Raw genomic sequence first — 56,537 nt, 5'->3', positions numbered from 1 at the left:
GCCATGGCATCACCCAGTTCAAGATGGGCGACCGGCGCCAAGGCATCGTGCACGTGATCGGCCCGGAGCAGGGCGCCACGCTGCCCGGCATGACCATCGTCTGCGGCGACAGCCACACCTCCACGCATGGCGCCTTTGGTGCGCTGGCGCACGGCATCGGCACGTCCGAGGTCGAGCACGTGATGGCCACCCAGACGCTGCTGGCCAAGAAGGCCAAGAACATGCTGGTGAAGGTCGAGGGGCAACTGCCTGCCGGCTGCACCGCCAAGGACATCGTGCTGGCCATCATCGGCAAGATCGGCACGGCCGGCGGCACGGGCTACACCATCGAGTTCGCTGGCAGCGCCATCCGCGCCTTGAGCATGGAAGGCCGCATGACGGTGTGCAACATGGCCATCGAAGGCGGCGCACGCGCTGGCGTCGTGGCGGTGGACGAGACCACCATCCAGTACGTGCAGAACCGTCCGTTCAGCCCCACCGGGGTGGAGCTGGAGCAAGCCATCGCCTACTGGCGCACGCTGCACTCCGACCCCGACGCCCATTGGGATGCCGTGGTGGAGTTGAAGGCCGAAGACATCGAGCCCCAGGTCAGCTGGGGCACCTCGCCCGAGATGGTGGTGGGCGTGAATGCCCGCGTGCCCGATCCCGACAAGGAAAAAGATCCCGTCAAGCGCTCTGCCATGGAGCGTGCGCTGCAGTACATGGCGTTGGAGCCCAACAAGGCCATCAGCGACATCCACGTCGACAAGGTCTTCATCGGCTCGTGCACCAACAGCCGGATTGAAGACATGCGTGCGGCCGCCGAGGTGGTCAAGCGCGTGGGGGGGCGCATCGCCTCCAACGTCAAGCTGGCGCTGGTGGTGCCCGGCTCGGGCCTGGTCAAGGAGCAGGCCGAGCGCGAAGGTCTGGACAAGATCTTCATCGCTGCCGGCTTCGAGTGGCGCGAACCGGGGTGCTCCATGTGTCTGGCCATGAATGCCGACCGCCTGGAGCCCGGTGAGCGTTGCGCCTCCACCAGCAACCGCAACTTCGAAGGTCGTCAGGGCGCGGGCGGCCGCACCCACCTGGTCAGCCCAGCCATGGCTGCGGCAGCGGCCATGCAAGGTCATTTCGTCGACGTTCGTCGCATCGCTTGAGGTTCAACACCATGAAACGTTTGATTGCCCTGTTGTCCCTGACTTCCTTGCTGGCCTTCGCCGGTTGCAACACCATGCATGGTGTGGGCAAGGACATCGAAAAAGCGGGTGAGGCCATCTCCGGCGCCGCCAAGTAATTCACCACTGCCATGCAAGCATTCCGCATTCACAAGGGGCTCGTGGCCCCCATGGACCGTGAGAACGTCGACACCGACGCCATCATCCCCAAGCAATACCTGAAGTCCATCAAGCGCACCGGTTTCGGCCCTAACCTGTTTGACGAGTGGCGCTACCTGGACGCCGGCGAGCCCGGGCAAGATCCGGCCACCCGCAAGCCCAACCCCGATTTCGTGCTGAATCAGCCGCGTTATCAGGGCGCTTCGGTGTTGCTGGCGCGCAAGAACTTCGGTTGTGGCTCCAGCCGCGAGCACGCGCCCTGGGCCTTGGACCAATATGGCTTCCGCGCCATCATCGCGCCCAGCTTTGCCGACATCTTCTTCAACAACTGCTTCAAGAACGGTTTGCTGCCGATCCAGCTGAGCGAGCAGCAGGTCGACACCTTGTTCAACGAAGTGTTTGCCTTCCCCGGCTACGAGCTGACCATCGACCTGGAGCGCCAGGTCGTGATCAAGGCCGATGGCACCGAGTTGGCTTTCGACGTGCAGCCTTTCCGCAAGTACTGCCTGCTCAATGGCTTTGACGACATCGGCCTGACCCTGCGTCACGCCGACAAGATCAAGGCCTTCGAAGCCGAACGCCTGGCGCAAAAGCCCTGGCTCAACCACCGTATTGTCTGAGTAGTCAACCATGGTCATGAAGATTGCTGTGCTGCCGGGTGACGGCATCGGTCCCGAGATCGTCAACGAGGCGGTCAAGGTGCTGAAGGTGCTGGACCTGCCTTTCCAGCTGGACGAAGCCAAGGTGGGCGGCGCCGCGTTTGACGCGCACGGCCACCCGCTGCCCGAGCACACCCTGAAGCTGGCCATGGAATCGGACGCTGTGCTGTTCGGCTCGGTGGGCGACTGGAAGTACGACAAGCTCGACCGCCCGCTGCGCCCCGAGCAGGCCATCCTGGGCCTGCGCAAGAACATGGGCCTGTTCGCCAACTTCCGCCCGGCCATCTGCTACCCGCAGCTCACCCACGCCTCCAGCCTCAAGCCCGAGCTGGTGGCGGGCCTGGACATCCTCATCATCCGTGAGCTGACCGGCGACATCTACTTTGGCCAGCCGCGCGGCCGCCGCGAATCGCCGGACGGCGAGTTCAAGGGCGCGCCGGAAGCCTTCGACACGATGCGCTATTCGCGCCCCGAGATCGAGCGCATCGCCCACGTCGCCTTCCAGGCCGCCCGCAAGCGTGGCAAGCGCGTGACCAGCGTCGACAAGGCCAATGTGCTGGAGACCTTCCAGTTCTGGAAGGACGTGGTCACCGAGGTGCACGCCCAGTACCCCGACATCGAGCTCGACCACATGTACGTGGACAACGCCGCGATGCAGCTGGTCAAGGCCCCCAAGAAGTTCGACGTGCTGTTCACCGGCAACATGTTCGGCGACATCCTCTCTGATGCCGCCGCCATGCTGACCGGCTCGATCGGCATGCTGCCTTCGGCCTCGTTGAACGCCAAGGGCCAGGGTCTGTACGAGCCGAGCCATGGCTCCGCCCCTGACATCGCCGGCAAGGGTGTGGCCAACCCCCTGGCCACCATCCTGAGCGCCGCCATGATGCTGCGCTTCAGCCTGAACCAGGAAGAGGCCGCCAGCCGCATCGAGCGTGCCGTGCAGTCCGTGCTGGAGCAAGGCCTGCGCACGCCCGACATCTACTCCGAAGGCACGAAGAAGGTCGGCACCGTCGAGATGGGCGAGGCCGTGGTGGCCGCCCTGAAGGCGCAGTGATCGCTGAACCGGGATCCCACATCAAACACGTTTACTGAGGACACACAACATGGCAACGACTCTGGTTGGTCTGGTGGGCTGGCGCGGCATGGTCGGCTCGGTCCTGATGGACCGCATGCAGGCCGAAGGCGACTTCGCTCATTTCGAGCCCCTGTTCTTCTCGACGTCCAATGCCGGCGGCGCGGCCCCGGCCATGGCCAAGAACGAGACGACCCTGAAGGACGCCTTCAACATCGACGAACTCAAGCGTTGCGACATCATCGTCACGGCGCAGGGCGGCGACTACACCACCGAAGTGTTCCCCAAGCTGCGCGCCGCAGGTTGGACGGGGCACTGGATTGACGCTGCCTCGACGCTGCGCATGAAGGATGATGCCGTGATCATCCTGGACCCGGTGAACATGCCCGTCATCAAGGACTCGCTGGCCAAGGGCGGCAAGAACTGGGTGGGCGGCAACTGCACCGTGTCGTGCATGCTGATGGGCGTGGGTGCGCTGTACAAGGCGGGTTTGGTGGAGTGGATGTCCACCCAGACCTACCAGGCCGCCTCCGGTGGTGGCGCCCAGCACATGCGCGAGCTGCTGACCCAGTTCGGCACGCTCAACGCCGAGGTCAAGTCCTTGCTGGACGACCCCAAGAGCGCCATCCTGGAAATCGACCGCAAGATCATCGCCAAGCAGCGTTCGCTGACCGAGGCCGAGACCGCCAACTTCGGCGTGCCGCTGGGTGGCTCGCTGATCCCCTGGATCGACAAGGACCTGGGCAACGGGCAGTCCAAGGAAGAGTGGAAGGGCATGGCCGAAACCAACAAGATCCTGGGTCTGGGCGAAGGCTTCAGTGCCCCGGCCATTCCTGTGGACGGGTTCTGCGTGCGCATTGGCGCCATGCGTTGCCACAGCCAGGCCCTGACCTTCAAGCTGAAAAAGGATGTGCCGGTGGCCGACATCGAGGCCATGATCGCCGCCGACAACGAGTGGGTGAAGGTGGTGCCCAATACCCGCGAGGCCACCATCCGTGACCTGACGCCGGTGGCCACCACGGGCACGCTGACGATTCCGGTGGGTCGCATCCGTAAACTGGCCATGGGCCCGGAATATGTGGGCGCGTTCACCATTGGCGATCAATTGCTGTGGGGTGCAGCCGAGCCCCTGCGCCGCATGCTGCGCATCTTGCTGGCGCGCTGATTTCGGCGTTGCGCAAAACTCCAAAAGGCGTCTGATCAATATCAGCGCCTTTTGTTCTTCGAGGGTGGCGAGGGCGTAGATTTGCAACGTCTGGATACAAAATCCGTGCGGGGGTATGTTGCCGTGCCACGACAATGCTCACCCACGCATCACATCCGAGGAAATGATTTGTGGGCGGGGTGTAGATCAGTATTTGCATGAGCTTGTCACCCTATATGCTTGATGTTATTGTGAATTCTGCTGCGTACCGTCTGCAGGTGTTGTCGCGTCCACGCGTTCGCGTGGGTGTTTGGCGATGACCGGCTGCTTGTCAGCCCATGACGACTTGGGAGACGCCTTGAAAGATCATCCGTTGTCCGCAGGGTCCTTTGCCCTGCATCGTGTGGCCGTTGCGGCCGTTTTGTCGGGCGTGACCCTGTTGCCTGCTTCGGCCTGGGCCCTGGGTCTGGGTCGCCTGAACGTTCAATCTGCCCTGGGCGAAAGCCTGCGTGCCGAGATTGACGTGACCAGTCTGACCGCTGAGGAAGGCGCATCGCTTCAGGTGCGCGTGGCCACGCCGGAAACCTACCGCGCCGCCGGGGTTGATTACAACGCCGTGCTGGCGGCCACCAACATCACCTTGCAACGCCGTGCCGATGGCCGGCCCTTCCTGCGCATCGCCAGCGATCGCGCGGTGCAAGAACCCTTTGTCGATGTGATCCTCGACCTGTCGTGGTCGTCTGGCCGGCTGGTTCGCGAGTACACCCTGCTGTTTGACCCGCCGGCCACTCGGTCTGCTGCCGTCACGTCGCCCGCGATGACCGCGCCGGTGGCGCCGCCTGCACCGATGCCTGCGACGGCACCTGCGCCCGCACCCGCACCCGCACCCGCACCCGCACCCGCACCCGCACCCGCACCCGCACCCGCACCTGCACCCGCACCTGCACCTGCACCTGCACCTGCGCCGGCACCCGCCCCGACCGCGCCCGCAGCGAAGCCAAGCAGTGCTGTCCCAGCCCCTGTGGCACCCGCCAGCAAGCCGGCCCCGGCCCCGGCCCCAACTCCGGCCCCGGCACCTGCACCTGCACCTGCACCTGCACCCGTGCCTGCGCCGGTGGCTCGCGCACCCCAGGCGCAACCGGTCGAGACGCCAGAACAACAGGCGCGTGAGGTCAAGGTGCGCAGCGGTGACACCTTGTCGGGCATCGCGATGAAGGAAATGCCGGATGGCGTGTCGCTTGACCAGATGCTGGTGGGGCTGTATCGCAACAACCCTCAGGCTTTCTCTGGCAACAACATGAACCGCCTCAAGGCCGGCGTGGTGCTGAATGTGCCCAAGGCCGACGAGGTGCAGGCCGTGTCTCGCGCCGAGGCTCGGCAGATCATTCGTGCCCAGAGCGCCGACTTCAACGCCTATCGACAACGTCTGGCCGAGGCGGCTGGCGTGGGCGCCCAAGCGCAACCGGAACGCCAGGCCAGTGGCCGCGTCGAGGCGGAGGTCAAGGACCGTCAGCAGGCCACCACCCCCAGCCCTGACAAACTGACCTTGAGCAAGGGCGCCGTGACGGCACCCAAGGGTGCGGCGGCCGAAGACAAGCTGGCGCAGGCCCGTGCGCAGCAAGAAGAAGCGGCACGGGTGGCCGAGCTGAATCGCAACCTGGAAGAGTTGCGTCGCGTGCGCGAGAAGGCTGAAGCCGACAAGGCGGCTGCCGCGAAGCTGGCGGCCGAAAAGGCCGCTGCCGAGAAGGCTGCCGCTGAGAAAGCGGCGGCAGACAAGGCCGCTGCAGACAAGCTGGCGGCCGAGCAGGCTGAAGCCGAGCGCCTGGCCGCCGAAAAAGCCGAGGCCGATCGCTTGGCCGCGGAGCAGGCCGCCGCAGACAAGGAGGCCGCAGAGCGTGCGGCGCAGGCAGCCTCTGCCGCCAGCGCCGTGGTCATCGACATGGCGGCGTCCGAAGCGTCGGCCACGCAGAGCGCTGATGCCGCATCCGAGCCTCCGGCGGTCGTCGCTGAGGCGCCGTCCGTGCCTGTGCCGGTGCCAGCACCCATCACGCCGCCGGTGAGCGACGAGCCCGGCTTCCTGCAATCGCTCAACCCCATGATCCTGGCCGCGGCCGGGGCGGGTGTGGCCTTGCTGGCGGGCTTGGCCATGTTCATCCGCTCTCGTCGGCGCACGGAAACGGGCGAGACCTCGTTCCTCGAAAGCCGTCTGCAGCCCGATTCCTTCTTTGGGGCCAGCGGTGGGCAGCGTGTCGATACCCGTGACGCCACCGGTGGTCCGTCGTCGATGAGCTATTCGCTGAGCCAGCTCGATGCCATCGGTGATGTGGACCCCGTGGCCGAGGCCGATGTGTACCTGGCGTATGGGCGCGACCTTCAGGCAGAAGAAATCCTCAAGGAAGCGCTGCGCTCCAGCCCTGAACGCTTGGCCATCCGCACCAAGCTGCTGGAGGTGTACGCCAAGCGACGCGACACCAAAGGCTTTGAGGCCTTGGCGGTTCAGCTCTATCAGTTGACGGGTGGTGCAGGCGAAGACTGGGCGCGAGCCCAGGAACTGGGTGCAGGCATTGATCCGGACAACCCGCTGTACCAGCCGGGTGGGCAGCCGCCGGTGGGGGCCTTGGCCGCTGCCGAGAATGCCGCAGAGCCGCTCGGTGCCAGCACCGTGCCCCATTCGGTGATGCCAGCGCCCAGCGCCCTGGACACGTTCGCTCCAACGGACATGGAGGTGCCTGCTGCGCATGGCGAGGCCAGCGCCGCCCAGGCGCCTGCACCGTCGGTGGAGGACCTGTCCAGCATCGACCTGGACATCTCGGCGCCAGCGCCCCTGGATTCGGTCACCGACTCCGTGTCGCCTCCGATCACCGAAGCCGGTGATTTGCCAGAGCTTCGCAGTGACCTGCCCGAGTTGACGCCAGGGCCCGATACCGCACCGGTCGCGCTGGAGGAGCCCTCGGCGAGCGAATCCGCCCCCGCCGAGAGCGACGCCCTGGACTTCGACCTCAACCTGGACGATGTGCCGTCGTCGGCAGCGGCCGAGCCTGCGCCGGCACCGGCCCCATCGTTCGATTTCGAATCCATCAGCCTGGACCTGGACCAGGGGCCAGCCTCCGAGCCGGGCATGGACGCGGTGGCTGAGCCCGCTTCCCTGGAGCTGGAGCCTGACACGGCCTCTGGCGACGCTGACGAGGTGTCTGACGATCCGATGGTTCGCAAGTTCGAACTGGCAGAAGAGTTCCGTCAAATCGGTGATGTGGATGGCGCGCGTGAGCTCCTGCAGGAGGTGGTCGACAGTGCCTCTGATGCCGCCTTGAAGGCCAAGGCCCAAGCCATGCTGGACACCTTGGGCTGATGCCGCAGCAGGTCTGTGGGGTTGTGGGCGCTCCGCCTGCAGCCCCTGAAACAGGGGCGATCCAGCGGGTCGCCCTTGGCGTTTCTTACCTGGGGTCGGCGTACAAGGGCTGGCAGTCTCAGCCTGGCGGCGGGACGGTGCAGGATGCGCTGGAGCAAGCCTTGTCGAGCTTTGCCGTGCGTTCCATCAAGGTGGTGTGTGCGGGCCGCACGGATGCCGGCGTGCATGGCATCAACCAGGTTGTTCACCTGGACACCGACCTGGTGCGTGAGCCATTTTCCTGGGTTCGGGGCACGAATGCCTTTTTGCCGGCGGACATTGCCGTGCAGTGGGCTCACCCGGTGACCTCATCCTTCCATGCGCGCAACAGCGCCCGGGGGCGGCGTTACGCCTATGTGCTGCTGGAGGCGCCTGTGCGTCCCGCCATCGAGGCCGGTCGCGTGGGCTGGGTTTTTCGGCCGCTCGACGGGGATGCCATGCGCCGTGCCGCACAACACCTGGTGGGCGAGCATGATTTCTCGTCGTTTCGCTCATCCATGTGCCAGTCTCCAACGCCGGTCAAGCAGTTGCGTGACATCCGCATCGCCCGATGTCAGGCGCCAGAGGGTGGGGCCACGGCGTACTGGCGGTTCGATTTTGAAGGACAGGCCTTCCTGCATCACATGATCCGCAACATCATGGGGTGTCTGGTGGCGGTCGGCACCGGCACGCGGCCACCGGATTGGGTCGGAGAGGTGCTCCAGGCACGTGACCGCCGGGTGGCGGCCCCAACGTTCGCGGCCGATGGTCTGTACTTCCTGGGGCCGCAGTATGACGAGGTGTGGGGTCTGCCAACCGCCGTGTCCGCGATGGATTGGCTTCCTGGGTGATTTCGTGATGCGGGATATTTGGGTGGCGCTGGGCGTTTTCCCTGCTTTTTGAGACAATCGGGCATCAACACCCCGCCAGGTGCATGGCCTGGCCCCATGGATGTCATTGTCTAGCGACCACCGCACGCGGATCAAAATCTGCGGGCTGACACGGGAAGCCGATGTCGATGCCGCCGTCGAGGCGGGGGCTGACGCGATCGGTTTCGTGCTGTACGAAAAAAGCGCCCGTCATGTCGAGTCGGCCAGGGCGGCCGAACTGGCGCGTCGTTTGCCCCCGTTCGTCACGCCGGTGCTGCTGCTGGTCAATGCCTCCCCAGCCACCGTTCATCGGGCGCTGGATGCGGTGCCTGACGCCCTGCTGCAATTCCATGGCGACGAGGCGCCTTCAGACTGCCTTGAATTTGGGCGCCCTTACATACGGGCAGCGCGGATGGCGCCGGGGGTCGATTTGGTAAACTTCGCCCGTTCTTACGAGTCTGCGCGCGCCATTTTGGTCGATGCCCATGTGGAGGGCTACGGCGGCGGCGGGCAGGTGTTTGATTGGTCCCTGTTGCCCGCAGCCCTTGCTCGGCCTCTGATCCTGTCTGGTGGGTTGGGTGTTGACAACGTGGGCGAGGGCATCAGGCGTGTGCGGCCATGGGCCGTGGATGTGAGTTCGGGCGTGGAGTCGGCCAAGGGCATCAAGGATGCTGGGCTGATGCGTCGGTTCTGTCTGGCTGTGCGGGCAGCCGACCGGCAATGTGCCGGTGACGCATGACGGTGTTGACGTGCCCGACCCACGCAGGAAACTTTGCTGAATTTGAGATGCTGAACTATCAACAGCCTGATGCCCGCGGGCACTTCGGTCCGTACGGCGGTACTTTTGTTTCCGAGACGTTGATCTACGCCCTGGACGAACTCAAGAACGTCTACGAACACTATCGTCACGACGAGGCCTTCAAGGCCGAGTTCCGGCGTGAGTTGGCCCACTTTGTGGGACGCCCCAGCCCGATCTACCACGCTGCCCGCCTCAGCAGCGAGATCGGCGGCGCCCAGATCCATTTCAAGCGCGAAGACTTGAACCACACCGGCGCGCACAAGGTCAACAACACCATCGGCCAGGCCCTGCTGGCCAAGCGCATGGGCAAGCCCCGCGTGATCGCCGAAACGGGCGCAGGCCAGCATGGGGTGGCCACCGCCACCATCTGCGCGCGCTACGGCATGGAGTGCGTGGTTTACATGGGTGCTGAAGACGTCAAGCGCCAGTCGCCCAACGTCTATCGCATGCACCTGCTGGGCGCCAAGGTCGTGCCGGTCGAATCCGGCAGCAAGACCCTGAAAGACGCGCTCAACGAGGCCATGCGCGATTGGGTCACCAACGTCGAAAACACCTTCTACATCATCGGCACGGTGGCCGGGCCGCACCCCTATCCCGCCATGGTCCGTGATTTCCAGAGCGTGATCGGCGAGGAGTGCCTCAAGCAGATGCCCGAGCAGATCGGCCGCCAGCCGGATGCGGTGGTGGCCTGCGTGGGCGGTGGCTCCAACGCCATGGGCATCTTCTACCCCTACATCCCGCACGAGCAGGTGCGCCTGATCGGTGTCGAAGCGGCCGGTGAAGGCTACGACAGTGGCAAGCATTCGATGTCGCTGCAAAAGGGCGTGCCGGGCGTGCTGCACGGCAACCGCACCTACCTGCTGCAAGACGAGAACGGGCAGATCACCGAGACGCACTCGGTGTCCGCTGGCCTGGACTACCCGGGCGTGGGCCCGGAGCATGCGTACCTCAAGGACATCGGTCGTGCCGAGTACGTGGGCATCACCGACAAGGAAGCGCTCGAAGCTTTCCACCGCCTGTGCCGCACCGAGGGCATCATCCCAGCGCTCGAATCCAGCCACGCCGTGGCCCATGCCATGAAACTGGCCGCCACGATGAAGCCCGATCAGCACGTGCTGGTCAACCTCTCGGGCCGCGGCGACAAGGACATCGGCACCGTGGCCGACCTGACCGGCGCCGAGTTCTACTGCCGTCCGTCGTGCCGGGGCCAGTCGGTGAAAGGGGGCGCATGATGAGCGCTGTGAGCCACCCCATCACCCGCCTCGATCAAACCTTCGCCACGCTCAAGGAGCAGGGGCGCAAGGCGCTGATCCCCTACATCACCTGCGGCGACCCTTTTCCGGGCAAGACCGTGGACATCATGCTGGCCATGGCAGAAGCCGGCGCCGACGTGATCGAGTTGGGGGTGCCGTTTTCGGACCCGATGGCCGACGGTCCGGTGATTCAGCGTGCGGCCGAGCGTGCGCTCACGCACGGCATTTCGCTCAACCACGTGCTGGACGATGTGCGGGCCTTCCGTCAGAAGAACGCCACTACCCCCATCGTGCTGATGGGCTATGCCAACCCCATCGAGAACCACGACCTCCGTCATGGGCCGGGCAGCTTTGTGCGCGACGCCAAGGCCGCCGGTGTCGATGGCATCTTGGTGGTGGACTACCCGCCCGAAGAGTGCGAGGAATTCGCTGCGCGCTTGAAGGCGGTGGGCCTGGCCCCCATCTTCTTGCTGGCGCCGACGTCGTCCGAAGAGCGCATGGCGGTCGTGGGCCGCATCGCAGCCGGGTATGTGTATTACGTGTCGCTCAAAGGCGTGACCGGCGCCGGCCACCTTGACACCGCCGCTGTGGCGGCCATGGTGCCCCGCATCAAGGCCCATGTCAGCATCCCTGTTGGTGTCGGATTCGGCATCCGGGATGCCGAAACGGCCAAGGCGGTGGCAGCGGTGTCCGACGCCGTGGTGATTGGATCGCGCCTGGTGCAGCTGCTGGAAGCGCAGTCGCCCGAGACCGTGGTGGCAGCGGCCCGCGGCTTCATTGCCGAGATTCGCGCTGCACTTGATTCCCTGAAAGGTTGACCATGAGCTGGCTCGAGAAACTCCTTCCCCCCAAGATTCAGCCCACCGACCCCTCAGAGCGTCGCTCGGTGCCCGAGGGTTTGTGGGTGAAGTGCCCGTCGTGCGAGACCGTCTTGTACAAGAACGACCTCGAGGCCAATGTCAACGTCTGCCCCAAGTGCGGACACCACCACAGAATCGGTGCACGGGCACGCCTGGACGCCTTCCTGGACGCCGAAGGGCGCTACGAAATCGGGCAAGAGGTTTTGCCCATCGACGCCCTGAAGTTCAAGGACAACAAAAAGTACCCCGAACGACTCAAACAGGGCATGGAGGCCACTGGCGAGACCGATGCCCTGATCGTCATGGGCGGATCGGTGCACAGCATTCCGGTCGTGGCCGCCTGTTTCGAGTTCGACTTCATGGGCGGCTCGATGGGTTCGGTCGTGGGTGAGCGCTTCGTGCGCGGTGTCGAGGCCGCCGTGGCCACCAAGACGCCGTTCATCTCGTTCACCGCCACAGGGGGCGCGCGCATGCAAGAAGGCTTGCTGAGCCTGATGCAAATGGCCAAGACCAACGCGGCCTTGACGCGTCTGGCCAAGGCGCGCCTGCCTTACATCAGCGTGCTCACCGATCCCACGATGGGGGGGGTCTCGGCCTCGTTCGCATTCATGGGTGACGTGGTGATCGCCGAGCCCAAGGCCCTCATTGGCTTTGCAGGGCCCCGCGTGATCGAGAACACCGTGCGGGAAAAGCTGCCTGAGGGCTTCCAGCGTTCTGAATTCCTGGTTCAGAAGGGGGCGGTGGACATGATCATGGACCGCCGTGAGATGCGCCTGGCCGTGGCACGGCAATTGGCCATCTTGCTGCGTCAACCGGCCGACGCCGTGGCCGTTTGAGTCTCTGAGCGGGGGCTCTGCGCCCTGACCCTGATCTGGTGATGCGGGCTGCGCTGAGGCAGCCCGTCGTTTTTTGGTTTGTGCCCCCCTGTTTGTCTGTCCACCATGTCTGCCACTGCTCCTGCAACCCTTGAAGAATGGCTGGCCCACTGCGAGCGCCTGCATCCCGTCACCATCGACATGGGCCTGGACCGCGTGGGCCGTGTGTGGGCGGCGTCCGGGGTGCGACTTGGAACGCCCGTGGGCGAGCCGGCCCAGGAGGGTGCCCCCGTGGTGTTCACGGTGGCCGGCACCAATGGCAAAGGCTCGACCTGCGCCATGCTGGAAGGCATTTTGCTGGCGGCTGGGTTCAAGGTGGGGGTGTACGGTTCACCCCACCTGGTCCACTTCACTGAGCGTTGCCGATTGAACGGCGCCTTGGTGCAGCCCCATGCGCTGGTGCCTCACTTTGCCGCGATCGAGCAGGCCCGTGGCGACACCGCCTTGACCTATTTCGAATTCACCACCCTGGCCATCTTGCGTCTGCTGGCCCACAGTGGCCTGGACGCCGTGATCCTGGAGGTGGGGCTGGGCGGGCGACTGGATGCGGTCAATGTGATCGATACCGACTGCGCCATCATCACCAGCATTGACCTGGACCACATGGAATACCTGGGCCCAGATCGGGAGCGCATTGGGCACGAGAAGGCCGGGATCATGAGGGCAGGGCGACCGGCCGTTGTCTCTGACCCGCAGGTGCCGGGTTCGGTGGTCGCACACGCCGCTGGGTTGCAGGCCGATCTGTGGTGCTTCGGTCGTGATTTCAACTACGCGGGCGATCGACAGCAATGGTCGTGGGCCGGGCGCAGCAAGCGCTTCAATGGCATGGCTTACCCATCCTTGCGCGGCGCCAATCAGCTGCTCAACGCCGCCGGGGTGCTGGCTGCGCTGGAGGCGGTTCGGTCGCGTTTGCCGGTGTCCGCGCAGGCCGTGCGCACAGGCCTGGCCACCGTGGAGTTGCCTGGCCGGTTCCAGATCATTCCCGGTCAGCCCACCTTGATCCTGGACGTGGCCCACAACCCTCATGCCGCAGCCACGCTGGCGGTCAATCTGGACCAGATGGGTTTTTTCCCGCGCACCCATGCAGTGTGGGGGGCGATGTCCGACAAGGATCTGGCAGGCATGGCCGCCAAGCTGCTTCCGCTGGTGGATGCCTGGTACTGCTGTGATTTGCCCACAGCCCGGGCGGCTTCCGGGCAGGCTCTGGCGGACGTCTTGACGGTGCAGCGAGGCGCCAGCGTGTCGGCAACCCTGCCTGATGCGCCCGTGAGCGTCCATGCCGACCCGATGGCTGCCTTGCACGCGGCGCTGGCCGCGGCCGACCCGGCGGATAGAATTCTGATCTTCGGTTCTTTCTACACCGTGGGTGGGGTGCTGCACGACGGCCTGCCTCGCCTGAATGCCCCCCACATGCCTGGCGCTGGTCCGGCGTCTGGCCTTTGATTGTTGACGTTTCAGCCTCGCCCTTCCATGTCCGTGTCGGCATTTTTTCAGCGCTTCCGCCTGGGGGCGGGCGCCCGCCCCGGGGCTCGGCCAGCCGTGTCCACGCCCGCCGATGTCGAGGCGGCCCGTGTACAGGCCCGTCGTCGCTTGATCGGCATGCTGGTGCTGGTGGTGGCGGGGTTGGTGGTCTTCCCCACGTTCCTGGAAACCCGGCCGCGGCCCGTGTCGGCCGATGTCGACATGAGGGCTTCGGCCGTTGAGCCTGCCTTGGCGGTGACCGGGGCTGTGCCTCGGCGCGCAGAGCCCGTGAAGGTGTTGCCACCCGCCGTGGTGCCCACGGACGAGGCGACCGACCCGACACCTGAAGCGCAGCCGGTGCCTGCACCCGCTCCTGCCCCCGCGCCCGCGCCTGTGGCTGTGACTGAACGAGCGCCCGAGCGCCAGCCCCCTGCGCCGGCCTCACCGGCGGTCACGTCGGTGGCCAAGCGCCCTGCGGTGCCGACGACAACGCCACCGGCTGTGGCGGCCGGCAGCGAGCGGTATGTGGTGCAGTTTGGCGCGTTTGCCGACCCCAAGTCGGCGCGCGATGCCCGTTTGAAGCTTGAGCGCATGGGCATCAAAACCTACGCTCAGCAGATCGACACGCCTGCCGGCAAACGCACCCGGGTGCGCATGGGGCCGTACACCAACCGGGCCGAGGCCGACAAGGCCCTGGCAGCCTTGCGCAAGGCGGGGTTGGACGGCAAGGTGCTTACCCTCTGAAACGGCAGGCGCTGACCCCCATGGATGCAAGCACTTTACCCACTTTGTCTGTGGCCGGCTCATGGCTGGACTGGCTCATCGTGGCCGGCCTGCTCTTGTCCGTGTTCGTGGGGGCGTGGCGAGGCCTGGTCATTGAAGTGATGGCCTTGATGGGCTGGGTGGTGGCTTACGTGGCCTCCCAGACGCTGGGCGGTGAGGTCTCGCGCCAATTGCCCGTGGGTGAACCGGGCAGCCCTGTGAATGTGCTGGCCGGCATGGTGGTGGCCTTTGTGCTGGCCTGGATGGTCTGGGCCCTGCTGTCCTGGTTGGTGGGGCGTGCGGTCCGCGCGTCGGTTCTCAGCACGCCTGATCGGGTGCTGGGCGCGGGTTTTGGTTGTGTGCGTGGCCTGGTGGTGGCCATGATCCTGTGTGTGGTGGTCAGCATGACCCCGTTGGCGAAGGCTGCCGTGTGGCAAAGCTCGCAAGGGGTGCTCTGGTTGCAGGCCGGCTTGCTGGCCATCAAGCCGGTATTGCCGCCCCAGGTGCTGTCTTATCTGCCAGCCTGAAGGTCGGGCTGGCTTGCTTGTTCGAATCCGTGTTTTTGCGAGGTGAATCATGTGTGGCATCGTGGGGGTGATTTCCAAGGCGCCGGTCAACCAGCTCATCTATGACTCGCTGCTGCTCTTGCAGCACCGGGGTCAGGACGCTGCAGGCATCGTCACGGCCGGGCCGGATGCCAATGGCCGCAAGTTCTTCATGCACAAGGCACGCGGCATGGTCAAGGACGTCTTCCGCACCCGCAATATGCGCGCGCTGCCCGGCACGGTGGGCCTGGGGCAGGTGCGTTACCCCACGGCGGGCAATGCCTTCAATGAAGAAGAGGCCCAACCGTTCTACGTGAACGCCCCCTTCGGCATCGTGCTCGTGCACAACGGCAACCTGACCAACGCCCATGCGCTGAGCAAAGAGCTGTTCAACATCGACCGTCGCCACCTCAACACCGACAGCGACACCGAGGTGCTGCTCAACGTGTTCGCTCACGAGCTGGAGCTGGCCGGGCGCGAGCTGCCGTTGACGCCCGCCGCCGTGTTCAAGGCCGTGCGGGCTGTGCACAAGCGCATCAAGGGCTCGTACGCGGTCATCGCCTTGATCGCGGGTCATGGCATGGTGGCGTTCCGCGACCCGTTCGGCATCCGCCCCTTGTGTTACGGCGAGGCCGACCTGCCCGAAGGCCGCGAGGTGATGGTGGCCAGCGAGTCGGTGGCCCTGGAGGGCACCAGCCACAAGTTCATCCGCGACGTGCAGCCCGGTGAGGCCCTGTTCGTGGACCTGGACGGCGTGGTGCACGCCGAGCAGTGCGCCGAGAACACGCGCCTGAACCCCTGCATGTTCGAGTACGTGTACCTGGCCCGCCCGGATTCGGTCATCGATGGTGTGTCCGTCTACCAGGCCCGTCTGAACATGGGCGAGACCCTGGCGCAGCGCGTGATCTCGACCATGCCGCCCAGCGAGATCGACGTGGTCATTCCCATCCCCGAATCCAGCCGCCCTTCGGCCATGCAATTGGCGCAAAAGCTGGGCAAGCCCTACCGCGAAGGCTTCGTGAAGAACCGCTACGTGGGCCGCACCTTCATCATGCCGGGGCAGGGCGTGCGCAAAAAGAGCGTGCGCCAGAAGCTCAACGCCATTGGGCTGGAATTCAAGGGCCGCAACGTGTTGCTGGTGGATGACTCCATCGTGCGCGGCACCACCTCGAAAGAGATCGTGCAGATGGCGCGTGAAGCGGGCGCCAAGAAGGTGTACCTGGCTTCGGCCGCGCCGCCGGTGCGCTTCCCCAATGTGTACGGCATCGACATGCCCACCAAGAGCGAGCTGGTGGCCCATGGCCGCACCACCGAAGAGGTGCGCCAGATCATCGGTGCCGACGCCCTGATCTACCAGGACGTCGAAGCCATGAAGAAAGTGGTGGGCTTGCTCAACCCCTCCATCAAGGGCTTTGAGGCCTCGTGCTTTGATGGCGAGTACATCACCGGGGACGTGAGTGCCGAAGACTTCGCGGCCATTGAGTCGCAGCGTTTGACGCAGAAGGACGAAGAAGACGCCACCAACTCGCGCCTGGCCCTTCAAAACCGCGCTGACTGACCCCCACACGGAGTGCCCGCCCATGGCCTCACCTGACGACAAGAAACGCCTGCCGCGCAAAGACCTGCCCTGCGATGCCCGCATCGAAACCTTGGCCGTGCGCGAGGGCCTGCCTGCCACGCAATGGGGTGAGAACTCGGAAGCGCTGTTTCTGACCAGCAGCTTCAACCACCCCGACGCGGCCACGGCGGCCGCCCGTTTTGCCAACGAAGAAGAAGCCTTCGTCTACACGCGCTTCACCAACCCGACCACGATGATGTTCGAGCGCCGCCTGGCTGCGCTCGAAGGCACCGAGGCCTGCATTGCCACGGCCAGCGGCATGAGCGCCATCTTGCTGCTGGTGATGGGCCTGCTCAAGGCGGGGGATCACATCGTGTGCTCTCACAGCGTGTTTGGCTCGACCATCACGCTGTTGCAGACGCAGTTCGGCAAGTTCGGGGTGGAGACCACCTTCGTGTCGCAGACCGATGTACAGCAATGGCGCGAGGCCATGCGGCCCAACACCAAACTGTTGTTTGCCGAAACGCCCAGCAACCCGCTCACTGAGGTGTGTGACATTCGCGCGCTGGCCGACATCGCGCACGCCGCAGGCGCTCTGCTGGCGGTGGACAACTGTTTCTGCACGCCAGCGCTGCAAAAGCCGATTGACCTCGGTGCAGACCTCATCATCCATTCGGGCACCAAGTACCTGGACGGCCAGGGCAGGGTGCTGGCCGGGGCCATTTGCGGGCCCGATGCCATCATCAATGGTCCGCTGATGAGCACCCTGCGCGGTGCGGGCATGACGTTGTCGCCTTTCAATGCCTGGGTGGTGCTCAAGGGGCTGGAGACCTTGTCCATCCGCATGGCCGCGCAAAGTGCCAATGCCCTCAAGCTGGCGCAATGGCTTGAACAGCAGCCCCAGGTGGATCAGGTGTTCTACCCCGGGCTGCCCAGCCATCCTCAGCATGTGCTGGCCATGGCGCAGCAAAACGGCAGTGGCGGGGCGGTGGTGTCCTTCACCGTCAGGCCGGCTGAAGGCGAGATCACCGTGCCAGCGCCAGCCGTGCTTGGCGATGCTGCCAAACGTTTGCGCCAGGGGGCGTTCCATGTGATTGACCAGACGCGCCTGTGCTCGATCACGTCCAACCTGGGCGACACCAAGACCCTCATCACGCACCCGTCGAGCACCTCGCACGGGCGCCTCACCGAAGACCAGCGCCTGGCCGCCGGCATCACGCAGGGCATGATCCGCGTGGCCGTGGGCCTGGAGCACATCGACGACCTCACGGCCGACCTGGCCCGGGGGCTCGACACCCTGAATTGCTGATCACCATGTCCCAAGTCCGCACCCGCTTTGCCCCATCGCCCACCGGCTTCATCCACCTGGGCAACATCCGCTCGGCCCTGTACCCCTGGGCATTTGCACGCGCCAACAACGGTGTGTTCATCCTGCGCATCGAAGACACCGACGAAGAGCGGTCCTCTCAAGCGGCGGTGGATGTCATCCTGGAAGGCATGCAGTGGCTGGGCCTGAACCACGATGAGGGCCCGTTCTACCAGATGCAGCGCATGGACCGCTACAAAGAGGTGGTGCGCCAGATGCTGGACCAGGGCCTGGTCTACCCCTGCTACATGAGCAGCGCCGAGTTGGATGCCCTGCGCGAGCGCCAGATGGCGGCGAAGGAAAAGCCCCGCTACGATGGCACCTGGCGCCCTGAGCCCGGCAAGACCTTGCCGCCCGTGCCGGCCGGCGTGAAGCCCGTGCTGCGCTTCAAGAACCCCCAAGGCGGCAGCGTGGTGTGGGACGACAAGGTCAAGGGCCGCATCGAGATCAGCAACGACGAACTGGACGACCTGGTCATCGCCCGCCCGGCAGCCGCCGACAGCGACGAGATCATTGGCACGCCCACCTATAACTTCTGCGTCGTGGTCGATGACATGGACATGGGCATCACCCATGTCATCCGTGGCGATGACCACGTCAACAACACGCCCCGCCAGATCAACATCCTGCGCGCCTTGGGCCAAGAGCCGCCCATCTACGCCCACCTGCCCACGGTGCTCAATGAGCAGGGCGAGAAGATGAGCAAGCGACACGGCGCCAAGCCCGTCACGCAGTACCGCGATGAAGGCTACCTGGCCGATGCCATCGTGAACTACCTGGCCCGCCTGGGCTGGAGTCACGGTGACGACGAGATTTTCAGTCGGGCGCAGTTGATCGAGTGGTTCAACCTGGACCACCTGGGCCGCAGCGCCAGCCAATTTGACGAGGCCAAGCTGCGCTGGGTGGCCCAGCAGCACATGAAGACCGCCGCCGACGCCATGCTGGCTGGTTTGGTGCGGGGGCAGTTCGCCGCGCGCGGCGTGAGCTTGCCGGCCGCGCTGGACGATGGGCGTTTGGCCGCCATGTGTGCGTTGTTCAAAGACCGGTGTTCGACCACCGTGGAGCTGGCGGATTGGTTGGGCATGTATGTGGCCGACGTGATCCCGCCCGCACAAGAGCTGGCCGAGAAGCTGACCGATGCGGTCAAGCCCGCCGTGGCGGCTTTTGCCCGGCGCCTGGCCGATGCAGCCTGGGAAGCGCCCGCCATCAACCAGGCCTTGAAGGACACTCTGGCCGAGTTCAAGCTGAAGATGCCGCAGCTGGCCATTCCCGTGCGCTTGCTGGTGTGTGGCCGTGCACAGACGCCTTCGGTGGATGCCGTGCTGGCCCTGTTTGAACGCAGCGTGGTGTTGGCGCGACTGGCCGCATGAATGTTGTCGCCCGCAGCACACAACTTGCGCTGAGTTGAAAAAACGGGCTATACTCTCATTCTCGCTTGAACGACGCTTTGTTTGAAACAAGGCAGCCGGGCAAACCGAAGAAACGCTGCGAAAGCAGCTGTTCCGAGGGGGTATAGCTCAGCTGGGAGAGCGCTTGCATGGCATGCAAGAGGTCAGCGGTTCGATCCCGCTTACCTCCACCAGCAACCCCCGGGTTGTTCGGTGACCAGGTTGCAGTTGAACCAGGCACGGCGTCGATCAGGTTGTATGAAGGATTCAGTCCCCTTCGTCTAGAGGCCTAGGACACCACCCTTTCACGGTGACTACAGGGGTTCGAATCCCCTAGGGGACGCCAAGTTTGACGGCACTTGGCTGGCAGCGATGTCAGCAAAGTCGTTACCGACGCGGAGTGGTAGTTCAGTCGGTTAGAATACCGGCCTGTCACGCCGGGGGTCGCGGGTTCGAGTCCCGTCCACTCCGCCAAGTTTTATGGGCGTTGCTGGTGACACAGCAGCGTCGAATTGAGTCAGTCTCGGTGCCAGTGTGGCGCCCTGTTGTGATCGCACGATGGGGGTATAGCTCAGCTGGGAGAGCGCTTGCATGGCATGCAAGAGGTCAGCGGTTCGATCCCGCTTACCTCCACCATCCAACCAGGCGCCAACCGGCAGCGAGGCAGGTTCAGTTCAAGACAATTTGCAAGACGGAGTCCCCTTCGTCTAGAGGCCTAGGACACCACCCTTTCACGGTGACTACAGGGGTTCGAATCCCCTAGGGGACGCCAAGTTTTGACGGCACTTGGCTTGCGCAAGCAAGTGAAGTCGTCACCGACGCGGAGTGGTAGTTCAGTCGGTTAGAATACCGGCCTGTCACGCCGGGGGTCGCGGGTTCGAGTCCCGTCCACTCCGCCAAGTTGCAAAGCCCTGATGGTGATCCATCAGGGCTTTTTGCATGGCTACAGGGCCTCGCCGGGCGTGCGGCGACCGAACATGGCCCAGCTTTCAATGGTCATCACCACCTCGTCGCGTTGATTGATGGCCTCCCAGCGTGTTTGCACCAGGCCCACATGGGGTTTGCTTTTCATGGGGCGGCTGGCCAGCACGGTCATGCGCGCGCGCAATTCATCGCCCACCAGCACGGGCTTGAGCCAGCGCAGGCTGTCCAGGCCGGGCGACCCCAGGCTGGAAGAGTTCAGCAAGAATCCATCGCACATCAGGCGCATCACGATGCCGGCGGTGTGCCAGCCGCTGGCGGCCAGCCCGCCAAACAGAGAGGCTCGCCCGGCCTCCTCACTGAGGTGAAACGGCTGGGGGTCGAATTGCCGGGCAAAGTCAATCACCTCTTGTCGTTCGATCCGTCTGGGGCCGAAGGTCATGCTCAGGCCCTCTGTGAAGTCTTCCCAGTACCACCGGGGTGAGGGTGTGGCCGGTGTCGGGCTGTCGGATGAAGCGTGTGTCATCCGGGCATCTTAAGTGCGCGCGCCCCGCATGTGCGGGCGCGCGTCTTGCAAACCGTCATCAAGGGGTCCCTACAATCGGGACATCAAACACGAACAATTTCAGCAAAGGACCATCATGCAAGTTGCCGCATCCATCTTCAAGGCCTACGACATTCGGGGCATCGTCGGTCAGACCTTGAGCGAGGCCGTCGCCGAGCATCTGGGCAAGGCGTTCGGCACCGAGGCCCTGAAGCTGGGTGAAAAGGCCGTGGCCGTGGGCCGCGATGGCCGGCTGTCGGGGCCGTCACTGAGCGCTGCGCTGATCAAGGGCCTGCGCAGCACCGGCATCAACGTGATCGATCTGGGCGCGGTCACCACGCCCATGCTGTACTACGTGGCGGCCACCCGTGGTGATCAGGGTTGCCACAGCGGCATCCAGGTGACCGGCAGCCACAACCCCAAGGATTACAACGGTTTCAAGATGGTGCTGGCGGGGCGCGCCATTTACGGCGACGACATCCAGGGCCTGCGCCAGCGCATCGAGCGCGAAGAGTACACCTCGGGATCGGGATCGGGATCGGGGTCGCTGACAGAGCTGAACATCTTGCCCGAGTACACCCAGCGCATCGTGGGTGACTGCAAGCTGACCCGCCCCCTCAAGATCGTGGTCGATTCGGGCAATGGCATTCCGGGTGCATCGGCGCCCGGTATCCTGCGTGCGCTGGGCTGTGAGGTGACCGAGCTCTACTCCGAAGTGGATGGTGACTTCCCGAACCACCACCCCGATCCCTCCAAGCCCGAAAACCTGCAAGACCTGATCAAGGCCGTGAAGGCGCAAGGCGCCGACCTGGGCCTGGCGTTTGACGGCGATGGCGACCGGTTGGGCGTCATCACGAAAGATGGCCACAACATCTTCCCGGATCGCCAGATCATGCTGTTTGCGCGCGACATCCTGAGCCGCGTGCCGGGCGGCAAGATCATCTACGACGTCAAGTGCAGCCAGCAGCTTGCGGTGGCCGTGCGCGCCGCCGGCGGCGAGCCTGTGATGTACAAGACGGGGCACTCGCTGGTGAAGGCCAAGCTCAAGGAAACAGGCGCGCCCTTCGCCGGCGAGATGAGCGGCCACATCTTCTTTGCCGAGCGCTGGTATGGCTTTGATGACGCCACCTACACCGCCGCCCGCCTGCTTGAAATCCTGTCGCGTGAGGCCGATCCCAGTGCCGTGCTGGACGCCTTGCCCACCAGCCACAGCACGCCGGAGTTGAACGTGCCTTGCGCCGAAGGTGAGCATCACGCCGTCATTGACAAGCTGCGCGAAACCGCCAAGTTCGATGGCGCCCAGATGACCACCATCGACGGCTTGCGGGCCGACTACCCCGATGGCTTTGGTCTGGTGCGGGCGTCCAACACCACACCGGTGCTGGTGTTGCGCTTCGAGGGGCAGACGCCCGAAGCCCTGGACCGCATCCAGAAGGCCTTCATGGCCGCGATCCTGGCCGTCAAGCCCGATGCGCACGTGGGCGCATCTGCGCACTGAGCCAGCGGCGTCGTCTGCCAAGGACAGGGGCTGCGTATTCTGGTTCGCTGGCTGTACTCGCTGTTGCTGAGACTGGGCACCCCCGCTTATCTGTGGCGGGTGTGGTCGCGCGGCCGCACAGAGCCTGGCTACCGCGCCCATTGGCCTGAGCGACTGGGCTGGGGGGGGGCCATGGTGGCCCCGGGGGCGGGCCCTGTGGTGTGGGTGCACGCGGTGTCACTGGGTGAGGCCCGGGCGGCACAGCCGCTGGTGCAGGCCTTGCGTGAGGCCATCCCTGGCATGCGCCTGCTGCTGACCCACACCACCGCCACGGGGCGGGAGGCCGGGCTGGGCTTGCTGCAGCCTGGCGATGCCCAGGTGTGGCTGCCCTATGACACGCCGGGGGCCGTGCGTCGCTTTTTACGGCGACACCGGCCTGCGGTGGGGGTGCTGATGGAAACCGAGGTGTGGCCGAACGTGCAGCACGAGGCGGCGCGCCTGCGCGTGCCCATGGTGCTGGCCAACGCCCGCCTGAGCGCCAAGAGCCTTAGGCAGGGCCAACGGTTTGCAGCCCTGCTCAGGCCTGCTGCGCAGGCGCTGCGCCTCGTGCTGGCCCAAACACAGGCCGATGCCGAGCGCTTGCGTGCCATGGGGGCGCCACACGTGGCGGTGGCGGGCAATGTGAAGTTCGACATGACGCCGGCGCCAGCGCTGCTGTCCCTGGGGCAGCGCTGGGCGCAGGTGTCTGATGGGGCACCAGACGGTCGGCCATTGGTCTTGGCGGCCAGCACGCGCGAGGGCGAGGAGCAGGGCTTGTTGCAGGCCTGGCGTGCCTTGCGGACGCAACAGGCCGCCTCGTCGACACGGCCATGGCCCCGATTACTGGTGGTACCGCGCCATCCCCAGCGGTTTGACGAGGTGGCCGAGTTGATCGAGGCCCAAGGCCTGCGCTTCGCTCGGCGCAGTTCGTGGGGGGTGCAACAGCCAGGCGAGGACGCGCGCATGGCCGATGTGTGGTTGGGCGATTCGATGCGCGAAATGCCGGCCTATTACGCCAGTGCCCGCGTGGCCTTGCTCGGTGGCAGCTTCGCTGCGCTGGGCGGGCAGAACCTGATCGAGGCGGCCGCGTGCGCTTGCCCGGTGGTGATGGGCCCCTCGACCTTCAACTTCGCTGAGGCGGCCGAACTCAGTGAGGCCGCAGGCGCGGCCTTCAGGGTGGCCAATTGGGACGAAGCCGTGGTGCGGGCGGTGAACCTGATCTCGGACGCTGAAGCGCTGGCGCTGGCCAGGGCACGGTCCGAGTCGTTTGCGCAAGCCCATCGCGGGGCGGCCCAGCGCATGGCCCAGGCCATTGCGGCTTTGTTGTGAGGCGCCTCAGGCCCTGAGGTCTTGCCACTCGGGGTGGCGTCGCAGGTAGGCCTCGACGTAGCTGCACACGGGTTGCACCCGCAGTTGTTGTTCGCGCGCCCAGTGCAGTGCGGCCTGCACCAGCTGTGCGGCGATGCCGCGGCCTTCAAGCGCGGGTGGCACGATGGTGTGGGTCATGGCCATCACGCCAGGCCGAAGCTCGTAGTCGGCCCGGCACAGCAGCCCGTCGACGGTGGCTTCAAAACGCTGCTGGTCGCGGTTGTGAAGAATGGTCAGTGGCGTGGTCATGTCGGTCTGTGAAGTCGGCGAAACACCGCAGTGTAGTCGGGCGGCCCGTGCTCACACCCATCCCAGGGCACCCAGGGCGGCCCCGGCCGCCACCAGCCAGATCAGCCGCACCCGCGTTTGCCACACCAGCCATGCCACCACCCCGCACAGCAGCAAGGCCCGCCCGTGCTGCAGGGTGGGGGCGAGGTGCCATCCTGTGGCCACCAGCAGTCCCAGGGTGACCGGGGTCATGCCGCCCTGAAACGCCTGGACGCTCAACCAATGGCGCCGAGAAGCGATCCAGCGAGACACGATCAGCGTCAGGGTGGTGGAGGGCAGCATGATGCCCAGCGTGCTGATCAGCGCCCCCGACAATCCGGCGGCATACCAGCCCATCAGCGAGACAAACAGCACATTGGGCCCCGGGGCGGCCTGGGCCAGGGCAATGGCCGATGTGAAATCGGCATCGGACAGCAATTGGCCTTCGTCGACCAGGCGGCGGTGCATGTCGGGCACCAGCGTGATGGCGCCGCCGATGGACATCAGCGACAGCGCCAGGAAGTGGCCGAAGAGTTCACCCCACGTGGCCCAAGGCAGCTCCAGACCGTTGGCCATCATGAGGCAGGGCGGCGCAAGCGCCAGTAGGTGAGCACGCAGGCGGCGCCCCCCAGGCCCAGCAGCACCCACAGCAGGGGCCACTTCAAACCCACCATCATGCCGAAGGCCAGTGCGGCCAGACCGATGCTGGCAGGGGCGCCCAGCGGATGCTGGCGCAAGGGGGCCGCCAGTTTCAGCACCGTGCCGATGATCTGGCCAGCCGCCACGGCGGCGATGCCAAACAGCGCGCCTTTGACCGTGGATTGCGTGGCCGGCCACACGGTCTGGGCCTGCGCGAGGGCCCAGGCCAGCGCGAGCATCAAGGCCAGGGGGGCGGCCATCATGCCCAGCAAGGCCACCAAGGCCCCACGCCACCCAAAGAAACGGTCACCAATCATCAGCGACAGGTTGCACACGTTCGGGCCAGGCAGCACCTGGGCAGAGGCCAGCAATTCCAGAAACTCGGCCGGCGTGAGCCAGCGCCGACGTTCGCACAGCTCTCTCTGGGCCACGGCAATCACCCCACCAAAGCCCTGCAGGGCCAGCGCCGTGAAGGCCCAGAACAAGGCGCCCAGCGATGCCGGGCGCTGGGTTTCAGCCATACACCGCCACCACCTGGTATCCCAGGGCGGCCATCTGGCCACAAGGCGTCCACAGCGTGGTGGTTTCGTTCACGTAGCCTTCGCCGGTGGCGATGGCGTCTTTGTCCATGCGCCACAGGCCTTGCGCGTCGATGTCGCCCACAGGGCGCAACTCCAGCGCCCATGAGACCGAGGACGCTGGCGCGAATCCAGGCAGCATGGCCAGGGCCGGCGTGGGGCCGGCGTCTGCCAGCAGCACGCTGAGCAGCTCGGCGTCCACGCCCTCGGCCACCTTCAGCCGCGTGTAGGTGCGGCTGTAGGCATCGCGTGAACCGCTGAAAGGCACGCCGCCCTCGGCATGCCGGAACTCCAGGTGCTGCGTGAACGCCGGCATGACGTCAGGGATGTAGGGCCACACGGCCGCCTGCTCGGCCGTGCGTTGCACGGTGGGCTGTGCCGGGCGAATGAAGGGCAAGGCCGACTCGCGGCCGGTGCCGAACACCCCCAGCAGCACGCCACAGACCTGTGGCTGACCGTCTGCCTGGGATTGAAGCACCCGGGCCTGTACCTGGCGGATGTTCTTGCCCTGGCGCAGCAGGGTCACCTCGACATCAAAGTGGCCGACGGCCACCGGGCCCACAAAATTGGTTTGAAGCGCGCGCAGCGGCCAGTTGCTGCCACACACGTCGCGCATGGCCTGCACGGCCAGGGCCGACAGCAAGCCGCCGAAGGTGGTGCGCCCCTGCAGCCAGTCGGCTGGCACGCTGAAGCGAACCTGCGGGGCGGAAACGCGTTCTCTCGACGCCAGGATCTGGGGCAGGGAGGTCAAGGTGGGCTGTGCATCGCTCATGAGGCAACCTGGCGGCAGTGATGGAGACCCATTATCGAACGATCGTGCTTTTTTTGCAGGACTCAGCTTGTCTTCTCAGGCGGTCTTGAGCAAGGGGGTGAGCAATTCCGCGGGCAAGGGGCGACCATGCAGGTAGCCCTGGGCCACATCGCACCCCAGTGCCGCCAGGAAGGCTTCCTGGTCGGGCATCTCCACACCCTCGGCCACCACCTGCAGGCGCAGGCCGTGGGCCATGGCGATCATGGTGCTGACCAGTTGGTTGTCACTGTCGTGCCCTGGCAGGTCCTGAACAAAGCTGCGGTCGATCTTGAGTTGCTGCACCGGGAAGCGTTTGAGGTAGGCCAGGGACGAGTAACCGGTACCGAAGTCGTCAATCGTGAGCTGCACGCCCAAAGCATGCACCGCCTGCAGGAAGGCTTCGGCGGCGGGGCCAGACTCCATCAGGCCGCTTTCGGTGATTTCCAGCTCCAGGCGTTCGGGCGGCAGTCCGGTGTCTTGCAGGATGCGCGTGAGGCGGTCCAGGACGGCGCCACGGCTGATCTCGCTGGGTGAGACATTGACCGCCACCCGGCCAAACTCCAGGCCTGCGTCCAGCCAGGCCTTGGCCTGGCGGCAGGCTTCGGCCAGCACCCAGTCGCCCAGGGCCACGATCATGCCGGTGTCTTCCATCACTGGGATGAACTCGCTGGGGCCGATCGACGAGATTGGAGGATCGTCCTGGCCTTCAGGCGCCTTCAGGCGCACCAGGGCCTCGACCGACACCACGCGGTGATCGCTGATGCGCACCATGGGCTGGTAGTGCAGCACAAACTCGCCCAGCTCCACCGCCCGACGCAGGCGGGTTTCCAGCTGCAAGCGCGAGTTGGCATCGGTGGTGAAATTGCTGCTGTAGAAGCTGAAGTTGTTGCGGCCGCGCCGTTTGGATTCGTACATGGCGGCATCGGCATTGCGCACCAGCTCCGAGGCGTCGACGCCATCCTGCGGGAACATGGCCACCCCGATGGAGGCACGCACATACACCTGCTGCCCGCCGTCCAGGGTGAAGGGCTCGCCCAGCGTCTCCAGGATGGAGGTGGCCACGTGGGCGGCTTGCTGAGGGTGCCGAAGGTGTTCCAGCACCAGGATGAACTCGTCGCCGCCCAGGCGCCCCAGGGTGTCTTCTTGTCGCACGCGTTGACGCAGGCGTTGCGCGACCTGTCGCAGCAGGTTGTCGCCGGCCGCGTGGCCCAGGCCGTCGTTGACGGTCTTGAAGTTGTCCAGATCGATGAACACGACCCCCACCAGCGTGTGATGCCGCTGCGCCAGGTTCACGGCGTGAGCCAGGCGCTGGTGGATCATCATGCGGTTGGGCAACTCGGTGAGGGTGTCGAAGTGCGCCATGCGGGCCAGGCGTTCTTCGGTCTGCTTGAGCTGGGTGATGTCGGTGAACACGCCCACGAAATGGGTGGGACGGCCCTGCAGGCCTTTGACGGTGCTGACCGACAGTTTGGTCATGAACAGCTCGCCGCCCTTTTTCTGGAACCACACCTCGGTCTGGCAGGTGCCTTGCGCCATGATGTCCCGGCGCAGTGCTTCGATGGTTTCCTCCGGGTGGTCGGGCAGCAGGAACTCGGGCGTGCGCCCGATGACCTCTTGCTCGTCATAGCCGGTCAGGACGGTGAAGGCCGGGTTGATGCTGACGATGCAGCGGTCCCGCCCCAGCACCATCATGCCGTCGCGCGAGCTTTCCAGGGCTGCGGCATGAAGCCGAATGCGTTGTTCGGCGTGGTTGCGCAGTTCTTCGCGGTGCAATGTGGTCAGGGCGAAAGACAGGTCGCTGGAGAGGTCTTCAAACAAGCCGAGCTCGTCGGTGTCGTGGTCGTCCACCCGTTTACCCACCAGGATGAGGTGCCCGATCAAGGCCTGGTCACGGTAGAGGGGCACCACCACGCAGCCTGGCGTGCCCGCCTCGATGGCGTCTTGCGCCCAGGCCGGCCGCAAGGGCTCGCATGACAGGTCGGCCGTGCGGTAGGTGCGCCCCTCGCGCAGGCTGCGGTCCAGCACCGCCTCCTGGGCGGGGGTCTCCAGCAGCTGAAAGCTCAGGGTGTCGGTGCCGGGGCGCGCATCACCGGCCTCCGCCTGGCATTGCAGGCCCGGCGCACTGCCGTCATCGTGCGCCTCGTCAAAATAGGCCACCCAGGCCTTGCGGAACTGACCATGTTCAACCGCGACGCGGCACACGCGTGCCAGCAGGGCAGGCTCTTCTTGCGAGCGCACGATGGCCTGGTTGACGTGGCTGAGAAAGTCATACATCCGCGTCTTGCGTCGCAAGCGTCGCTCGGTCTGACGGCGCCCGGTGATGTCCCAGATCATCCAGACGACCTCGTCGCTGTCGCCGATCGGGGCGCACCGGCTGTCGAAATGGCGCAGCTGGCCCTTGACCTCCAGCGCAAAGCTGGACGACTGCGTCTTGCGTTCGGACAGGGCGGTGCGCAGCGTGCCCATCAGCCGCTCAGCCATTTCGGGGGCAAAGAACTCATGCAGGTGTCGGCCCAGCCATGCTTGTGGCGGGCGGCCCAGCAAGGGCAGGTTGTTGCCGTAGATGTCCAGATGGCGCCCTTCGTGATCCAGCCGAAACGCCAGATCGGGCAGCACATCGGCAAAGGCCCTCAACTGGGCTTCGCGTTTCTTGAGCACGCCCATGGCCCGGTCTCGTTGCCGGTGGGCCAGCCACATGGCGCACAGCAGGACCAGCGTCAGACCGCCCACCAGGGCCATGTTGATCTTGTCCAGGCGACTCTGGTGCAGCCGGGCCAGTTCCAGCTCTTGCTGCCAGGCCTGCGTCACCCCCACCGAGGCCAGGTCCAGGCCCGACAGGGCCTGCCTCACCGTGGCCTCATGGACCTCTTGCGGCCGGCGCAGCCGCTGCAGCACGGCGGCCTCGGCCAGGTGCAGTTGCGCCATCCACTGCGTCAGCGAGGGCTGCATGAGGGGCGAGTCTTCCATCGCCAGGCGGCTGGCCAGCACCCGCGCTTCATCCAGCGGATGCACGATGGCTTCTTGAGTGGCGGTGTCGGGCTGCCGCAAGGCTTCTTCCACCAGCCACTGGCTGCGGTGCAGCCTGAACTGGATGGACGACAGCTGCGCATCGAACGCGTGCGAGCGCTCCTGGATGGTGCGCCAGCCCAGGTGAGACCAGGCGATCAGCCCCATGCTCACCACGGCCAAGGCGGCCAGGCAGGCGGCCACCGGGCCGAAACGGCCCATGACCGGGGTGCTCAGCGGGTGAGACTCCTGCGGTGGCTCGTGAGAATGGGGCGGTAGGGAATTCACAACGGCTTGAAGTGTCTGGCCGACGGATGATTGGACGACAGGGACGAGAGCTTAGGTTAAAAATGGCACCATCGGCGATGATGTCGCATCCCGAGGGTCCCCGATCCCCTCAAGATGAGGTGACCCGCCCGGCATAAAGTCACACCCAGCGTCCCCGGACCCGCGCATGTCTTCGCCCACCCTCCCGCCCACGAGCTACCAACCCACCCATCCGGCCCAAACGCTGTCCCTGGACATTCGGGGGCTGCAGTACCACCTGCTGTGCTGGGGCGACCTTGCCCGCGTCACGCCCGAGCAGCCGCTGGTCGTGCTGGTGCATGGCTGGATGGACGTGGCCGCCTCGTTTCAGTTCATGGTGGACGCCCTGCGCGAGCAGCCGGGGTGGTCGGACCGTCCCATGGTGGCCGTGGACTGGCGAGGTTTTGGGCGCACCGCGGCGCCGCCGGGCACCGACTGTTACTTTTTTGCCGATTACCTGGGCGATCTGGACGCCATCCTGGACCACCTCTCGCCCCAGCAGCCCGTGGACCTGGTGGGCCACAGCATGGGCGGCAACGTGGTCATGCTGTACGCGGGCGTGCGCTCGTCGCGCATCCGCAAGCTGGTGAACCTGGAGGGCTTCGGTCTGCCGGCCACCGAGCCTGAAGAAGCCCCGCAGCGCTACGAAAAGTGGCTGGACGAACTCAAGACGCCCGTGCAACTGAAGGATTACGCCAGCCAGGCCGAGGTGGCCAAGCGGCTGCAGGCCAACAACCCCCGCCTGCGCGACAGCTTTGCACTGTGGCTGGCCGGCCATTGGGGGCGGCCAGAGGGCGAGCGCTGGGTGATCAATGCCGACGCCGCCCACAAACGCCCCCAACCCTTTCTGTACCGTGTGGAAGAGGTCAGGGCCTTCCTGACGCGCATCCGTTGTCCGGTCTTGTTCGTCGAGGGAGCGGACACCCTGTACTTTCTGTTTTTCAATGGCAAGTTCGGGCGTGACGAATTTCTGGAGCGGGTCAAGCTGGTGCCCGATTTCAGGCTGGAAACCCTGGCCGATGCCGGCCACATGCTCCACCATGACCAGCCCGAGGCCCTCGCGGCGTGCATGGCCCGGTTTCTGACGGGCCCCGCGACGTGAGAAAATAAGCCCATACGCAAGGCTCCTGTCGACGACAGCGGGGCCTTTTTGCCTTGATTCGCCCCGGGGGCGAGCCTGGCCACACGCACACTGAGCAGGATTGACCATGGACATCGAAACCATCAACGCCCTGGGCGCCAACATTGCCGATCTGCGCGAGCGCACGGACGACCTTCGGAGGTATCTTTAACTGGGATGAAAAATCCCGCCGTCTGGCCGAAGTGAACGCCGAGCTGGAAGACCCCACCGTCTGGAACGACCCCAAGCGCGCGCAGGCCCTGGGCAAAGAGAAAAAGTCGCTGGAAGACGTGGTGCTTGTGATCGAGCGCCTGACCAGCGGCCTGGCCGACAACGCCGAGCTGTTCGAGATGTCGAAAGAAGAGGGTGACGAGGCCGGTCTGCAGTCCATCGCCGACGATGTGGCCGCCCTGACGGCCGACGTTGAAGGCCTGGAGTTCCGCCGGATGTTCAGCAACCCGGCCGACCCCAGCAACTGCTTCATCGACATCCAGGCCGGCGCCGGCGGTACCGAGGCCTGTGACTGGGCCTCGATGCTGTTGCGCCAGTACCTGCGCTATTGCGAGCGCAAGGGCTTCAAGGTGGACATGGAAGACGAGACCCCGGGCGACACCGCCGGCATCAAGAGCGCCACCATCAAGGTGGAAGGTGATTATGCGTTTGGCTTTCTGCGCACCGAAACCGGTGTGCACCGTCTGGTGCGCAAGTCGCCGTTCGACTCCTCGGGCGGTCGCCACACCTCGTTCGCATCGGTGTTTGTGTACCCCGAGGTGGATGACTCGATCGAGATCGACATCAACCCGGCCGATGTGCGCACCGACACCTACCGGGCCTCGGGCGCGGGCGGTCAGCACATCAACAAGACCGACTCTGCCGTGCGCCTGACCCACATCCCCACGGGCATCGTGGTGCAGTGTCAGGACGGCCGCAGCCAGCACAGCAACCGTGACGTGGCCTGGAAGCGCCTGCGTTCGCGCCTGTACGACCATGAAATGCGCAAGCGCATGGAAGAGCAGCAGAAGCTGGAAGACACCAAGACCGATGTGGGCTGGGGCCACCAGATCCGCTCGTATGTGCTGGACCAGTCGCGCATCAAGGACTTGCGTACCAACGTGGAAATCTCGAACACCCAGAAGGTGCTGGATGGCGACCTCGATCAATTCATCGAGGCCAGCCTGAAGCAAGGCATCTGATCCTATGAACCTGCCCCACAAGGGCTCAAGAAGGAATCACCATGCGTGAAGGGACAGCCCCCCTGGTGCGGCGCGAAGACTATGCGCCGCCGGCTTACTGGATCAAGACGGTCGACCTGAGCTTCGACCTGGACCCGGCCAAGACCCTGGTCATCAACAAGATGACCCTGGAGCCCAACCCGGCACAGGCCGGTGCCCCGCTGCGACTCGATGGTGAAGACATCACCCTGACGCGCGTGCTGGTGGACGGGGAGCCGGTGTCCTTCCGGTTCGAGAATCAGCAACTGGTGCTGGACAAGCTGCCCGAGCAGCCCTTCACGCTGGAGATCCGCACCACCTGTGCGCCTGAGAAAAACACCCAGCTCTCGGGTCTGTACAACAGCAGCGGCGGCTTCTTCACCCAGTGCGAGGCCCTGGGCTTTCGGCGCATCACCTATTTCCTGGACCGCCCGGATGTGATGGCCACGTACAAGGTCACCCTCAAGGCCGACAAGCTCAAGTACCCTGTGCTGCTGTCCAACGGCAACCTGGTGGAAGAAGGCTCGCTGGAGGGGGGCAAGCACTTTGCCGTGTGGGTGGACCCCCATCCCAAGCCCTGCTACCTGTTTGCCCTGGTGGCGGCCGATCTGGTGCGCCGCGAGCAGCGCATTCGCACCCGCGCGGGCCACGAGCACCTGCTGCAGATCTACGTGCGCGCCGGCGACCTGGACAAGACCGAGCACGCGATGAACTCGCTGATCGCCTCCATCGCCTGGGACGAGGCCAAGTACGGCCTCAGCCTCGATCTGGAGCGCTTCATGATCGTCGCGGTGAGCGACTTCAACATGGGCGCCATGGAGAACAAGGGGTTGAACATCTTCAACACCAAGTTCGTGCTGGCCAACCCCGCCACCGCCACCGATGTTGACTTTGGCAACGTTGAAAGCGTGGTCGCCCATGAGTACTTCCACAACTGGACGGGCAACCGCGTCACTTGCCGTGACTGGTTCCAGCTCTCGCTGAAAGAGGGGCTGACCGTCTTCCGGGACCAGCAGTTCAGCCAGGACATGGCCGGCAGCAACAGCGCCCGCGCGGTGAAACGCATTGAAGATGTGCGCACCCTGCGCCAGCTGCAGTTCCCCGAAGATGCGGGCCCCATGGCCCACCCCGTGCGCCCCGACAGCTACCTGGCCATCGACAACTTCTACACCGCCACGGTGTACGAAAAGGGCTCCGAGGTGGTGCGCATGATGCACACCCTGGTGGGGCAAGAAGGCTTCCGCCAAGGCATGGCGCTGTACTTTCAGCGCCATGATGGCCATGCCGTGACCTGCGACGACTTTGCCCAGGCCATTGCCGACGCCAATCCCGACAGCGAGCTGGCCCAGCGCTTGCCCCAGTTCAAGCATTGGTACAGCCAGGCGGGCACCCCTCGGGTTCAAGCCCACGGGGTCTACGACGCCGACCATCAGATTTACACCCTCACGCTCAGTCAGACCTGCGCGCCCACGCCCGGGCAGCCCGACAAGGCGCCGTTTGTCATCCCCGTGGCCATGGGCCTGGTGACCCACGACGGCCGCAACCTGAATCTGCAGCTGGAAGGACAGCTGAACCCCCTGGGGCATGACACGGTGCTGGTGCTGTCCGAGCCCTCGCAAACCTTCACCTTTGTGCATGTGCCGGCCGAACCTGTGCCGTCGTTGCTGAGGGGCTTCTCGGCCCCGGTGGTGCTGGAGGCCGAACTGGGCGACGAGGCCTTGTTCACCCTGCTCAGCCATGACCTGGACCCGTTCAACCGTTGGGAGGCTGGGCAGCGACTCATGCTGCGCCGCATCCTTCAGGCGGTGAAGGGCGATGGGCACATCGAGCTGGATGGGCGCCTCAAAGACGCCCTGCACGCCGTGTTGCGCCACCCCGACCTGGACGCAGCCTTCAAAGAGCTGGTGCTGACCTTGCCCAGCGAGGCCTACGTGGCCGAGCAGCTGGAGGTGGTCGACCCGCAGCGCATCCACCACGTGCGCGAGAGCCTCAAGCTGCAACTGGCCCACGCCCTGCATGACGACTGGCTGTGGGCCTACGAGGCCCATGCCGAACTGGGGGGGTACTCGCCCGATTCGCTCAGCGCCGGCCGCCGCGCCCTGGCCAACCTGGCCCTGAGCATGCTGGTGCTGGACAGCACCGTGCGCCAGAACCCCATCTGGCCGGGGAAGGCCCTGCAGCGTTTCAAGGACGCAGGCAACATGACCGACCGTCTCGGCGCCTTGTCGGCCCTGGTGAACGCCCACTCCGAGCTGGCCACCGGTGCACTGGAGCGCTTCCATGCGCAGTTCAAGGACGAGGCCCTGGTCATCGACAAATGGTTCACCCTGCAGGCCATGGCGCCAGAGCAGGGCGGCAAGGTCTTTGCGCGCGCCAAGGCCCTGATGCAGCACCCTGACTTCACCCTGCGCACGCCCAACCGTGCCCGAAGCCTGTTGATGGCCCTGTGCGCCAACAACCCTGCGGCCTTCCATCGGGCGGATGCCGCCGGCTACGTGTTCTGGGCCGATCGCGTGATCGACATCGACGCCATCAACCCGCAACTGGCGGCCCGCCTGGCCCGCGCCATGGACCACTGGCGGCGACTGGCCGAGCCCTACCGCACGGCGGCGGGTGAAGCGCTCAGCCGCGTGGCACAGCGCACCGAGCTGTCTGATGATGTGCGCGAGATCATCACGCGCGCTCTGCAGGATTGAGCCCTCTTTAACGTCAACTCTTTCGGATTCACTCCCATGACCAAACGCATCAGCCTCACGCAGTACCTGATCGAGCAACAGCGCGGTGAGGCGCAAATTCCGGCGCAGCTGCGCCTGCTCATCGAAGTGGTGGCCCGTGCCTGCAAGCGCATCGCCATCAGCGTCAACAAGGGGGCCTTGGGCGAAGTGCTGGGCACGGCCGGCAGCGAGAACGTGCAGGGCGAGGTTCAAAAGAAGCTCGACATCATCGCCAACGAGGTGTTGATCGAAGCCAATGAATGGGGCGGCCACCTGGCCGGCATGGCCTCTGAAGAGATGGACGACATGCTGGCGGTGCCCAACCGTTATCCGCAGGGCGAATACCTGCTGCTGTTCGATCCCCTGGACGGCTCCAGCAACATCGACGTGAACGTGAGCATTGGCACCATCTTCTCGGTGCTCAAGCACCAGGATGGCGCCGATGTCAGCAACAGCAGCTTTCTGCAGCCCGGCACCGCTCAGGTGTGCGCCGGCTACTGCGTGTACGGCCCGCAGACCACCCTGGTGCTGACCGTGGGCCGGGGGGTGGTGATGTTCACGCTGGACCGCGAGCAGGGCTCGTGGGTGATGACCGAAGACAACGTGCGCATCCCTGAAGACACCAAGGAATTCGCCATCAACATGTCGAACATGCGCCACTGGGCCCCGCCCGTGAAGCGCTACATCGACGAGTGCCTGCAAGGCAAGGAAGGCGCCCGCGGCAAGGATTTCAACATGCGCTGGGTGGCCTCGATGGTGGCCGATGTGCACCGCATCCTGACCCGTGGCGGCATCTTCATGTACCCCTGGGACAAGCGCGAACCCAACAAGCCCGGCAAGCTGCGCCTGATGTATGAAGCCAACCCCATGAGCTTCCTGGTGGAGCAAGCCGGTGGTGCGTCCACCAATGGCTTGCAGCGCATCATGGAGTTGCAACCCACGCAACTGCACGAGCGCGTGTCGGTGGTGCTGGGCTCGAAAAACGAGGTGGAGCGCGTGACGGCCTACCACCGCGAGGCACAGTGAGCAGGGCCGAGAGCGTGTTAGAATCCAAGGCTTGGACGCCGGTGTAGCTCAGTCGGTAGAGCAGCTCATTCGTAATGAGAAGGTCGAGGGTTCGATTCCTTTCTCCGGCACCATCTGATTCCATTCAAAGCCTCGCAGTGATTGCGGGGCTTTGTTGTTTCTGGGCGCGATGTAAGGCGGGTGTAAGTCCATCCGTCGTACTCAGGCCCAAAACCCAGCAGCCAGCCGTTTGAAGTGGTCCCACAGCCCCTGGTGATCACCCAGAACGGCGGGGCCAAGGCAGTCTTGCAGGACGTGGCCAGCTACGAGGCCACACAGGAAACCCTGGCCCTGTTGAAGGTGCTGGCTTTGGGCCAGCAGGAAGTGTCTGCCGGCAAGATCAAGCCCATGTCTGACGTGGTGGCCCGACTCAAGGCCAAGAAGGCCCAGGCTTGATGCCATCCAGGTACCGCGTCTTGCTGACCGATGGTGCCGAGCAGGATCTGGAGGCGATCCACGATCACATTGCCGAGTTTGATGCGCCCTCGAGCGCCTGATCAACGCCCCCAACGTTTCCATCACATCTTCCTGCTGGCCGCGGTAGGCGTGTTCGTCTTCGGCGCACGCCATGCACATGCCAAAAACCGCGCCCGAAACTTCGCGGTTTCCCTCTCCGTGTTGTCCCGTAGCAGGGCCGGAGTCAGTTGTCTCATACAAGCCGTCGGAAATCGAAATCGCTAACCTCCCGGCATTGCAACTGATTGATCGCTCCATATGTGGGCGGTTTGAGTCCAATGAAGTTCTGGATATGCACATTGCCTTTGCTGGCGATTTTGTGGGGCCATTCAACAATCACCCAGGCGGGGGTGCTTGGCCAGGGTTGGTGGTCACCGCCTTGGCAGCAAAGCGCCTATATTCCCGATACCCCCAAGGTGAATATCGCGCCCACGGCACGCAGTGATTGGCGGCAGTTGGCGCCAGGGGTATTGGTCGACCGTTGGGCCGCGCCTGCAGCCAGCGATGTGATTCCTGCGGCCACCTCTTACTTTGTTCGATACACCACGGTCAATGTCCGCGGCGAGCCCGCGCTGGCGTCTGGCATCGTGCTGGTGCCCCATGGGGCCTACCAGCGGGCGCGGGACTGGCCCTTGGTGGTCTATGGCCACATGACCACCGGCGTGGCCGATGCGTGCGCCCCATCGCGCGGCATGTCGGGCTCGTCCGAGTTGCGTCGCATGCAGCAAGGTGACTCGCTGGCCACCGCCTTGCTGACACAGGGGGCGGTGGTGGCGCGCCCAGACTACGAAGGTTTGGGCGAAGACGGCCCCCACCCCTACCTGCGCGGCGACTCGCTGGCGCGGTCCATGCGGGACATGGCTCAGGCCGTGGCGCGGCATTGGCCTCAGATCGGCGGGCGCTGGGTGGCGGCTGGGCACTCGGAGGGCGGCGTGGCGGCCCTGAATGCGGGCAGTCGCAAGCATCCCCCCCTGGAGGGGCTGGCCTTGGCGGGCGTGGTCTCGATGGCGCCAGTCACACAGATGGAGCGCGTGGTGGCGTTTTTCCAGCCGGTCGGGCTGGCAGGCGCCGGTGTTGACACGGCCGTGGCGCTGGCCGCGCTGGCCGTCAAAGGAGTCGCCGCCGTCGATCCGGATTTTGAGCGCTTGGCGCTGGAGGAGGGCGGGCTGTCGGAGCGCGCCCTGGCCTTGTGGCCAGACCTGGAGCGCCTGTGCCTGGCCGACTTGACCAAGAAGGGCTCGTGGGGTGGTTTGTCCCCCAGGCAGGCACAGGGCCCCAAGGGGCCGCAGATGCTGGCTGAACTGGAGCGGGCGCTGGAGCAAGACGATGTGCGGCTTCTGCCCATGTCGCGCGAGGTGCCCGTGCGTCTGGACGCCGCACTGGGCGACGTCGTGATCCTGTACCCGCGGCTTGATCAGCTCGCTCGCGACTACCGGCGTCGCGGTGTGGACGTCACTTACACGCGGTGGCCCACAGGGCACTCCGACATCGTCGACAAGGCCGCACCCACTGTGGCGCAATGGATCATGGAAAGGTTTTGAAATGTCTGAAGTTCGTTCGTTGAAGGCACCTCGTCGCGAGTTTTTGAAGCGGTCTGTCGCGCTGGCAGGCGCTGCGGCCCTGTCGGGCGCCGGGGCGCCGGTCTGGGGCTGGGGTGCCACAGACCCCATGGATCCTGAGCGCCTGCACCGCTGGGTGCGTGAGTTGTGCGCCTTCCAGCCGCGCTGGGCGGGCTACCCTGCCGAGAAGCAGGCCACCCACTGGTTGGCCGAGCGCCTCACGCAGGCGGGCATCAGCACCGTGGTGGACGCTTACGAGTTCCGCAAGTGGCAATTGGACCAGTGGAAGGTGACACTGGTGTCGGGCGGTGAAGTGGGCGAGGTCAACAGCTTTCCGGTGTGGTCGACGCGCGGCGGGCAGGGCGAGGCTGAATTGGTGGATGTGGGCTATGGCACCGATGCCGAGTTGAAGGCGCAAGACCTGCATGGCAAGGCGATCGTGGTCAATGGCAAAGCCCTGCTCAATGTGTTTGCCACCTACAAGAGCACCTACCAGACGGCGGCGTCTTTGGGGGCCGTCGCCATGTTCGTGACCTCTGGTGCACCCGATGACCTCATCCGCCCCACCAGCTACTCCGAGAACTACCTGGACGACAACCCCATCCCCGCCTTCCAGTTGGGGGTCAGCGAGCTCAAGCGCCTGCGGCGTGCCGCCAGGGCAGGCGGGCGCATCGCCTGGAACCTGGACGCCCGCCACGAGCAGGGCATTACCCATGATGTGGTGGCGACCTTGCCGGGCTCAGGTTTGCTGCCTGGCTGCATGGTGATCTGTGCGCACTATGACGCCTGGTTCACCGGTGCGCTGGACAATGCCACCGGGGTGTCGGGGCTGATCGGGCTGGCCGAATATTTCGCGGCGCTGCCGGTGCATATGCGTCCGCGAGACATGATTTTCGTCGGGGTCACCGGGCACGATGCCGGCTATCCGCACCTGGGCATGAACCACTGGATTGCCAAGAACAAGCACCTGATTCCCGAGGTGGACCTCTTCATGAATCTGGATCACCTGGCCGCCCAGGGTGAAGAGCATGTGTCGTTCCTGGGGTTCTTGAACTTCACCTGGATGCGCAGCGGCGACGAAGAGCGCGCCTTGTTCACCACGAAGCATCCGGCCCTGGCGCGCACCTTCAAGAAACACATGCACCGACACCAGGTGTATTCGTTCACCTTCCGCACGATTCCTGACCTGACCGCCAATGGCGATCTGGAGGGCGCGATGGGTGAGCTGGGGGTGCCTTCGGTCAATCTGACGATGGCCACGCCGCATTACCACACGGAAGAGGACACACCGGAGCGAATTCCCCCGGAACAATTGAGCCGGTCGGTGAAGGCGCACCGGGATTTTTTGCGAGAAATGCTCTCCATGAAGCGCAGCGATATTCGTTCAAGGTGGTGACGCCCGAGTTTCAATGAAATACAACCCCCATGCGGGGGTGTCGATGGCAGGGATCACCTGGGTGCTCAGGTGATTTCTGCTTTTCTACAATCGATTGCTTTCATCAAAACACCTTTGGCGGTATTCAGGGTGCTTTCAGACGCTGGCAAGAACATTCATCCGGCCCCGCATGGGCTGACGCTTTATTACTGGCCGTGCAGCCTGATTTTGCTGGCGCGCACGCTGGTTCTGGATCGCTCGACCAGCCCCTTGTGCGCCACGCTGCGCATCGCCTGTGGCGAGCCTTACGAGATCGAGGTCAACGGTCAAACCCTGCGCACGCGGGCGTCGCTCGTGGCCCCGGGCGCCCGGCGCAACCGGGTCACGGCCATCGACAGCCGGGTGGCTTTGTTCTACATCCCCATCGACACCACCCGCTTGGCGCAGGTCAAGCAGATGCTGGGCACACAGGAGTTGATCAACCTGCCCATCGAGCAGTTCGCACATCTGTTGCCGGCCATCGAGTCGGCCTCTCGTGGAGAACTCAGCCCGGCAGATGCCCGATCCTTGATGGATCACACGGTGGCGGCCCTCATCGGTGAGCCTCTGGAGCCTCGTCAACCCAAGGACCCCAGGGTGCGCAAAGTGATTCAGGTGCTGGGCACCGTGCCGCTCAATGAAATCGACAGTGATGCCTTGTGTGCGCAGGTTCATCTGTCGGCGTCGCGATTGAGGGCGCTGTTCAAGGCAGAAACCGGCTGCACCATTCAGCAATACGCGCGGTGGCTGGCGGTCTGGCGCGCGTGTTTTCTGTGGCGACGTGGTTTGAGCTTCACGGCGATCGCGGCCGAAGCGGGGTTCCATGATCTGTCCCATGTGGATCATGCGTTCACCGAGGTGTTTGGCATCAGTCCCACCCAGGTGATCGACACGCGCAGCGTGGACCTGATCAATTGCGAAGAGTCATCGGCCGATGCTGGGGTGCCTGCGCTGATGTGAGCCGCGGTGGCGTCACGGGTGGCGGTGCTGCCTCAGCACACTTCACCAGGCCTCTTCAGGCCCGGCTTGCCGCAGCGGTGCAAAACGCTCGCTGAGGTGCTCCACAAACGCCACCACCTTGGCCGACAGGTTCTTACGGGCCGGGTACACAGCGTGGATGTCTGCGCCAGGCATTTGCCAGCCGGGCAACACCGCCTGCAGGCGGCCTGAACGCAGGTAAGGGGCCACATGCCACTCCGAGCGCTGCAAGATGCCCAGGCCCTGCAGGGCCCAGTCCAGGGCCACCTCGCCATCGTTGGTGGTGGCGGCCACGCCCAGCTTGACCGCCAGGGCGTGGCCCTGGGCATCGCGCATGGCCCACACGCCATGCACCTCGTCGCGTTCGCGGATGAAGATGCAGCGGTGCTTGCGCAGATCTTGCGGGTGTTGGGGTACACCGTGCTGCTGCAGATAGCGGGGGCTGGCCACCAGCAGTCGTCGGTTGCTCGCCAACTGGCGTGAGGTGACCCGTGCATCGGGCACCTCGCCAAAACGAATGCACACGTCGATGCCGTCTTCGTGTAACTGCAGGGGGCGGTCGGTGAGCTGCAGCTGCACTTCGACGCCCGGGTGGCGTTGGATGAAGCTGGCCACGGCCGGGCCGATGAAGTGACGACCAAAGCCAAACCCTGCGTTCACCCGCAGCAGGCCCTGGGGCTGGGCTCGGCGTCCCGCCACGCGCTGTTCCAGTTCATCGACCTCGGCCAGCAGGCGGCGGCCTTCTTCCTGGTAAAGCTCGCCTTCCTCCGTGAGCTGCATGCGCCGTGTGGTGCGGTTCATGAGGCGGATGCCCAGGCGAGCTTCCAGGGCGCTGAGCCGCCGGCTGACGGCACCGGTGGACACGCCCAGGTCCTGGGCCGCCGCCGACAGGTTGCGCGACTGGGCCAGCGTCACGAAGAAGGCCATGTCGGTGAGGTGTTGCATTGTTGATTTGAACGCAAGAATGCTTTTACTTAGAGGTGATTGAGTCTAATTCATCAATAAATAGACTGGCGGCCTGGAGGTGATGGGCATGCTGATGTGGATCGCGAATGTGGGGCTGGGCTTGGTGCTGGGTGGCGTGGGGGGCATGTTCGGCATCGGCGGCGGTTTGATGGCCATTCCCGTGCTGGTGTGGTTGTTTGGCATGGACCAGACCCTGGCCCAGGGCACCGCCCTGGTCATGGTGGTGCCCAACGTTGCGCTGGGGTTTTGGCGCTACAAGCAGCGCAATGCCATCCAGTGGCGTCCTGTGGTGTGCCTGGGGCTGGCCGCGGTGGCCTCGGCCACGGTGACGGCTTGGTGGGTCACACGCTGGCCATCGCACCACCTGCAAGGGGCTTTCGCGGTGTTCCTGCTGGTGATCGCGGCTTTGGCCGCACGGGGTGCCTGGCAAACCCGTGGCGCCAGCAAGCGCGTCGGGCAAGACGGGGCCCTGCCACGCCTGGACAACACCAGCGCTGAGCCGCCCACCTTGCCAGACCGCGGCATGGTGGGCCTGGGCCTGATCAGTGGGGTGTGCTCGGGCTTGTTCACGGTGGGCGGCGGGCTGGTGGTGGCCCCGGCCTTGACCACGTGGTTCGGGGTGCGGCGACAGACGCTGGCGCAGGGCCTGGGGCTGTCGGCGGTGGTGCCCGGCGCCGTGGCCGCCTTGGGGACGTACGCCATGGCGGGGCAGGTGAACTGGTCTTTGGGCGTGCCCATGGCGCTGGGGGGGCTGGCCGGGATCTCGTGGGGGGTGGCTCTGGCCCATCGCTGGCCCGAGCCCATGCTCCGGGGGGCGTTTTGTGTGATCTTGCTGCTCACCGCCGCAGCACTGGTGTGAGCCCCGGGCTCCAACGGTTCGGTTTTTTCGAAGTGAATTTACTTGTCTTTCTACTTGCAGTCTGACCTCGGTGCCCCCACGATCAATCAGAGCGGCCCGGGGTGCTCCTGCGTCGTTCTGAACTGGAGGTGTGCATGGATGTTTTTCTGGTGGTGCTGGCCGTGGGCCTGGTGATGCTGGGGTTGGCGGGCGTGGTGCTGCCCTTGTTGCCGGGCACGCCCTTGATCTTTGCAGGCTTGTGGCTCGGCGCTTCGCTGGACGGTTACCAGCATGTGGGTGGCTGGACGGTGCTGGCCCTGGGGCTGGTGGCCTTGCTGGCCTGGCTGGTGGACTACCTGGCCGCCGCCGTGCTGGTGAAAAAGGTGGGCGGCTCGGGCGCGGCAGCCACGGGTGCAGGGCTGGGCGCAGTGGCCGGGCTGTTTGCCGGTCTGCCGGGGCTCATCCTGGGCCCGGTGATCGGCGCCACCGCTGGTCAGTGGCGCAGCACGCCCGATGACGCGCGTCAGGCCGCGCGCGTGGGCATGGCGGCAGGCCTGGGCTTTGTGGCCGCCACGGTGGTGAAGGCCCTGCTGTCGCTGGGCATGATCATCTGGTTTGGTCTGGCCTGGTGGTTGTGAACGGGCCAGGCCTCAAGGGCAGCGCACCGCGTCGGTGGTGACCATGGCCACTTGGTTGCCCACCCTGGCGCGGGCCGAGGCACACACCAGGTGGCGGCCAGCGATCACGTCGGTGGCCTGCGTGCTGCACTGCGCGCTGTCGGTGCAGGTGGTTTGACGGGGGGTGTCGTGCCAGTCGGGCAGCCACCGCAGGTCGATGGCGTCCACGGGCCGGGCGTCGCCCGCCTGACCTGAGGTGGGGGATGTGGCCGCACACGCCCCATCGGTCACCCAGGCCTTCACGGACACCTGGCTGTAAACCACCCAGAAGCGGTCGTCGTGTTGCAGGTGCAGACAGAACGGGTTGGCCCGCGCTGCGCCAGCGATGTCGCCGCTCAGGGCCACGCTGTCCACCCGCCGGGTGGCTTGCTGGGACAAGGGTCGCAAGGTGCAGGCCTGGGTGCCCAGGGCCAGCACGGCAACCATGACGACAAGGCGTGCGCGCATGCCCGCATCATGAGCGGGCGCCCCCAACCCCCAGGCTGGAAATAAAGGGCGCAGCGGCCCGCTTCTTTCAAAGATGGTGCGGGCAGGCCCTGCGCGCTCAGGCGGCGGCGCGTTCGGAGGAAGGCAGCTCCATGGACTGCGATGCCTGACGGCGTGCCCGGCGGGCGTTGCGCGAGCCCTGGCGGCTTTCAGCTTGCAGCCTGGCTTGTTCTTCGGCCTGACGGGCGGCGTACTCGCCACGCAGCAGGGCCGCCATGCGCGGGCGCACCATCACCAGCACAAACACCATGGCCAGGCCCAGCACCGTGCCGTACAAGGTCATGAAGTCAACGTAATTGAACAGCTTGCCCAGGGGTTTGGCCAAACCCAGAAAAGCGGCAAACATCCACGAGGCGCCGCTGAGCGCTGCCATCACGGCCGTGAGGTTCACGGTGCGGCGAAAAGGGCTGACCCGTTGGCCCAGGCGCTCGAAAAAGCGGGTGTGCAGGTAATAGCCATTGATGCTGAGCACCACCACCACGGTCAGCTTGGCCAGCAGTTTGGGCATGGCCATCATGGCGTGAAGGTCAAAACGGGTGTCGATCCAGACGATCAACGCACCCGTGGCCCATAAACCGATCAGCGCCCACATCACCAGGCGGCTGGCCCAGTGCAGCAGTGCGCGGTCCACGCGCTGGTGCTTGAACAGCGACAAGTCGGCGTAGGCGATGCCGATGGCTGCGACCACAAAGCTGCCCACGTGCAGCATGATCAAAAGCATGCGTTCAATGTCCACGTCATCTCTCCCTTAAAGCCTGTTTAGTTCAGCAGGAATTCGTGACACTTTGCACGCATGGCGCCGGAATCCCGGCTGTAACTGCAATCAGTTGTGACCGAAATCCCCTGTTTGTTACATTTTCTTGCATATGTCGGCCCCCCCTGTTTCGGCGGTACCCCTACAAGCCCTCAGGTGATTCCTTCTGGCAACAGACAGGCGCGCACGCGTGCTGCCGTGTCCTGTGGACGTTCCTGCATGAAGCAGTGCCCGCCGGGCACCAACTGCGTCTGCACCGCCGGATTGATGTCGGCCCAGCGGTGCACCGATTCGGTGACGAAGCTGAAGGTGTGCTGTGCGTGCAGTACCTCCGTGGGGGTGCGCACCCGTCCGAGTTGGTTCCATAGTCGCTCTGGGCCCGAGCTGAAGATCTCGGCCTCGCGTGAGGGGTGGCATTTCAGGGTCACGCTGCCGTCCGTGTCGTCGCGCAAGCCGTGGGTGACAAAGGCGTTCAGGGCGTCGTCTTGCCACCCTTTGTAAACGCCTCGCCCCCGCAGGCCGTCCAGGGCCTCTTGACGGCTGGCCCACCGAGCGCGGCGACCCCGTGCCTGGCGTGCCAGTGGGGCATGACGGGCCATGCCGGTGGCTTCGGCCAAGGTCAGGCCCAACACCATGGAGGGCGTGAACAGCACCGGATCGAGCAGCACCGCCCGCGTGAACCGCTGCGGGTGCTGCGCCAGCAAGAGCGCAGTGAGCACGCCGCCAAAGCTGTGCCCCACGGCCACGGTGGGCACCTGCTCAAAGGCGCGCCCTTGCGCCTGCAGGGCTTCCAGGGCCAGATCGGCATTGCGGTTCCAGCCCACGAACGGCCCACCATGATCGCTGTCGCCGTGCCCCTGGATGTCGCACAGCCACAGGTCGAAGTCGGCCGCCAGGTGGCTCAGCATGGGTTCGTACATGCGGCCACAAAATCCGTTGCCATGCAAAAAATGCAGCAGGGGGCGTCCCCGAGGAGGGGTGTGCCAACCCCTTAACGTGAAGCCGGCCGAACTGGGGTGCTGCCATGAAATCCACTGCATGGCCGGCATTGTGCCTTTGCCGTCTGCGCACCGCCTGAAACTGGAGTAGCATGCGCGCGATGAAAGTTAATCAAGCGCTTGATTCTGGTGCTGGTGAGCCGGTCGAGGGCGATGCCTTGTCGGCCTCCAGCCGGGGTGAGCGGGCCCGTGAGCGCCTGCTGGCGGAGGCCATGCGCATCTTTGCCCAAAAAGGCTATGCCCGTGCATCCACCCGCGAGATCTGTCAGGCTGCCGGCCAGAACGTGGCCTCCATCCACTACTACTTTGGGGACAAGGCCGGCTTGTACCGCGCCGTGTTGTTGCGGCCCATCGAGGCCATCGGTGTGGATCTGGGGGCCTTTGATGCGCCAGGGCTCAGTCTGGCGCAGTCGCTGCGCCGCATGATGACGGCCTTCTTGTGTCCGCCCGAGGCGGGGGCACCGCTGGAGCCCGAGATGTTGTTGTACCTGCGCGAGATGATCGAGCCCAGCGGCGCCTTTCACGACGTGGTGGCACAGCACATCCTGCCCCTGCACCAGCGGGTGGTGCGCTTGCTGGCCCGCCACGTGGGGGTGGACGAGCCTGACGATGCCTTGCACCAACTGGCGTTTGCCTTGTCGGCGATGGTGCATGACTACGGCATGTCGCGGGCGTTCATGGACGGCCTGGCGCCGGGCTTGTTGAACGGCGAGGGGGCGATGCAGCGTGTGCTGGACCGCCTGGTGGGCTATGGCGTGGCCCTGGTAGAACATGAGCAACGGGCGCGTGCCCGAGGTGAGCACCATGAGCAATGAGCGGATGTGGCGACGGGCGGCACCATGGGGCGCTGCAGCGCTGTTGGGCCTGGCGGGGGTGGCATGGGTGCAATCTCGTGCCGATGATGGCCGTGAGGAGTCGGCCGCGCCTGCAGCGGTCGGGGCCGCATCGGCGCCGGCCAAGGCGGCGCTCAGCGTGTCGCTGGTGAGCCCGGTGGCCGCCCAGTGGCCGGTCGAGTTGAGTGCAAACGGCACCATCGCAGCCTGGCAAGAGGCGGTGGTGGGGGCCGAAGCGGGCGGGCTGCGCCTGGATGTCGTGGCGGTGAATGTGGGCGACCGCGTGCGCAAAGGCCAGTTGCTGGCCAGCCTGGCCGCCGAGTCGGTGAGGGCGGATGCGCTCAACGCGCAGGCGGCCTTGCAGGAGGCCGAGGCCCTGGCCCAGGAGGCGCAGGCCAACGCCGATCGCGCCCGGGCCCTGCAGGCCAGCAAGGCCATGAGCGCGCAAGAAGCCCAGCGCGCCCTGACGGCCGAGCAGACGGCCCGTGCCCGTGTGCAGTCGGCCCAGGCCCAGGTGGCCACTCAGGCGGTGCGCCTGCGTCAGACCCGCATCGTGGCCCCAGACGATGGGGTGATCTCGGCCCGCGTGGCCACGGTGGGCGCGGTGGTGCAGCCGGGGCAGGAATTGTTCAGGCTCATCCGCCAGCAGCGCCTGGAGTGGCGTGCCGAGCTGCCCTCGGCCGATCTGGCCCGAGTGCGCCCTGGCATGAAGGCCGTGGCCGTGCCGCCCGGTGGGCAGCCGATCGAAGGCCAGGTGCGCATGGTGGCCCCCACGGTGGATGCCTCCACCCGCAACGGCCTGGTGTACGTGGATTTGCCCGCCAGCGCCTTGCAGGCCGGGGCCCGCGCCGGCATGTTCGCGCCGGGGCGTGTGCTGGTGGGGCAGGGCAGTGGGCTGACGCTGCCGCAAACCGCAGTGCTGCTGCGCGACGGCTTTTCTTACGTGTTCAGGCTGGAGCCCGGTGGTACCGTGGCCCAGACGAAGGTTCAATTGGGCCGCCGTCAGGGCGACCGGGTGGAGGTGCTGTCGGGGCTGGACGCCCAGGCCCAGGTCGTGGCCGCCGGGGTGGCGTTCCTGGCGGACGGTGATGCCGTGCGGGTGGTGGCTGAACCTGCCACCCGGAAGGGCTCGTGATGAACGTTTCGGCCTGGTCCATCCGGAACCCGATTCCGGCCATCATGCTGTTCATCATGCTCACGATCGTGGGCCTGATGGGCTTTGCGGGGATGAAGATTCAGAACTTCCCCGACATCGACCTGCCCACCATCACGGTCAGTGCCGCCCTGCCAGGGGCTGCGCCAGCCCAGCTTGAAACCGAGGTGGCGCGCAAGCTCGAGAACTCGATCGCCACGCTGCAGGGCATCAAACACATCTACACCCGTGTGCAGGACGGCAACGTGCTGGTGACGGTGGAGTTTCGGCTGGAAAAGCCCACCCAGGAAGCGCTGGACGAAGTGCGTGACGCCGTGGCCCGTGTGCGCGCAGACCTGCCCGGTGACCTGCGTGACCCGGTGATCGCCAAGATGAACCTGTCGGGTTCGCCCATCCTGACGTACACCGTGGCGTCGGACCGTCGGGACACGGAGGCGCTGTCCTGGTTCGTGGACCACACCGTGACCAAGCGCCTGCTGGCGGTCAAGGGCGTGGGTGCCGTGGCGCGCGTGGGTGGCGTCACCCGGGAAGTGCATGTCGATCTGGACCCGGCTCGCTTGCTGGCGCTGAACGCCACCGCCGCCGACGTGTCGCGCCAGTTGCGCGCGGTGCAGCAAGAGGCCTCCGGTGGGCGGGTGGACTTCGGGGGCCTGGAGCAGACCGTGCGTGCCATCGCCACCGTGCGCTCGGCCGACGAGTTGGCGGCCATGGACATTGCCTTGAGCGATGGCCGACGTGTTCGGCTGGATCAGATCGCCACCGTGCGCGACACCGTGGCCGAGCAGCGTTCGGGGGCGATGCTGGATGGCCGCCCCGTGGTGGCGTTCGAGATCACGCGGGCCAAGGGCGCTGGCGAGGTGGATGTGGCCGAAGGCGTACAGCAGGCGCTGGCGGCGCTGCGCGTCGATCACCCGGACGTTCAGATCGTCGAGTCGTTCAACTTTGTGGACCCGGTGGTCGAGAACTACGACGGCTCCATGCACCTGTTGTACGAAGGGGCCATCCTGGCCGTGGTGGTGGTGTGGTTTTTCCTTCGCGACTGGCGGGCCACCGTGGTGGCTGCGGCCGCCTTGCCCTTGTCGGTGATCCCGGCCTTTGGCGTGATGTACCTGATGGATTTCTCCATCAACGTGGTGACGCTGCTGTCGCTGTCGCTGGTGGTGGGCATCCTGGTGGATGACGCCATCGTCGAGATCGAAAACATCATGCGCCACCTGGCCATGGGCAAGGCCCCGCTGGATGCGGCGCGCGAGGCGGCCGACGAGATCGGGCTGGCGGTGATCGCCACCACCTTCACCTTGATCGCGGTGTTCTTGCCCACGGCCTTCATGAGCGGTGTGGCGGGCAAGTTCTTCGTGCAGTTTGGGTGGACGGCGGCGATTGCGGTGTTCTTTTCGCTGGTGGTGGCGCGCATGCTCACGCCGATGATGGCCGCTTATCTGCTCAAGCCGCCCAAGGGCGAGCACCCTGATCCTCGCTGGATGACCCGCTACCTGGGGTGGGCCCGCTGGTGTCTGAGGCACCGCTGGCTGACCATGGTGGCCGTGGCGCTCTTCACGGGGATGGCCATCTTGCTGGTGGGCCGCCTGCCCACTGGCTTCATCCCGCCAGATGACCTGTCTCAGACCCAGGTGAGCCTGGAGTTGCCGCCAGGCAGCACCTACGCGCAGACGCTGGAGGCGGCCGAGGCCGCGCGCCAGATCGTGGCCGCCCATGAGCACGTCAAGCTGGTCTACACGGCCATCGGTGGCGGGGCCGCAGGCAGCGACCCCTTCATGCCGCAGGGTGTGGGCCAGGTCAACAAGGCCACGCTGACGCTGAACATGACCCACCGCAACGACCGACCGGGCGTGAGCAAGCAGGTCATTGAAGGCCAGTTGCGTCAGGCCATGGAGGCCCTGCCCGGGGTGCGCGTGAAGGTCGGCTTCGGGGGCTCGTCAGAGAAGTACGTGCTGGTGGTGTCTGGGGAGGACGGCGCCATGGTGGCGCAGCATGCGGCCGTGGTCGAGCGCGAATTGCGTGGGATCCCGGGCATTGGCGCCGTGACCTCGTCTCAAAGTCTGGTGCGTCCCGAGCTGGTCGTGCGGCCCGATCCGGCGCGTGCGGCCGATCTGGGCGTGAGCACCTCGGCCATCGCCGACACGCTGCGCATCGCCACCCAGGGCGATTACGAGCAGGGGCTGCCCAAGCTGAACCTCTCGCAGCGGCAGGTGCCGGTGGTGGTGCGCCTGCCCGCCGAAGCCCGCACCGACCTGTCTTTGCTGGCGCGGCTGCCCGTGCCCGGCGTGCGGGGGCCTGTGCCTTTGGGCAGCGTGGCCACCTTGTCGATGGACAGCGGGCCGGCCCAGATCAGCCGCTATGACCGCCAGCGCAACATCAACTTCGAGATCGAGTTGAACCAACAGCCCCTGGGCGAGGTGGAAAAGCGCGCCATGGCCCTGCCCAGCATCCAGAACCCGCCGCCTGGCGTGGCCATCTCCACGCTGGGGGATGCCGAGGCCATGAACGAGCTGTTTGCCAGTTTTGGCCTGGCCATGCTCACGGGCATCCTGTGCATCTACATCGTGCTGGTGCTGCTGTTCAAGGGCTTCATGCAACCGGTCACCATCCTCGTGGCGCTGGTGCTGTCGGTGCCCGGGGCCATCTTTGCCCTGTGGGTGACCCAGCAAGCCTTGTCCATGCCGTCCATGATCGGCTTGATCATGCTGATGGGCATCGCCACCAAGAACTCGATTCTGCTGGTGGACTATGTGCTCATCGCGCGCAATGACCATGGCCTGAGCCGTTGGGATGCGGTCATCGATGCCTGCCACAAGCGGGCACGCCCCATCATCATGACCACCATCGCCATGGGCGCAGGCATGATGCCCATTGCGCTGGGCATTGGCGTGGATCCCAGCTTCCGCTCACCCATGGCCATCGTGGTCATTGGCGGCTTGATCACGTCCACCTTCCTCAGCCTGTTGGTGATCCCGGTGGTGTTCACGTTCGTGGACGACCTGATCACGCTCAGTGGCCGGGCCTGGGGCCGCGCGTTTGTCCGTAATCCGGATGCTTCTGTGGGTGGATGACCGTCAACCCCCTTGCATGAGGGGGGTGCTTCGCTTCTGATCACGCCTGGTGTCTGCCCTAATCGGGGGCAGACACAATGTTCACGGAGAAGCATGGCATGAGATGGTGGCGATCCTGCCTGGTGGTCCTTTGGCTGGGGGCACTGGCGGGGCTGATGGTGGGCTGTGCCCACAAGCCCTCACCTCGGGTGACGCTGGCGGTGGCGCAGACCGATCGTGGCGTCATGATCTGGCTGGCTGAACACCTGTTGTTCGATTTTGACCAGGACACCCTGTCGGCATCGGCGGGGCCTTACCTGGACCGCGTCGCCGACATCCTTCGCACCCAGACCACGGAGCACCTGCTGCTGGAAGGACACACCGACAACATCGGCGCTGGCAGCTACAACCTGCAACTGTCGCAACGTCGGGCCGATGCGGTGGCCCAGGCCCTGCAGGCGCGGGGGGTGGCGGCCTCTCGGCTCAAGGCCGTGGGGGTGGGCATGCAACAACCTCTGGCCCCCAATGATGTGGCCGTCGGGCGCCGCTTGAACCGCCGCGTCGAGCTCATCGTGCTGAATGAAACGGTGGCCCGGCTCACCAAGGGGCAACCGGCCAACGCCTTTGAAGATGCTTTTGCGCGTTTGAAGGCCGAACTGGAGGCCGTGACCGCCAGCCCCCTGAACCTGCCGGCCACGGCGGCGGGGCCGCGATGAGCACACGCCGGCAGTGGTTGAGCCAGGCGCTGGTTCTGGGTGGTGCGTCGACGGTGGGCTGGCCAGGCGTGCTGCGGGCCCAGAGCGAAGCGGCGCCCCGCATGGCGCTGGTGTTGGGCGGCGGTTCGGCCCGTGGGTTTGCCCACATTGGCGTGATCAAGGCGCTGGAGGCTCATGGCATCCGCCCTGACGCCATCTTCGGTGCCAGCGCCGGCGCGCTGGTGGGGGCCTTTTGGGCCGCTGGCGTCACGGCAGCGGCCATGGAGTCACTCGCTTACCGCGTGCGCGACGACGAGGTGATCGACCTGGTGGCCGGGCAGGCCGGCGCGCGACGGGGCATCGTGTCGGGGCATGCCCTGCAGGCCTTTGTGAACCAGCAACTGGAGCGCCGCCCCATCGAATCCTTTCCCATCCCGTTTCGGGCGGTGGCCACCCGTTACCCGCAGGGCGCGCTGCATGTGTTCAAACAAGGGGATGCGGGCTTTGCCGTGCGTGCCTCGTGCAGCTTGCCGGGGGTGTTTTTGCCGGCTGCGCGAGGCGACGAAGAGTTTCTGGACGGCGGGCTGATCAGCCCCATCCCCGTGCAGTCGGCCCGTGCCGAAGGGTACGAGCTGGTGGTGGCCGTTGACGTGGGCGGCGCCGATCCCGGCAACCTTCAGGAGCGGGGTGGGGGCTTGTTCCAGGTGTTGTTGCGTTCGTTCGAGATCATGGGCGACGCCTTGCGGCGCCAGGAAGGCGCTCGCGCCGACATCCTCGTGCGGCCAGACGTCTCGCGCATCAGCAGCACCGACTTTGCTGCGCGCCGCGTGCTGGTGGAGGCCGGCTTCCAGGCCGGACAGCGCCTGGCGCCGGTGATTCGACAAAAGCTGCAGCGTGGGCGCTGAGGCGTTCCACGCGCCCAGGAATGACACAGGGCCCCGAAGGGCCCTGTGTCACGTCGATGAGCCGTTCGCTCAGACGCGTTCGATCACCATCGCGATGCCCTGGCCACCACCAATGCACATCGTGATCAGGGCGTAGCGACCGCCAGTGCGCTGCAGTTCGTAGATGGCCTTGGTCACCAGGATGGCGCCGGTGGCGCCCACGGGGTGGCCCAGCGAAATGCCCGAACCATTGGGGTTGGTCTTGTCGTTGGGGAAGCCCATTTCCTTGGACACGGCGCAGGCCTGGGCGGCGAAGGCCTCGTTGGCTTCGATGAGGTCGAGGTCGGACACCTTCAGACCGGCCTTCTCCAGCGCCAGCTTGGAGGCGGGCACCGGGCCGATGCCCATGTACTCGGGCTCCACACCGGCGTGGGCGTAGGACACCAGGCGGGCCAGGGGCTTCAGACCCAGGGCCTTGGCCTTCTCGGCCGAGGCCATCACCACGGCGCCAGCACCGTCGTTCAGGGTCGAGGCGTTACCGGCGGTGACCGTGCCTTCTTCCTTCTTGAAGGCGGGCTTCATCTTGCCCAGCGCGTCGGCGGTGGTGTCGGCCTTCACGCCTTCGTCGGTGTCGAACAGCACCACACCCTTGCGGGTCTTGAGCTCCACCGGCACGATCTGGTCCTTGAAGCGGCCGGCCTCGATGGCGGCGGCGGCGCGCTGCTGCGACTGCGTGGCGTAGGCGTCTTGCTGCTCACGGCTGATCTCGTAACGGGCGGCCACGTTTTCAGCGGTGATGCCCATGTGGATGTGCAGACGCGGATCGTGCAGGGCGCCCAGCATGAAGTCCAGCATCTTCACATCGCCCATGCGGGCACCCCAGCGGTTGGAGGTGACCAGGTAGGCGCCACGGCTCATGGATTCGGCGCCGGCGCCGATGGCCACGTCGCAGTCGCCCAGCAAGATGGCCTGGGCCGCCGACACCACGGCCTGCAGGCCCGAACCGCACAGGCGGTTGACGTTGAATGCCGGGGCCTCTTGCGGCACGCCCGCGTTCAGGGCCGCGACACGGCTGATGTAAGCGTCTTGCGGAACGGTGGGAATGACATTGCCCATGACCACATGGCCGACGTCCTTGGCTTGCACGCCAGCGCGCTCCAGCGCGGTCTTGATGACCAGGGCGCCCAGGTCGGCGGGCGGAACATCCTTGAGAGCGCCACCAAAGCTGCCAATGGCAGTGCGGGCGGCACCAACGAAAACGACTTCACGTGTCATGGGAATCTCCAGAAGGAAGAGGGCAGGCGTTCAGCACATTGAACGCGCATTCTGCACTGGGTGCTTGTCAGATTATCCCTGTTTCGTGCACTGCACCATGGTCTGCCGGGATCAATGTCCCTCGGTATTTTGTATTTGTGCAAATGGAAATAGAATCGGCCTCCCGCTGCACAGATAGGAGAACGACATGGAACGACGACCCGTGATGGGGGGCCGCCGCCTGAGGGTGGGGCTCATGGGCCTGGGCCGCATTGGCGCCCTGGTGGCGTCCGAGTTGCGTGCCGCACCGGACATGGACCTGTGCTGGGCGGTGCGGCGTCAGCCCGCCACCGACGACCCCGCCGACCAAGCGGCCCCTGTGGTGTGCGCAGAAGCGGAGCTGAACGCCGCGTTCGTGCGTGCGCACCCTGTGGACGTGGTGATTGATTTTTCGTCGGCCTGTGCGGTGCGCCATTACCCCATGCTGGCCCGCGAAGGCTGCCGCATCGTGTCGGCCATTTCTCGCTATGAGCCCGAGCAGCAGCAGGTGCTGGATGAGGCGTGTGGCCTCACGGCCATCCTGCAATCGCCCAACATCACCCTGGGCATCAACTTTGTGCTGGTGGCTTCGCGGCTCATGCAGCGACTGGCGCCTTATGCCGACGTCGAGGTGGTCGAGGAGCATTTCCGAGACAAGCCCGAGACGTCGGGCACGGCGCTCAAGCTGGCCTCTGCCCTGGGGCTGGACCCCGCCACCCAGGTCAATTCCATCCGCGTGGGGGGCATCGTGGGGCGCCACGAGGTGATCTTCGGGCTGCCCAATCAAACCATCCGCCTGATCCATGAAAGCATCAGTGGCAAGGCGTTTGGCCAAGGCGCCATGTTTGCCGCACGCTGGTTGGCGCAGCAACCCACCGGGCGCTACACCATGGAAGAGGCCGTGCGCGCGACGTTCGCCGCCACCCTGGCCGATGACCTTGCCGCCCAACCGGCCGAGCACGTGACCGAGTTGATCTGATCGGCCACGCCCGCGGGCCTCGGCCTATGATGGTCGGCATGAAGTCGCCCACCTTTTACACGCACGCCGCCCAGGACCCCGACGGCCTGGCGCGCGAGCTGGCCGCCTTCGTGGCCGACCACCTCAAAGAGGCCCTGCGAGAGCGTGGGCAGGCCCTGCTGGTGGTGTCGGGCGGCAGCACGCCGATTCCATTTTTCGAGGCCTTGTCGGCCTGGCCGCTCGACTGGTCTGCGGTGCACGTGACCCTGGCCGACGAGCGGTGCGTGCCCGAGCTGAATGAGCACAGCAATGCGCGCCTGGTGAGGCAGCACCTGTTGCGTGGGCAGGCCCGCTCAGCGCAACTGCATCCCTTGCTTCACGAGGCCCTGGGCGAGCACCCCGATCAGCACACGCGCCAGGCCCGTGCCGAGGCGATGCTGAGCACCTTGCCATGGCCTGCTGACGTGGTGGTGCTGGGCATGGGCAGTGACGGGCACACCGCGTCGTTGTTTCCGCACGCGCCTGAACTGGCCGAGGCGCTGGACCCGGAGGGCCACCGGCGCTGTCTGGCCGTGTCGGCGCCGGCGCTGCCCAACGTGCCTGTGCCCCGCCTGACCTTGACCGCCCGCGCTTTGCTGGACAGCCGCGTCATCGTGGTGCACACCACCGGGGCGGGCAAGCGCGAGTTGCTGGAACAGGCGTGCCAGCCAGGCGACACGCACCCCTGGCCCATCCGCATGGTGTTGCTGCAAGACGAGGTGCCGTGTCACCTCTTTCATGTGGACTGATGTCAGTGTGCGGGTTGCTGTCGCGCACTCAGCCTGGCCATGAAGGCATGGGGCACCTCGGAGACCTTTTTGCCGCCGTCTGCGCTGGGGCCGACGAACACCACGCCGGTCTTGCCGCGCGCCACTTCGCGGTCTGAGGCCTTGTCTCGCAGGCGAAACACCAGGTCAAAGCCGTACTTGTTGAAGTCGGCCGGCACCATGTCGATCTGCATGGTTTCGCCGTAGAAGGCTTCCGACTTGTACTGGGCCATCATGTCACCCACCACCAGGGTGAGCCCTTCGATGTCCAGTTCGCCCTGGTAGCCCAGCCACCGAAAGAACCGCACGCGGGCCTCGGAGACGAGGGTCAGCAACAGCGCGTTGTCCAGGTGTCCGCCTTGATTGACGTGGCTGATGTAGATGGGCACGTCCGTGCTGAACAGAAACTCCGGGGGCAGATCAAACTGGATGCGGGCCATGAGGGGGAGCGGCAAATGAAAACCCGCCCATGATAGGGCGGGTTTCTACCAGGGGTGCTGGCGTCAGCGGGTTTGCAGTTCGCCCGAGGGCACCGACGGCTGGCTGGGGAAGCTGTGCCGCAGGATGCGCCAGATCACCTGGCTGAACTGCCCCACCATCGAGCCCGTGTTGTAGTGGATGCCGTAGCGGCGGCAGATGTCGCGCACCACGGGCGCCATCTCGGCATAGCGGTTGGCCGGCACGTCGGGGAACAGGTGGTGCTCGATCTGGTGGCTGAGGTTGCCCGTCATGATGTGCAGCAGCTTGCTGCCCGTCAGGTTGGACGAGCCCATGATCTGGCGCAGATACCACTGGGCGCGCGTTTCGTTCTTCACCACGCTCTTGGGGAAGGTGTGCACGTCGGTGGTGAAGTGGCCACAAAAGATCACGGTGTAGGTCCACACATTGCGAATGCCGTTGGCGATCAGGTTGCCCAGGAACACCATGCCGAACACCGGCCAGGCCAGCAGCGGAAAGACCACGTAGTCCTTGACCAGCTGGCGGCGCGCCTTGCGCACGGTGGGCGCGGCCTCGCGCGCCAGCTGACGCCAGGTGATGCGGCCGATGAAGACGCGGCCCACGCGCAGATCCTGGATGGCCACACCCCACTGGAACAGCAGCGCAAAGATCACGGCGTACAGGGGTTGGAACAAGGTGGCCGGGTGCCACTTCTGCTCAGGAAACAGGCGCAGCACGTCGTAGCCGATGTCGTCGTCCATGCCATGCACGTTCGTGTAGGTGTGGTGCTTGAAGTTGTGCGTCTTGCGCCAACTGTCGCTGGTGCCGACGATGTCCCACTCGAAGGTCTTGCCCTGGAATTTAGGGTCACCCATCCAGTCGAACTGGCCGTGGATGACGTTGTGCCCCAACTCCATGTTGTCCAGGATCTTGGAGATGCCCAGCAGGGCCACCCCGAGCGCCCACACGCCCCACATCCAGACACCCGACAGCAGCAGGCCCGACATCAGCAGCACACGGCCGGCCATCTCGGTGTAGCGCACGGCTTTGAAAATGCGACGGATGTAGCGGGCATCGCGCTCGCCCAGGTCGGCCACGGTGCGGGCGCGCAGCGCGTCGATCTCGGCACCGAAGCGCGCCAGTTCGTCGGGGCCGATCGCGCGTGTCGGGTGGGGCAGGGCAGGGCTTGGGGTGCTCATGGTGGCGGTGGTCAACAAGGCAAAGGGTTCAAAGGTCGAGGCTGAGATCGCTGCTGGCGCGGCTGACACACAGGCGCACGGGCATGTCGGCTTCGCTCGTGATGTCGCCGCGCTGGGTGTCCAGCGTGCTGCCGCTGTGGCGGGTGCACACGCAGGTGTGGCAGATGCCCATGCGGCAGCCCGATCGCGGGTTCAGGCCCTGGGCCTCCAGCGCCTCCAGCAAGCTGGTGCCGGTGCTGACGGCCAGGGTGCGGCCCGTGCGTGCCAGGTGCACGTGCACCGTGCGGGCGTCGGTGTCGGGCAGTGCAGAGGTGGACGCCGACACCGGTGCGGTGGGTGTGAAGCCCTCGGCCATGAAGCGCAGGGCCCGCGGCTGAACCCACTGGCGGGCGGCCTCCACGAAGCCGCCGGGGCCGCAGGCGTAGACCTGGTGTTCGGGCCATGCGGGCACCAGATGGTCCAGTTGCATCTGATTGATGAGGCCCCGGTGTTCATGGGCCAGCACCTCGGGCTCGTGGGTCAGCACAGGCACAAAACGAAAGCGTGGCTCGCGGGCCTCCAGGGCCTGCAACTCGCGCACAAAGCAGAGCTCGGCCCGTGTTTTGGCCCAGTAGATCAGGGTCAGCTCCACTGGCATGTGCCGGGCTGCCAGGGCCCGGGTCAGCCCCATCAGGGGGGTGATGCCACTGCCAGCGGCCAGGAACAACCAGCGGCCGCTGGGCTGGGCGGGCAAGGTCATGTCCCCAAAAGCCGGGCCGATCTCCAG

General features: G+C 65.5%; 50 protein-coding genes and 7 tRNA genes (2 of these 57 running past the window's edge). 43 read left to right on the top strand and 14 right to left on the bottom strand.

Features of this window, described 5'->3' with window-relative positions:
• From leuC to WNB94_RS14045, 23 genes are all read left to right on the top strand, one after another.
• Nucleotides 1–1,136, top strand: the 3' portion of a protein-coding gene (gene leuC / locus WNB94_RS14155; protein ID WP_341391052.1) for a 3-isopropylmalate dehydratase large subunit. The gene continues 274 nt to the left of window position 1, outside the view; only the last 1,136 of its 1,410 coding nucleotides appear in the window; its start codon lies off the left edge, out of view; the stop codon is at nucleotides 1,134–1,136.
• A gap of 11 nt (nucleotides 1,137–1,147) precedes the next feature.
• Nucleotides 1,148–1,273 carry an entericidin A/B family lipoprotein gene (locus WNB94_RS14150; protein ID WP_341391051.1) on the top strand — a complete coding sequence of 42 codons (126 nt, stop codon included), beginning with the start codon at nucleotides 1,148–1,150 and terminating at the stop codon, nucleotides 1,271–1,273.
• Between the two features lie 12 nt (nucleotides 1,274–1,285).
• Nucleotides 1,286–1,933 (top strand): 3-isopropylmalate dehydratase small subunit, encoded by a 648-nt coding sequence (gene leuD / locus WNB94_RS14145; RefSeq protein WP_341391050.1) that lies wholly within the window; start codon nucleotides 1,286–1,288, stop codon nucleotides 1,931–1,933.
• Nucleotides 1,934–1,949: 16 nt separating this feature from the next.
• Entirely contained in the window at nucleotides 1,950–3,026 is a 1,077-nt protein-coding gene (gene leuB, locus WNB94_RS14140; protein ID WP_341391129.1) for a 3-isopropylmalate dehydrogenase, read from the top strand.
• Nucleotides 3,027–3,075: 49 nt separating this feature from the next.
• Entirely contained in the window at nucleotides 3,076–4,209 is a 1,134-nt protein-coding gene (asd, locus tag WNB94_RS14135) for an aspartate-semialdehyde dehydrogenase (protein WP_341391049.1), read from the top strand.
• Between the two features lie 352 nt (nucleotides 4,210–4,561).
• The gene (locus WNB94_RS14130) at nucleotides 4,562–7,537 is read left to right on the top strand and encodes a FimV/HubP family polar landmark protein (RefSeq protein WP_341391048.1); all 2,976 of its coding nucleotides are present in this window, start codon (nucleotides 4,562–4,564) and stop codon (nucleotides 7,535–7,537) included.
• 59 nt (nucleotides 7,538–7,596) lie between these two features.
• A complete protein-coding gene (gene truA, locus WNB94_RS14125; RefSeq protein WP_341391128.1) occupies nucleotides 7,597–8,406 on the top strand; it encodes a tRNA pseudouridine(38-40) synthase TruA in 810 nt (269 codons plus the stop codon).
• Between the two features lie 100 nt (nucleotides 8,407–8,506).
• Nucleotides 8,507–9,163 (top strand): phosphoribosylanthranilate isomerase, encoded by a 657-nt coding sequence (locus WNB94_RS14120; protein WP_341391047.1) that lies wholly within the window; start codon nucleotides 8,507–8,509, stop codon nucleotides 9,161–9,163.
• 47 nt (nucleotides 9,164–9,210) lie between these two features.
• Nucleotides 9,211–10,455 (top strand): tryptophan synthase subunit beta, encoded by a 1,245-nt coding sequence (trpB, locus tag WNB94_RS14115; protein WP_341391046.1) that lies wholly within the window; start codon nucleotides 9,211–9,213, stop codon nucleotides 10,453–10,455.
• Between the two features lie 20 nt (nucleotides 10,456–10,475).
• Nucleotides 10,476–11,294: a tryptophan synthase subunit alpha gene (gene trpA, locus WNB94_RS14110; protein ID WP_341391127.1), complete on the top strand. Its 819-nt coding sequence runs from the start codon at nucleotides 10,476–10,478 to the stop codon at nucleotides 11,292–11,294.
• A 2-nt stretch (nucleotides 11,295–11,296) separates the two neighbouring features.
• Complete coding sequence (accD, locus tag WNB94_RS14105; RefSeq protein ID WP_341391045.1) at nucleotides 11,297–12,172, top strand: acetyl-CoA carboxylase, carboxyltransferase subunit beta; 876 nt, start codon at nucleotides 11,297–11,299, stop codon at nucleotides 12,170–12,172.
• Between the two features lie 105 nt (nucleotides 12,173–12,277).
• Nucleotides 12,278–13,654, top strand: coding sequence for a bifunctional tetrahydrofolate synthase/dihydrofolate synthase (folC, locus tag WNB94_RS14100; protein ID WP_341391044.1), 1,377 nt, complete (start codon nucleotides 12,278–12,280; stop codon nucleotides 13,652–13,654).
• Nucleotides 13,655–13,681: 27 nt separating this feature from the next.
• Complete coding sequence (locus tag WNB94_RS14095) at nucleotides 13,682–14,416, top strand: SPOR domain-containing protein (protein WP_341391043.1); 735 nt, start codon at nucleotides 13,682–13,684, stop codon at nucleotides 14,414–14,416.
• 20 nt (nucleotides 14,417–14,436) lie between these two features.
• Nucleotides 14,437–14,961 carry a CvpA family protein gene (locus WNB94_RS14090; RefSeq protein WP_341391042.1) on the top strand — a complete coding sequence of 175 codons (525 nt, stop codon included), beginning with the start codon at nucleotides 14,437–14,439 and terminating at the stop codon, nucleotides 14,959–14,961.
• 49 nt (nucleotides 14,962–15,010) lie between these two features.
• Complete coding sequence (purF, locus tag WNB94_RS14085) at nucleotides 15,011–16,537, top strand: amidophosphoribosyltransferase (RefSeq protein ID WP_341391041.1); 1,527 nt, start codon at nucleotides 15,011–15,013, stop codon at nucleotides 16,535–16,537.
• 22 nt (nucleotides 16,538–16,559) lie between these two features.
• The gene (locus WNB94_RS14080) at nucleotides 16,560–17,846 is read left to right on the top strand and encodes an O-succinylhomoserine sulfhydrylase (RefSeq protein ID WP_341391040.1); all 1,287 of its coding nucleotides are present in this window, start codon (nucleotides 16,560–16,562) and stop codon (nucleotides 17,844–17,846) included.
• A 5-nt stretch (nucleotides 17,847–17,851) separates the two neighbouring features.
• The gene (gene gltX, locus WNB94_RS14075) at nucleotides 17,852–19,273 is read left to right on the top strand and encodes a glutamate--tRNA ligase (protein ID WP_341391039.1); all 1,422 of its coding nucleotides are present in this window, start codon (nucleotides 17,852–17,854) and stop codon (nucleotides 19,271–19,273) included.
• Nucleotides 19,274–19,409: 136 nt separating this feature from the next.
• A tRNA-Ala gene (locus tag WNB94_RS14070) sits at nucleotides 19,410–19,485 on the top strand.
• 76 nt (nucleotides 19,486–19,561) lie between these two features.
• Nucleotides 19,562–19,637, top strand: a tRNA-Glu gene (locus tag WNB94_RS14065).
• Between the two features lie 51 nt (nucleotides 19,638–19,688).
• Nucleotides 19,689–19,765: transfer RNA gene (locus WNB94_RS14060), tRNA-Asp, on the top strand.
• A gap of 86 nt (nucleotides 19,766–19,851) precedes the next feature.
• Nucleotides 19,852–19,927: transfer RNA gene (locus WNB94_RS14055), tRNA-Ala, on the top strand.
• 60 nt (nucleotides 19,928–19,987) lie between these two features.
• Nucleotides 19,988–20,063: transfer RNA gene (locus WNB94_RS14050), tRNA-Glu, on the top strand.
• Between the two features lie 50 nt (nucleotides 20,064–20,113).
• A tRNA-Asp gene (locus WNB94_RS14045) sits at nucleotides 20,114–20,190 on the top strand.
• A 44-nt stretch (nucleotides 20,191–20,234) separates the two neighbouring features.
• Here the strand turns inward: WNB94_RS14045 and WNB94_RS14040 are convergent.
• Nucleotides 20,235–20,738: a MaoC family dehydratase gene (locus WNB94_RS14040; RefSeq protein ID WP_341391038.1), complete on the bottom strand. Its 504-nt coding sequence runs from the start codon at nucleotides 20,736–20,738 to the stop codon at nucleotides 20,235–20,237.
• A 115-nt stretch (nucleotides 20,739–20,853) separates the two neighbouring features.
• On the opposite strand from WNB94_RS14040, the gene WNB94_RS14035 reads away from it, so the two are divergent.
• Both WNB94_RS14035 and WNB94_RS14030 read left to right on the top strand, forming a co-directional pair.
• Nucleotides 20,854–22,254: a phosphomannomutase/phosphoglucomutase gene (locus tag WNB94_RS14035; RefSeq protein WP_341391037.1), complete on the top strand. Its 1,401-nt coding sequence runs from the start codon at nucleotides 20,854–20,856 to the stop codon at nucleotides 22,252–22,254.
• A gap of 63 nt (nucleotides 22,255–22,317) precedes the next feature.
• A complete protein-coding gene (locus WNB94_RS14030) occupies nucleotides 22,318–23,601 on the top strand; it encodes a 3-deoxy-D-manno-octulosonic acid transferase (protein WP_341391036.1) in 1,284 nt (427 codons plus the stop codon).
• Between the two features lie 6 nt (nucleotides 23,602–23,607).
• Here the strand turns inward: WNB94_RS14030 and WNB94_RS14025 are convergent, their stop codons facing one another.
• The 5 genes from WNB94_RS14025 to WNB94_RS14005 all read right to left on the bottom strand — a co-directional run bounded on the left by WNB94_RS14025 (nucleotide 23,608) and on the right by WNB94_RS14005 (nucleotide 29,142).
• Nucleotides 23,608–23,889 (bottom strand): GNAT family N-acetyltransferase, encoded by a 282-nt coding sequence (locus WNB94_RS14025; RefSeq protein WP_341391035.1) that lies wholly within the window; start codon nucleotides 23,887–23,889, stop codon nucleotides 23,608–23,610.
• Between the two features lie 51 nt (nucleotides 23,890–23,940).
• On the bottom strand, nucleotides 23,941–24,486 hold the full coding sequence (locus WNB94_RS14020; protein WP_341391034.1) for a chromate transporter: 546 nt from the start codon (nucleotides 24,484–24,486) through the stop codon (nucleotides 23,941–23,943).
• Entirely contained in the window at nucleotides 24,483–25,067 is a 585-nt protein-coding gene (locus WNB94_RS14015; RefSeq protein ID WP_341391033.1) for a chromate transporter, read from the bottom strand. The genes WNB94_RS14020 and WNB94_RS14015 overlap by 4 nt, the downstream gene beginning before the upstream one ends.
• The gene (locus tag WNB94_RS14010) at nucleotides 25,060–25,896 is read right to left on the bottom strand and encodes an acyl-CoA thioesterase (protein ID WP_341391032.1); all 837 of its coding nucleotides are present in this window, start codon (nucleotides 25,894–25,896) and stop codon (nucleotides 25,060–25,062) included. Before WNB94_RS14010 ends, WNB94_RS14015 begins: the two co-directional genes overlap by 8 nt.
• A gap of 75 nt (nucleotides 25,897–25,971) precedes the next feature.
• A complete protein-coding gene (locus tag WNB94_RS14005; RefSeq protein ID WP_341391031.1) occupies nucleotides 25,972–29,142 on the bottom strand; it encodes a sensor domain-containing protein in 3,171 nt (1,056 codons plus the stop codon).
• A gap of 232 nt (nucleotides 29,143–29,374) precedes the next feature.
• Here WNB94_RS14005 and WNB94_RS14000 point away from each other — a divergent pair, with 232 nt between their 5' ends.
• The 9 genes from WNB94_RS14000 to WNB94_RS13960 all read left to right on the top strand — a co-directional run bounded on the left by WNB94_RS14000 (nucleotide 29,375) and on the right by WNB94_RS13960 (nucleotide 39,725).
• Nucleotides 29,375–30,328: an alpha/beta fold hydrolase gene (locus WNB94_RS14000; protein ID WP_341391030.1), complete on the top strand. Its 954-nt coding sequence runs from the start codon at nucleotides 29,375–29,377 to the stop codon at nucleotides 30,326–30,328.
• 106 nt (nucleotides 30,329–30,434) lie between these two features.
• Nucleotides 30,435–31,539, top strand: a protein-coding gene (gene prfB, locus WNB94_RS13995; protein WP_341391029.1) for a peptide chain release factor 2 whose coding sequence is annotated in 2 segments (ribosomal slippage) — nucleotides 30,435–30,515 and nucleotides 30,517–31,539 — 1,104 coding nt in all. Because the reading frame shifts where the segments join, the coding sequence is not laid out codon by codon here.
• A 41-nt stretch (nucleotides 31,540–31,580) separates the two neighbouring features.
• Complete coding sequence (gene pepN, locus WNB94_RS13990; protein WP_341391028.1) at nucleotides 31,581–34,253, top strand: aminopeptidase N; 2,673 nt, start codon at nucleotides 31,581–31,583, stop codon at nucleotides 34,251–34,253.
• A 36-nt stretch (nucleotides 34,254–34,289) separates the two neighbouring features.
• Nucleotides 34,290–35,297, top strand: coding sequence for a class 1 fructose-bisphosphatase (locus tag WNB94_RS13985; protein WP_341391027.1), 1,008 nt, complete (start codon nucleotides 34,290–34,292; stop codon nucleotides 35,295–35,297).
• A gap of 37 nt (nucleotides 35,298–35,334) precedes the next feature.
• Nucleotides 35,335–35,410: transfer RNA gene (locus WNB94_RS13980), tRNA-Thr, on the top strand.
• 121 nt (nucleotides 35,411–35,531) lie between these two features.
• Nucleotides 35,532–35,732, top strand: coding sequence for a type II toxin-antitoxin system prevent-host-death family antitoxin (locus WNB94_RS13975; protein ID WP_341391026.1), 201 nt, complete (start codon nucleotides 35,532–35,534; stop codon nucleotides 35,730–35,732).
• Nucleotides 35,733–36,208: 476 nt separating this feature from the next.
• Complete coding sequence (locus tag WNB94_RS13970; RefSeq protein ID WP_341391025.1) at nucleotides 36,209–37,333, top strand: lipase family protein; 1,125 nt, start codon at nucleotides 36,209–36,211, stop codon at nucleotides 37,331–37,333.
• 1 nt (nucleotide 37,334) lies between these two features.
• Nucleotides 37,335–38,747 (top strand): M28 family peptidase, encoded by a 1,413-nt coding sequence (locus WNB94_RS13965; protein WP_341391024.1) that lies wholly within the window; start codon nucleotides 37,335–37,337, stop codon nucleotides 38,745–38,747.
• A 129-nt stretch (nucleotides 38,748–38,876) separates the two neighbouring features.
• On the top strand, nucleotides 38,877–39,725 hold the full coding sequence (locus tag WNB94_RS13960) for an AraC family transcriptional regulator (RefSeq protein WP_341391023.1): 849 nt from the start codon (nucleotides 38,877–38,879) through the stop codon (nucleotides 39,723–39,725).
• Nucleotides 39,726–39,767: 42 nt separating this feature from the next.
• Here the strand turns inward: WNB94_RS13960 and WNB94_RS13955 are convergent, their stop codons facing one another.
• On the bottom strand, nucleotides 39,768–40,688 hold the full coding sequence (locus WNB94_RS13955) for a LysR family transcriptional regulator (protein ID WP_341391022.1): 921 nt from the start codon (nucleotides 40,686–40,688) through the stop codon (nucleotides 39,768–39,770).
• Nucleotides 40,689–40,776: 88 nt separating this feature from the next.
• On the opposite strand from WNB94_RS13955, the gene WNB94_RS13950 reads away from it, so the two are divergent.
• Nucleotides 40,777–41,568: a sulfite exporter TauE/SafE family protein gene (locus tag WNB94_RS13950; RefSeq protein ID WP_341391021.1), complete on the top strand. Its 792-nt coding sequence runs from the start codon at nucleotides 40,777–40,779 to the stop codon at nucleotides 41,566–41,568.
• 134 nt (nucleotides 41,569–41,702) lie between these two features.
• Nucleotides 41,703–42,185, top strand: a complete 483-nt coding sequence (locus WNB94_RS13945) for a DUF456 domain-containing protein (RefSeq protein ID WP_341391020.1) — start codon at nucleotides 41,703–41,705, stop codon at nucleotides 42,183–42,185.
• Nucleotides 42,186–42,197: 12 nt separating this feature from the next.
• On the opposite strand, the gene WNB94_RS13940 is transcribed toward WNB94_RS13945, so the two are convergent.
• The 3 genes from WNB94_RS13940 to WNB94_RS13930 form a co-directional block, all read right to left on the bottom strand.
• Nucleotides 42,198–42,671, bottom strand: coding sequence for a hypothetical protein (locus WNB94_RS13940; RefSeq protein ID WP_341391019.1), 474 nt, complete (start codon nucleotides 42,669–42,671; stop codon nucleotides 42,198–42,200).
• Between the two features lie 97 nt (nucleotides 42,672–42,768).
• Nucleotides 42,769–43,431 (bottom strand): hypothetical protein, encoded by a 663-nt coding sequence (locus tag WNB94_RS13935; RefSeq protein WP_341391018.1) that lies wholly within the window; start codon nucleotides 43,429–43,431, stop codon nucleotides 42,769–42,771.
• Nucleotides 43,432–43,616: 185 nt separating this feature from the next.
• Nucleotides 43,617–44,504 (bottom strand): alpha/beta fold hydrolase, encoded by an 888-nt coding sequence (locus WNB94_RS13930; protein ID WP_341391017.1) that lies wholly within the window; start codon nucleotides 44,502–44,504, stop codon nucleotides 43,617–43,619.
• A gap of 59 nt (nucleotides 44,505–44,563) precedes the next feature.
• Here WNB94_RS13930 and WNB94_RS13925 point away from each other — a divergent pair, with 59 nt between their 5' ends.
• From WNB94_RS13925 to WNB94_RS13905, 5 genes are all read left to right on the top strand, one after another.
• Nucleotides 44,564–45,277 carry a CerR family C-terminal domain-containing protein gene (locus WNB94_RS13925; RefSeq protein WP_341391016.1) on the top strand — a complete coding sequence of 238 codons (714 nt, stop codon included), beginning with the start codon at nucleotides 44,564–44,566 and terminating at the stop codon, nucleotides 45,275–45,277.
• Complete coding sequence (locus WNB94_RS13920; RefSeq protein ID WP_341391015.1) at nucleotides 45,234–46,430, top strand: efflux RND transporter periplasmic adaptor subunit; 1,197 nt, start codon at nucleotides 45,234–45,236, stop codon at nucleotides 46,428–46,430. The genes WNB94_RS13925 and WNB94_RS13920 overlap by 44 nt, the downstream gene beginning before the upstream one ends.
• The gene (locus WNB94_RS13915; protein ID WP_341391014.1) at nucleotides 46,430–49,519 is read left to right on the top strand and encodes an efflux RND transporter permease subunit; all 3,090 of its coding nucleotides are present in this window, start codon (nucleotides 46,430–46,432) and stop codon (nucleotides 49,517–49,519) included. The genes WNB94_RS13920 and WNB94_RS13915 overlap by 1 nt, the downstream gene beginning before the upstream one ends.
• Before the next feature lie 98 nt (nucleotides 49,520–49,617).
• Nucleotides 49,618–50,214 (top strand): OmpA family protein, encoded by a 597-nt coding sequence (locus WNB94_RS13910; protein WP_341391013.1) that lies wholly within the window; start codon nucleotides 49,618–49,620, stop codon nucleotides 50,212–50,214.
• A complete protein-coding gene (locus WNB94_RS13905; RefSeq protein WP_341391012.1) occupies nucleotides 50,211–51,098 on the top strand; it encodes a patatin-like phospholipase family protein in 888 nt (295 codons plus the stop codon). The genes WNB94_RS13910 and WNB94_RS13905 overlap by 4 nt, the downstream gene beginning before the upstream one ends.
• Nucleotides 51,099–51,167: 69 nt before the next feature.
• Here the strand turns inward: WNB94_RS13905 and WNB94_RS13900 are convergent, their stop codons facing one another.
• A complete protein-coding gene (locus WNB94_RS13900) occupies nucleotides 51,168–52,352 on the bottom strand; it encodes an acetyl-CoA C-acyltransferase family protein (protein ID WP_341391011.1) in 1,185 nt (394 codons plus the stop codon).
• 187 nt (nucleotides 52,353–52,539) lie between these two features.
• Here WNB94_RS13900 and WNB94_RS13895 point away from each other — a divergent pair, with 187 nt between their 5' ends.
• Both WNB94_RS13895 and pgl read left to right on the top strand, forming a co-directional pair.
• A complete protein-coding gene (locus tag WNB94_RS13895) occupies nucleotides 52,540–53,349 on the top strand; it encodes a 4-hydroxy-tetrahydrodipicolinate reductase (protein ID WP_341391010.1) in 810 nt (269 codons plus the stop codon).
• Nucleotides 53,350–53,387: 38 nt separating this feature from the next.
• Nucleotides 53,388–54,116: a 6-phosphogluconolactonase gene (gene pgl, locus WNB94_RS13890; RefSeq protein ID WP_341391009.1), complete on the top strand. Its 729-nt coding sequence runs from the start codon at nucleotides 53,388–53,390 to the stop codon at nucleotides 54,114–54,116.
• A 2-nt stretch (nucleotides 54,117–54,118) separates the two neighbouring features.
• On the opposite strand, the gene WNB94_RS13885 is transcribed toward pgl, so the two are convergent.
• From WNB94_RS13885 to WNB94_RS13875, 3 genes are all read right to left on the bottom strand, one after another.
• Nucleotides 54,119–54,574 carry an acyl-CoA thioesterase gene (locus tag WNB94_RS13885; RefSeq protein ID WP_341391008.1) on the bottom strand — a complete coding sequence of 152 codons (456 nt, stop codon included), beginning with the start codon at nucleotides 54,572–54,574 and terminating at the stop codon, nucleotides 54,119–54,121.
• 63 nt (nucleotides 54,575–54,637) lie between these two features.
• Nucleotides 54,638–55,771: a fatty acid desaturase family protein gene (locus WNB94_RS13880; protein ID WP_341391007.1), complete on the bottom strand. Its 1,134-nt coding sequence runs from the start codon at nucleotides 55,769–55,771 to the stop codon at nucleotides 54,638–54,640.
• Nucleotides 55,772–55,799: 28 nt separating this feature from the next.
• A protein-coding gene (locus WNB94_RS13875; RefSeq protein WP_341391006.1) for a ferredoxin reductase crosses the window boundary here: on the bottom strand, nucleotides 55,800–56,537 show its 3' portion. Its footprint extends 381 nt past the window's final position; only the last 738 of its 1,119 coding nucleotides appear in the window; the start codon falls outside the window, past its right edge — the gene reads right to left on this strand; it ends in the stop codon at nucleotides 55,800–55,802.

The organism is Aquabacterium sp. A3 (assembly GCF_038069945.1).
Lineage (GTDB): Bacteria > Pseudomonadota > Gammaproteobacteria > Burkholderiales > Burkholderiaceae_C > Aquabacterium.
The sequence above is the reverse complement of the archived record's forward strand: the minus strand, read 5'-3'. Positions and strand labels throughout refer to the sequence as shown.

Bases quoted from the DNA above. Each gene is read 5' to 3' on its own strand.
- WNB94_RS14150 (WP_341391051.1), top strand. From the start codon at position 1,148: ATGAAACGTTTGATTGCCCTGTTGTCCCTGACTTCCTTGCTGGCCTTC.
- leuD (WP_341391050.1), top strand. From the start codon at position 1,286: ATGCAAGCATTCCGCATTCACAAGGGGCTCGTGGCCCCCATGGACCGT.
- leuB (WP_341391129.1), top strand. From the start codon at position 1,950: ATGAAGATTGCTGTGCTGCCGGGTGACGGCATCGGTCCCGAGATCGTC.
- asd (WP_341391049.1), top strand. From the start codon at position 3,076: ATGGCAACGACTCTGGTTGGTCTGGTGGGCTGGCGCGGCATGGTCGGC.
- WNB94_RS14120 (WP_341391047.1), top strand. From the start codon at position 8,507: ATGTCATTGTCTAGCGACCACCGCACGCGGATCAAAATCTGCGGGCTG.
- trpB (WP_341391046.1), top strand. From the start codon at position 9,211: ATGCTGAACTATCAACAGCCTGATGCCCGCGGGCACTTCGGTCCGTAC.
- accD (WP_341391045.1), top strand. From the start codon at position 11,297: ATGAGCTGGCTCGAGAAACTCCTTCCCCCCAAGATTCAGCCCACCGAC.
- folC (WP_341391044.1), top strand. From the start codon at position 12,278: ATGTCTGCCACTGCTCCTGCAACCCTTGAAGAATGGCTGGCCCACTGC.
- WNB94_RS14095 (WP_341391043.1), top strand. From the start codon at position 13,682: ATGTCCGTGTCGGCATTTTTTCAGCGCTTCCGCCTGGGGGCGGGCGCC.
- WNB94_RS14090 (WP_341391042.1), top strand. From the start codon at position 14,437: ATGGATGCAAGCACTTTACCCACTTTGTCTGTGGCCGGCTCATGGCTG.
- purF (WP_341391041.1), top strand. From the start codon at position 15,011: ATGTGTGGCATCGTGGGGGTGATTTCCAAGGCGCCGGTCAACCAGCTC.
- WNB94_RS14080 (WP_341391040.1), top strand. From the start codon at position 16,560: ATGGCCTCACCTGACGACAAGAAACGCCTGCCGCGCAAAGACCTGCCC.
- gltX (WP_341391039.1), top strand. From the start codon at position 17,852: ATGTCCCAAGTCCGCACCCGCTTTGCCCCATCGCCCACCGGCTTCATC.
- WNB94_RS14040 (WP_341391038.1), bottom strand. From the start codon at position 20,738: ATGACACACGCTTCATCCGACAGCCCGACACCGGCCACACCCTCACCC.
- WNB94_RS14035 (WP_341391037.1), top strand. From the start codon at position 20,854: ATGCAAGTTGCCGCATCCATCTTCAAGGCCTACGACATTCGGGGCATC.
- WNB94_RS14025 (WP_341391035.1), bottom strand. From the start codon at position 23,889: ATGACCACGCCACTGACCATTCTTCACAACCGCGACCAGCAGCGTTTT.
- WNB94_RS14020 (WP_341391034.1), bottom strand. From the start codon at position 24,486: ATGATGGCCAACGGTCTGGAGCTGCCTTGGGCCACGTGGGGTGAACTC.
- WNB94_RS14015 (WP_341391033.1), bottom strand. From the start codon at position 25,067: ATGGCTGAAACCCAGCGCCCGGCATCGCTGGGCGCCTTGTTCTGGGCC.
- WNB94_RS14010 (WP_341391032.1), bottom strand. From the start codon at position 25,896: ATGAGCGATGCACAGCCCACCTTGACCTCCCTGCCCCAGATCCTGGCG.
- WNB94_RS14005 (WP_341391031.1), bottom strand. From the start codon at position 29,142: ATGGGCCGTTTCGGCCCGGTGGCCGCCTGCCTGGCCGCCTTGGCCGTG.
- WNB94_RS14000 (WP_341391030.1), top strand. From the start codon at position 29,375: ATGTCTTCGCCCACCCTCCCGCCCACGAGCTACCAACCCACCCATCCG.
- pepN (WP_341391028.1), top strand. From the start codon at position 31,581: ATGCGTGAAGGGACAGCCCCCCTGGTGCGGCGCGAAGACTATGCGCCG.
- WNB94_RS13985 (WP_341391027.1), top strand. From the start codon at position 34,290: ATGACCAAACGCATCAGCCTCACGCAGTACCTGATCGAGCAACAGCGC.
- WNB94_RS13965 (WP_341391024.1), top strand. From the start codon at position 37,335: ATGTCTGAAGTTCGTTCGTTGAAGGCACCTCGTCGCGAGTTTTTGAAG.
- WNB94_RS13955 (WP_341391022.1), bottom strand. From the start codon at position 40,688: ATGCAACACCTCACCGACATGGCCTTCTTCGTGACGCTGGCCCAGTCG.
- WNB94_RS13950 (WP_341391021.1), top strand. From the start codon at position 40,777: ATGCTGATGTGGATCGCGAATGTGGGGCTGGGCTTGGTGCTGGGTGGC.
- WNB94_RS13945 (WP_341391020.1), top strand. From the start codon at position 41,703: ATGGATGTTTTTCTGGTGGTGCTGGCCGTGGGCCTGGTGATGCTGGGG.
- WNB94_RS13940 (WP_341391019.1), bottom strand. From the start codon at position 42,671: ATGCGCGCACGCCTTGTCGTCATGGTTGCCGTGCTGGCCCTGGGCACC.
- WNB94_RS13935 (WP_341391018.1), bottom strand. From the start codon at position 43,431: ATGCTTTTGATCATGCTGCACGTGGGCAGCTTTGTGGTCGCAGCCATC.
- WNB94_RS13930 (WP_341391017.1), bottom strand. From the start codon at position 44,504: ATGCAGTGGATTTCATGGCAGCACCCCAGTTCGGCCGGCTTCACGTTA.
- WNB94_RS13925 (WP_341391016.1), top strand. From the start codon at position 44,564: ATGAAAGTTAATCAAGCGCTTGATTCTGGTGCTGGTGAGCCGGTCGAG.
- WNB94_RS13920 (WP_341391015.1), top strand. From the start codon at position 45,234: ATGAGCAACGGGCGCGTGCCCGAGGTGAGCACCATGAGCAATGAGCGG.
- WNB94_RS13915 (WP_341391014.1), top strand. From the start codon at position 46,430: ATGAACGTTTCGGCCTGGTCCATCCGGAACCCGATTCCGGCCATCATG.
- WNB94_RS13910 (WP_341391013.1), top strand. From the start codon at position 49,618: ATGAGATGGTGGCGATCCTGCCTGGTGGTCCTTTGGCTGGGGGCACTG.
- WNB94_RS13905 (WP_341391012.1), top strand. From the start codon at position 50,211: ATGAGCACACGCCGGCAGTGGTTGAGCCAGGCGCTGGTTCTGGGTGGT.
- WNB94_RS13900 (WP_341391011.1), bottom strand. From the start codon at position 52,352: ATGACACGTGAAGTCGTTTTCGTTGGTGCCGCCCGCACTGCCATTGGC.
- WNB94_RS13895 (WP_341391010.1), top strand. From the start codon at position 52,540: ATGGAACGACGACCCGTGATGGGGGGCCGCCGCCTGAGGGTGGGGCTC.
- pgl (WP_341391009.1), top strand. From the start codon at position 53,388: ATGAAGTCGCCCACCTTTTACACGCACGCCGCCCAGGACCCCGACGGC.
- WNB94_RS13885 (WP_341391008.1), bottom strand. From the start codon at position 54,574: ATGGCCCGCATCCAGTTTGATCTGCCCCCGGAGTTTCTGTTCAGCACG.
- WNB94_RS13880 (WP_341391007.1), bottom strand. From the start codon at position 55,771: ATGAGCACCCCAAGCCCTGCCCTGCCCCACCCGACACGCGCGATCGGC.